Here is a 48,589-nt window from a genome sequence, read left to right on the forward strand (position 1 = left end):
TTGTAACAGTATTTGGTTTAGTAATGTGGTATATCGGTGTTCAAAAAATTGGGGCATCCCATACGATGGTATATATGTATATTACACCGATTGTAGCGGTTTTATTTGCAGCTATATGGGCAAATGAATCTATTTCATTACAACAAATGATCGGTGGGATAATCATTTTCTTTGGTCTATGGTTTGTAAAATTGGAGAAAGTAAAAGTTCATACTACCGTACAGGAACCTATATCAAAATAGGAAAACAGATCACTTATGATCTGCTTTCCTATTTTTTTATTTTTGGTAAGAAGACGAGAAATAAGATAGCAGTAATAAGTGGAATTAAGTTTAAAAATGGAATACGGAAGAGTGTGATAAGAATAATACCTGGAAGGAGAACACCGAGGACAGCGTAGAAAATACTATGATTTTTCGTGTACCAATATAGCGAAAGTCCAATAAGTGCAGGGACAATGAGATGAATGAGAGCCATTAAAAAATAAATCATTAGACGCCCCCTTTATTTGTGTATTTATTACATCATATCCGTATGTTCATAGATTGATATCACTTTTTTCATAAATGGACGAAAAATGTTTGGAAAAACGTCACAAATTATAAGAATATGATGTTCGAAATCTTGTATAATATTATTTTCTGAAAACATTTAAACAACATAAACATTGGGTTTATGTTGTTTTTAATTTGAGTGAAGAGAATTTTAAGTAGTATGAACTCGAAAGAAATGAGTTATACAGCTTTTGTTGGATAGATTAAAACTACTGAAGAGGGGTACAGCATGATTAGTATGTCATTAAGATCGTTTAAAATTCAATCGTATTATTTACTAGGTATTCTGCTATTAGGCTGGAGGTTAACGCCGTTTTCAGCGCATTTTCTAGGTGCAGGAATTGGACTTATCGTAAGTATGTATTGTGTTTGGCTTTTAGGGAGACGAATTGAGAAGCTTGGAGATAGCATTGTAAAGAAAACGAAAGCACCGACGCTCGGTATGTTTAACCGTTTTGCCGCTGCTATTTTGGGTGCTATTATTATGTACGAAATTGAGCACTATATGGTGATGTGGGCTTTTGCAGTAGGGATTATGGGCGGTTATTTCTTAATTGTTGTTAATTTAGGCTACTATAGCATGAAAGATGAGAAAGAATTAACGAAGAGATAAAAAGATAAAAGCTGCTTTTTAGATGGGATAGAGGATCCAGCGGTGGATAGAAGCGGTTAGAGACTTTTTTAGCTCCATACAGTGTGAGAACAGAAGGATGTAGTAAGTAGGGAAATAGTTTGTGTGTTTGAATCCGTGATTTGTATGTGTGAAAATGTAAGTATATGAATTCTAGATTGTGGTTGGGAATTTTTTAGATGGAATAGAGAATCCGGCGATGGTTGGAAGCGGTTAGAGCCTTTTTTAGCTCCGTACTTGTATAAAAAATAGATAGAAAGAAGCTTACGTAAAAACGTAAGCTTCTTTTTTATGTAAGTGTGTGTAACCGTTAAGCCGCATTGGGTTTTGTCGGTGAGTACGCGAAACTTTTCGGTTACACGACACTTATTCATATGAGTAAAGGGTTATTCCAACAGAAAGTTTTAACTTAAGCGATTGGACCGCCTAGGTTAATAATAGCTTCAGAAACGCTGTCGAACTTTTTGAAGTTAGCTTTGAATTCGTTTGCAAGTTCAATTGCTTTTGTTTTGTAAGCAGCTTTATCAGCCCAAGTTTGTTCAGGCATTAATACTTCGTCAGGTACACCTGGTACGTGAAGAGGTACTTCAAGACCGAAGATGTCATGTTTAGCAGTTTCAGCTTTTGCAAGTTCACCGCTTAGTGCTGCTTGAATCATTGCGCGAGTGTAACCTAAGTTCATACGCTTACCAACACCGTATTCGCCACCAGTCCAGCCAGTGTTTACTAAGAATACTTTCGCATCGTGTTTCTCAATTTTTTCACCAAGCATTTCAGCATAGCGAGATGCATCAAGTGGTAAGAATGGTGAACCGAAGCAAGTTGAGAATGTAGCTTGCGGAGATGTAACGCCGCGCTCTGTTCCTGCTAGTTTACTAGTGTAACCACTTAAGAAATGGTACATAGCTTGTTCTTTTGATAACTTACTGATTGGAGGCAATACGCCAGATGCATCAGCAGTTAAGAAAATGATTGTATTTGGATGTCCTGCAACACTTGGCAACACGATATTGTCAATCGCATGCATAGGGTAGGCAGCACGTGTATTTTCTGTTAAAGTAGTATCGTTATAGTCAGCGATGCGTGTTTGATCATTAATGACAACGTTTTCTAAAACAGATCCAAATTTGATTGCATCAAAGATTTGTGGTTCTTTCTCATGAGAAAGGTTTACACATTTCGCATAGCAACCGCCTTCAATATTGAATACACCGTTATCAGACCAACCATGCTCATCATCACCGATTAATTTACGGTTTGGATCAGCAGATAAAGTTGTTTTACCTGTTCCAGATAAACCGAAGAATAGTGCTACGTCACCTTCTTCACCTACGTTTGCAGAGCAATGCATAGAAAGAATATCTTGTTCAGGTAGTAAGAAGTTCATAATAGAGAAGATTGATTTTTTCATTTCTCCAGCGTATTCTGTACCACCAATTAGTACGATACGTTTTTCGAATGAAACCATGATGAATGCTTCAGAGTTTGTACCGTCAATTACTGGATCTGCTTTAAAGTTCGGTGCAGAAACAATTGTAAACTCTGATTCATGAGTTGTTAATTCTTCTTCAGTTGGACGAATAAATAATTGATGTACAAATAGATTGTGCCATGCATATTCGTTAATAACTTGAATTGGTAGGCGATAGTTGCGATCAGCGCCTGCAAATCCTTTGAAGACGAATAACTCTTCTTTTTCTTTTAAGTATTCTAAAACTTTAGTATATAATTTATTAAAATGTTCTTCAGAAATCGGTTGGTTCACAGCTCCCCAAGCAATTTTGTCAGCAACCGATGCTTCTTTCACAATAAATTTATCTTTAGGAGAACGTCCTGTGTATTTTCCTGTTGAAGCAGAAACTGCACCAGTAGAAGTTAATTTCCCTTCATTTCGCATTAATACTTTTTCCACTAATTGCGGAACACTTAGTTGAATCTGTGCATTGCTTCCGTTCAATAATTCATGTAAACCGATTTGGACATTCACAGTACTCATATTTATATACCATCCTTTTCATTTAATGAAATATTTCTCGTAATCCCCATCAAGAGTATAACACAATTATATAAATAATGTATACTATTTATTTATTTTTGTTTGTGTGAATGTATTATTTCCTTATTAATATTTCATTCCAGGCGTATTGAGAAAAACTTTCAGGAAAATGTGAATATTAATTGACAAATGAATATCATTTCTTTAGTATAGGTTGGGACGGATACTCTCTTATCCCGAGCTGGCGGAGGGACAGGCCCGATGAAGCCCAGCAACCTCACTTGTAGTGGTAAATACATGTGAATAGGTGCTAAAACCTGTGCGAGGCTAATGGTCTCGAACGATAAGAGCAAAGGGCAAAAAGCAGTATGCAAGTAGCAAATTAAACCTTTCCTCTATGTTAAGTAGGAAAGGTTTTTCTGTATGCTTGTGTGGGAGAATAAATGTATGTCGCAGTTTGTGGCAAATTAAGGATGAGTTCCGTACAATATATACAATTACTGTAGGGAGGTTTACCACATGACAAAAAAACGTCATCTGTTCACATCTGAGTCTGTAACTGAAGGACATCCAGATAAAATTTGTGACCAAATTTCTGATTCAATTTTAGATGCGATCTTATCAAAAGACGCAAATGCACGTGTAGCTTGTGAAACAACTGTAACAACTGGTTTAGTATTGGTAGCGGGGGAAATTACGACTTCTACTTACGTAGACATTCCAAAAATCGTTCGTGAAACAATTCAAGGCATTGGTTACACACGCGCAAAATACGGATTCGATGCAGAAACTTGTGCAGTTTTAACATCTATCGATGAGCAATCTGCTGACATCGCTATGGGTGTTGACCAAGCGCTAGAAGCACGCGAAGGTCAAATGACTGACGCTGAGATTGAGGCAATTGGTGCAGGAGACCAAGGTTTAATGTTTGGTTTTGCATGTAATGAAACACAAGAATTAATGCCACTTCCAATCTCGCTTGCTCACAAATTAGCTCGCCGTTTAACTGAAGTACGTAAAGATGACACATTATCATACTTACGTCCGGATGGAAAAACGCAAGTTACAATTGAGTATGATGAAAATGGTAAACCTGTACGTGTAGATACAATTGTAATTTCTACACAGCATCATCCAGATGTTACATGGGAAGAAATCGATCGCGATTTAAAAGAGCATGTAATTAAAGCTGTAGTTCCAGCAGAATTAATGGATGGAGAAACGAAATTCTTCATTAACCCAACTGGCCGCTTCGTAATTGGTGGACCTCAAGGTGATGCTGGTTTAACAGGACGTAAAATCATCGTTGATACTTACGGTGGATACGCTCGCCACGGTGGCGGTGCATTCTCTGGTAAAGATGCAACGAAAGTTGACCGTTCTGCAGCATATGCAGCTCGTTATGTTGCGAAAAATATCGTAGCAGCTGGACTTGCTGACAAAGCAGAAGTACAACTTGCATACGCAATTGGCGTAGCACAACCAGTATCAATTTCAGTTGATACATTTGGCACTGGTAAAGTATCTGAAGACGTACTAGTAGAACTAGTTCGTAACAACTTCGATCTTCGCCCAGCTGGTATTATTAAAATGCTAGACTTACGTCGCCCAATTTACAAACAAACAGCAGCTTACGGTCACTTTGGACGTACTGATGTAGATCTTTCATGGGAACGTACAGACAAAGCAGCTACTTTAAAAGAGCAAGCTGGTCTATAATATATGAAAAAAAGCTTTGCGCAGTGAGCGCAAAGCTTTTTTTATTTCGTTTTACTTACAATTTGAATGCATGATTTACAATACACTTCTCCGTCTAGCTCAATATATTTTTTCATATTAGTCATACCACTTGCTGGAAATGGCATATGAATCCGTGATTTTTCATATGTTTGTATTTCTTTTTCACATGATTTACAAATGGTCCGTTTCTTATGTAACATATGCAATCAACCTTTCATTTGACGTGCTTTACCCGCGCAAAAGGCACTGCTTAGTAAAAATAGCGTTGCGAATATAATACTTACTAATGTGGCGTATGGAATTGCTCCTTTTAGAGAAAAACCGACAGTGATGGAAGCAACGAATAAGAGGATGAATGTTGTTGTTAATTTTTTGTATAGTTCCATAATAGGTAGACCTCCGATTTATTTGGTAGTGCAATTTTAAAAACTGAATTCTACTATGTAGAAAATATAAGAAAAGTTAAAGGTTAGCTAATGATGTGAAGTCTAGGGGGATAAGAAAGAATGTTTTTCATTTTCCTTTTTGTGGATTACTATACTTATATTGTATCATGATGCATCATCGTCTTCATACATAATTGTGTAAAGGTATGTATGATAAAATGAAGAAAAGTCTTTAAGAAAGGAAGAAGAAAAATGAGTGTCAATGAACATAAAAAACAAGCGCCAAAAGAAGTGCGTTGCAAGATTGTAACAATTTCCGATACACGTACGGAAGAGACAGATAAGAGCGGACAACTATTACATGAATTGTTAAAAGAAGCAGGCCATACAGTGACTTCTTATGCAATTGTAAAAGATGATAAAGAAAGTATTCAGCAAGCAGTGTTAGCTGGTTATCATAAGGAAGATGTTGATGTTGTATTAACAAATGGTGGTACAGGTATTACGAAACGTGATGTCACAATTGAAGCTGTATCAGCTTTATTAGATAAAGAAATTGTCGGATTTGGTGAGTTGTTCCGCATGATTAGTTATTTAGAAGATATCGGAAGTAGTGCAATGTTAAGTAGAGCGGTTGGTGGCACAATTGGGCGAAAAGTTGTCTTTTCAATGCCAGGATCTAGCGGAGCAGTTCGCCTTGCGATGAATAAGTTGATTTTACCGGAGTTAGGTCATATTACATTCGAGCTGCATCGCCAATGAGTAAATGGGCTGGAATTGTATTAGCGGGCGGTATGTCGAGTAGGTTTGGTGAGCCGAAAGCGTTAGCGAGCTGGCAAGGGAGTACGTTTATTGAGCATATTTTGAAAGTGATGACAAGGACGCTCCAAGAGGTTGTAGTCATTAGTCATTCTGATATAAAAGAGCGAGTAGAGCAATTCGTACAAGTTCCTGTTATAGAAGATATTCTACACTATAAAGGAAACGGTCCACTTGCTGGAATTGTATCAGGAATGGAATATATAGAAGCAGATTGGTACGCTATTATGCCTTGCGATGCGCCAAATGTTTCGCATGAGTGGTTTACTATTTTATTAGAGCAAACGAACAATGAATATGATGCGGTTGTACCTATTATTAATGGAAGAAAACAACCGTTACTTGCAGCGTATCATAACCGTGTGAAAGAAAAGATTTATACTTTACTTCAAGAAGAAAAAAGAAGTATGGGGCAGCTTTTATTACAATGTAATGTGAAATATGTTGCCGGAGAAGATATACAAGCAAATGCAGAATGGTTTATAAATGTAAATACGAAAGAAGAATATGTGCAAGCTCAAAAAAACCTTTCAAATGATTGAAAGGTTTTTTGATATACAGAATTGGGGAACAATTGCTGTATAAAGGTATGTGAGTAAGCTGATTTTAAGGGGAATTCTTAAAATCACTATACAGTAAAAACACTGTATAACCATATATTAATTTTTATGGGTTTTTATTACAAGTCTGTTTAGTTATGTTTATTTTTGCTATAATGAATATAGGAATAAAGTGATATTTAACCTTATGTATCATTTATTAAACTAAAATTTGTGTTCGTGTAATAAACTCCCTTCATTTTTTTGAAGGGAGTTTTTGTGTTTAAGCGAGTAATTCTGATGTGGTGTGCTGAAGGACTTCTTCATATTGATTAAGTAAGCCACGAAAAATCTCATCCCAGCTTTTGGATTTCGCATAAGACGAAGCTGCTATTCCCATCTGTATAAGTTTTTCTTTATTTTGTAATAAAGAATAAATGGATGATAGAAATGCATCCGCATCTTTTGGTGGACAAAGAACTCCCGTTTTTCCATCTGTAATAATATTTTTAACTCCGCCACTATTTGCACCAATGACAGGGGTACCACATGCAAGTGATTCGAGTACGACATTTCCAAACGTTTCAGTAGCTGATGGAAATACCATTATGTTAGAACAAGCATATGCTTCAGCTAAATCTTCACCTTGTAAATAGCCAGTAAAAGTGACATTTGTTTTCGAGACAGCTTCACATAAGTTTGCTGCTAGAGGACCATCTCCGGCGATGAGCCAATGAATGTCGTTTCGAGTATGCGCGGATTTAACGATAAGGTCTTGCAACGTATCAATATCTTTTTCAGGAGCAATCCGTCCAACATAGGAAAGGACATACTTCGCTGTAATATTATATTTTTTTCGGAATAGCTCTGTATTATAAGCTGGATGAAAGAGTGTGCAATCTACACCACGTCCCCAAATAGAGAGGGACTGAAACCCTTTATTTTTTAGTTGATGTAATGTTTCAGAGGAAGGAACAAAATTCTTTTGCATATGACTATGAAACCATTTTAAATAGTTCCAAAGCATATTAGAGAGGAATTCGATTTTGTAATAGCGTAAATAGGCATCGAAATCAGTATGATAAGAACCGACAACTGGAATGTTTAACTTTTTTGCATAATACAATCCACAAAGTCCCATGTTGAAAGGTGTAGCAATGTGAATCATATCAGGTTTAAAGGTAAGAAGTTCCCGTTTAATGCGCGGAGTAGGAAAAGAAAAGCGGCATTCTGGATATAATATTGTTAACGGGATACTTCTCATTTTGTTCACATTTGCTACGAAATTATCTTCAGCGGTATGCTGAGGGGCGAAAACAGAATAGGCGATATTTTCTTTTTGAAAGTAACGTGTTAATCGCTCTAATGTTTTCGCAACCCCATTGATTTGTGGTGTAAAAGTATCGGTAAATATGGCGACTCTCATCATATCGCTCCTTTACGTGAAGAGTGGGATGCATTGATAAAAAGAGATGATGCCAGAGCAAGTGCCGAGGAACATACCGACGAATACGTCTGACGGATAGTGAAGCCCTAAATAAATGCGAGAAATCCCGACGCATAATGCTAACGGTAATAGAAAAACAAGTAAGCTTGGATTATAGCAAATAAATGGAATGAACACAGAGAAAACAGCCGTTGTATGACCAGACGGGAAAGAGTGGTCTTTTAATGGATGGACTGGATATTTTGCATCCTGAATTGTTAAATAAGGACGTTTTCGTGGATACCATCTTTTTAACATTTGCACAGGAATATGGCTAATTGCTAAAGAAATAGCAGTTGCAATTGCAGCTTGATGCAAAGTCCCTTTTGCGAAAATTAAAAAGAAAAGTGTGAGTGCAATGGAGAAAGTGGCACCACCGATATGAGTAATATTGCTGAAAAAGATATTTAATGTTTTTTGATCAAAGTAGCGATTAATTCCTTTGAAAATGTAACATTCTAGTTTATATAATCCACTGACCTTCATGAAAATTCTCCTCCCTCATCTACATATATATGGAGATATTTGCTTCTATTTTAATAAGATTTTGTTGAGGGAATAATAATGTTTTGTAAAGAAAAAGTTAGTTTTTATAAAGTGAAACTTTAATCAGTGGGGGATTCTGTTCATCCACCACTGATTATTAGCCTTCACCAATCGGGATGAAAAAAGCTGCCAATCTTATGGCAGCAGGAAAATTATTTTTGTAATGATTTATAGTATTGACCTTTTTCAACGTATTGTGTGCGAATTCGTTCCATGTCTTTACGGTCTTCTTCTGTTAATTCACGAATGACTTTCGCTGGGCGACCGAACGCTAACGTATTTGGTGGAATTTTCTTCCCTTGTGAAACGAGACTCCCAGCACCGATAAAGGCTCCTTCACCAATTTCAGCACCATCTAATATAATAGATCCCATTCCAATTAAAGCATCTTTTTTAATGTGACAGCTATGTAAAATGACTTGATGTCCAACTGTAACGTCATCTTCTAAAATAAGAGGATACTGAGGGCTTTGGTGGAGTGTACATTGATCTTGTACATTTACCCGGTCTCCAATTATAGTCGGTGATACGTCACCTCGGATGACTGTATTAAACCAAATACTTGCTTCTTCACCAATGGAAACATCGCCTGTAATCGTAACATAGTCAGCGATAAAAGCACTACTCGAAATTTTGGGGTTTTTTTCTTTATAAGGATATATCATGTAAAGCCTTCCTTTCCTAGAGACTAGTTTTAGTGTATCAAATTATGAAAAAGAGTGAAATGGAGGAGGTCTGTATGTGGAATTATGAAGCGGAGGAAGCGAAAGCTGTAGTCGTTATTGTACACGGCGCAATGGAATATCACGGACGCTACGAAGCGGTCGCGGAAATGTGGAATCATATCGGCTACCACGTCGTGATGGGAGACCTTCCGTCACATGGAACGACTTCGAGAAATAGAGGACATATTGATTCATTTGATGAATACATAGAAGAAGTTAAATTATGGGTGAAAGAAGCTAGAAAATACCGGGTACCTATTTTTCTATTCGGTCATAGTATGGGCGGTCTTATCGTGATTCGTATGATGCAAGAAACGAAGAGAGAAGATATAGATGGTATCATTTTAAGTTCGCCATGTTTAGGCGTATTAGCTGCACCTGCTGCTCCGCTTCGAGCGGCTTCAAAAATATTAAATGTTGTTGCACCAAAATTGCAATTTGCAACGAATCTTACAGTGGAAATGTCGACACGTAATCATGAAGTGAGAGATGCGATGGAGAATGATTCATTGTTCTTGCGCAAAGTATCAGTACGTTGGTATAGTGAATTAATTAAGTCTATTGAAATGGCTCATAAGAAAATAAACGATTTTCCAGATGTTCCGCTCTTGCTAATGCAAGCATGTGAGGATAAACTTGTAGATAAAACACGTGTCCGCATGTGGTTTGATAATGTTAAAATAAGTGATAAGGCATATAAAGAATGGCCTAATTGTTATCATGAATTATTAAATGAGTATGAGCGTGATGAAATTTTGAATTATATTCAGTCATTTACTGAAATACGTATCAATAACATAATAGAAACAAATAAGTAAATTATTTGTACAATGAATAGAGGAGATGAAGGAAGAAGTGAACGTACCGAGTAATCCCATAACGCTCATGGCGAAAGTATACCGTGATGTGTTTCCGGTTGTACACCATGAGCTAGCGATGTGGAAAGAGCGTGCCTACCATATTCCGAATGATGAGCTTCATAGTCAGGCAATCGCAAGTATTGAGCATAAAACGTTTCATTGCGAGGGCGGTGGCATTTTAGCGCTATTAGCAAATGAACACCGAGAGGAATGTATTCGTTTTATCGTAGCGTATCAAACGATTAGCGACTATTTAGATAATTTATGTGATCGCAGTACATCGCTTGATCCGAACGATTTTGCCGCGCTGCATGAATCGATGTTAATGGCATTATCACCTGAAGTAGAAGGTGGCGGTAATTATTATCGTTATCGTGATGATCAAGATGATGGTGGTTATTTAGATGAACTTGTTGAAACGTGCCAAGATGTTTTAAAGAAAACGAAGCACTATGACAAAATTGCTCCTGTTCTTCATGAACTAGCTTGTTATTATTGTGATTTACAAATTCATAAACACGTGAAGTTAGAAGAAAGAGAACCACGTTTAAAAACATGGTTTGAAGCACATAAAGAAAACTTACCCGAGATGAGCTGGTTTGAATTTTCAGCATGTGCCGGTTCTACGCTTGGAATCTTCTGTCTTGTAGCATATGCATTTCATGATGAATTACATGATGAAGATATTGCGAAAATTAGACAAGGATACTTCCCTTACGTACAAGGACTTCATATTTTGCTTGATTATTTCATTGATCAAGAAGAAGACCGTATAGGCGGAGATTTGAATTTCTGTAGTTATTACGAAAATGAGCAAGCGATATTAGATCGCATGAAACATTTTGTAGAAGAAGCAGAGAACAGCATTGGTGATTTGCCTCATGCGAAGTTTCATCGTCTTATTAGCCGAGGGTTACTTGGTATTTATTTATCAGACCAAAAAGTATCAGCACAAAAGAATATGCACAAAATGGCACGGCGCATTGTAAAATACGGAGGGCTTACTTCACGATTCTTCTATTGGAACGGGAAGTTGTACCGAAAGAAAATGGCGCAGTGATGAAGAAAACCACTCTTGTAGAGTGGTTTTCTTGTTATAATATGGGAAAGAGGTGGTGGAAATGAAGAGAGTGTTTCAAAGGGTATATGACCATATGGAAGTAACATTACTCGTGCTACTTTCCATTTCATTTGTAACTGGAACGTATATGATGATGAATAAAGCCGGCGGTCCTACAACGATGGATTATGTGGCTCAAGTTATCATTGCATTGATTATTATAGTAGACATTGTCTTTTTAATAAGTGGTAGAAAAAAAGAAAATAGTAAATGAAAAGCATTTGTACACGGGGGTACAAATGCTTTTTATTATGATCGTATTTTTGAAAATACATATATAAGAAGTTCAATCGCAAAAATAACTAAAACAGATAGTCCGAATAAAGGCATGACAGCGCCTAGTATAACCATCATGATAAAGAAAACGAGTACGCTTTTCTTATCTCTTTGCTTTGGCGGTGCTGCTAATTTTCCTTTCGGTTTTCTTGCTAACCACATTTTTATTCCGTAATAAATGAGAAGTAATAAAGAAAATGTCGTTAGTAAGCATAATATTTTATTTGGCCATCCGAATAAATGTCCTTCGTGAAGCGGGATACCGTAAGTGAACCATTGTGCAAATAAGCCATAATCACGATAGTCCGTTTTTGAAATGAGTTCTCCGCTATATTGATCAAAGTAAGCTGTTATCTCTTCATTTGGTGCAACATGCATACCCGTAATACCAGAACCGCTCGATTTTGAAACAGTGAATACACCTTTCGGATCAGCTGGTAGTGAGATAACATATGGCTTTTTTATTTCAATTCCTTTTTGTAATTCATCGACAGAAATTGCTTTCGGTTCATTTGAATTCGATTCAGGCGGAGCTTCTTTTCTTGTTGCCCACGGCAATTCTTTTACCTTCGATTCAGGCGGTGCCATATATAATTTGGGATATCCGATCGATTCATTCGACGCTGCGATTTTATAAATTTGGTTGCCCATAAATCCTGACCACGGCAATCCAGATGCGACTAGCAGAACGAGAGGAATTGTAAATATAATACCGATAATAGAATGACGCCGTTTTGCTTTTTCTCGCTTATTGGATGATGGTGTGTTTTTGAATTGGCGTATACTCATATATAAACCAGTCATAATTAAAAAGATTGTCCAGCATGCCGCGAGTTCTACAATATAGTTGACGACAGTACCACCAACTAAAAGAGAACTATGTAATTCCCGCATGATATTGGCAAACGTTTCACTAGCGTTTTGATCCCCAACAATTTGATTATTGCTATCTAAATACACATATTTTTGTTGCCCAGTATATTCATTTGCAATAGTAAGCCTCGTATTATAATCCCCATTAAACTCACTAATTTTCGCCACGCTATAATGTGGATATTTTTTCTCTGTTAAGGAAATAGAATCAGACATCGAAATAGATTCTGTTTGGGCGCTCTTCCCAAAATATAAATCTTTATAGATGAAATCTTCAACTTCCTCTCGAAATAAATACCCAATTCCGCTCAGTGACAACGTAATAAGAAGTGGCGTAATAAAAAGCCCAGCATAAAAATGCCAACGCCAAAAAATGTAATGAAGCGAACGATTTACTTTCATACTTTCAGTTCCCCTAACCTTCCCTATATGAATAACTACTTATTTAATATAGCGAGATTAAGTGTGGATACTTTGAAAGAATTGTGAAGAAAGTTAAAAGTTTTGGGGATTTTTAGCAAACAAAAAACACATTTTAAAAGGGCTGTTTTCTATGTTTATGAAGATCTCTTAGTATTTGATAGATACATCCTAACAACCGCCTCAGCAAGACATTGAGCAGAATCCACAAAATCCTCACTCGCCACAACATTCAAATCAGTACATGCGATAATAGCAGTATCTATTTCATCTTTTAATTGTAAAACGAGCGCGCTCCATAATTTGCGGGCTTCTTCAACTTCTCCGCTTTTGATACAAGTAATAATTTGATTAATCATCTCCTGCCATTTTTCATTATGGAGGTATTCTATATTACGTTTTGCAATCCCATCTTGGTAAATTCCAGCTTGAACAGTCGCTTCTGTTGCGAGAAGAGCGACTCTTTTTACAGTTTCAGGAATTGCTCGTAACGTCTCATCGACTATATTCAAAATTGGAATAGAAAGAGAATGCTGTAATTCTTCAAAATAAAGATGCGCTGTATTGCAAGGCATAGCAATAAAGTCTACACCAGCACTTTCGAGTTTTTGTGCTCCTTCAATAATCGCTTTTTTCATCGCTTCGTGATCGATAGGACGATCCATGTAAAACGGTGTTGGGCAAGAATAAATCATCATATGAGGAAAGTCTATATCATGTTTTGCTCCGTATATTGTTTGGTACTCTGCTACAACTGTATCGACGAATGGCCCAGTTGATTTTGGCCCCATTCCTGCTAGTATTCCAATCATTTTTTCGTCTCCTTTAACATTGTATATATCCATTATATAGGAGAATAACAAAAAGACGTGCAGTGAGTGCACGTCTTTTTTTGTTATGTTTTGTCGAACAATCGATATATCCAAGAAATCGTTGATATATTGTAAGTTATGATAGATATATCGAAAAAATCGTTGATATATCCCGAGTTATGATAGATATAATTGAAAAATCGTTGATATAATTACCCCGTAAATGCCCGACTGGTGAGGGCTGATAATCGGCGGGGAATGCCCCCACTGATTAAAGTTTCACTTTATCGCTTCTCAATCGCTACAATAAATGGCGGGTTGTTTTGTTGGTTAATGAAGCCGTATCGCAAAACGTGAGCATGTTTTTGGTCGAGTTCTTCTGCAAATTTAAGTACAGCGTCGCGTTCTACTTGTCCTTCTGGATGTCCGTGGTAAATGACAAGGACGATGATACCTTCAGGTGCCATTACTTCTAATAACTGTTCGATCGCCGAAATCGTTGAGTTCGGCTTTGTAACGATATGTTTGTCTCCGCCTGGAAGGTAACCTAAGTTGAAGATTGCGCCTGTCACTTTTCCTTTTGCATCTTCTGGTAATACGGATACAAGTGTATCGTGACTATCGTGAACTAAAACTGTACGTTCAAAAAGTTCTTTTTCTTTTAGACGGATGGTAGAACTTTCGATAGCTTCTTTTTGAATATCAAATCCAAATACTTTTCCGTTATCTCCAACGATTTCAGCTAGGAAGCAAGTGTCATGCCCATTGCCGAGCGTTGCATCTACAGCGTAATCGCCTTCTTTTACTGCCGTTTGCAAGAGAGTGCGAGCAAACGGTAATACACGTTCTAATTTCATTTTTGTTTCTCCTCATTTGCATATTTTCCTTGCCAGCTTCCGCGGCGTACAAATTCTGCATCGATGGAATTTAATACTTCCCATTTATTTAAGCTCCACATTGGGCCAATCATTAAATCAGGTGGACCGTCACCTGTGATACGGTGCACAATTACGTCTTCTGGAATCATTTCAAGTTGGTCAACAACGAGACTTACGTAATCCTCAAGAGAAAGGAATTCTAGTTGTCCTTTTTCATATTGCTTCACCATTGGCGTTCCTTTTAATAAGTGAAGTAAGTGGATTTTAATTCCTTGTACATCAAGCTTCGCTACTTCACGAGCTGTTTCCATCATCATATCGTAATCTTCAAGAGGAAGACCGTTAATAATATGAGAGCAAACTCTAATGCCGTGCTTACGTAATTTATTCACACCTTCAACGTAGGAAGGATAATCGTGAGCACGGTTAATCAGATTGGCAGTTCGTTCATGAACAGTTTGTAATCCGAGTTCAACCCAAAGGTACGTGCGTTTATTTAAGTCCGCTAAATATGCAACGACATCGTCCGGTAAGCAATCTGGACGAGTCGCGATAGAAAGACCGACAACGTCTTTTTCTGCTAGAAGCGGTTCGAATTTTTCTTTTAACACTTCAAGTGGTGCATGTGTATTTGTATAAGCCTGAAAATAAGCGATACATTTTCCATCTTTCCACTTTGAACGCATTTTTTCTTTCATTTCATGATATTGCGTTATAACATCATCGCGGCGATCACCAGCGAAGTCGCCAGATCCGGCAGCGCTGCAAAATGTACAACCACCGTAAGCAACTGTACCGTCACGGTTCGGACAATCGAAGCCAGCATCTAATGAAACTTTAAAGATTTTTTCACCAAATTCATTTCGTAAATGGTAATTCCATGTATGATAACGTTTATTGTCGTTTGTATATGGAAAAGGGTTTTGAACCTTCATTATTTTCCCTCCTAAGCCGAGTCAAAATGAAACAAAATCCATTATAACATACTCATAAGGTTCAGATGGAAGGGACACACTAAAGGGGAATTGAAGCAAGGAGGGACAATTATGGCAGAGCGTCAATCACTTGAATCGTATATTACACAGGCGGAACAAGCGGTGGAATATGCGAAAGAACAATTAGATCTTGGTATGAGACAAGAGCATTACAATACGATGGAGTATTCAGATGCACAGTTACAATTAGAACAAGCATATAACGATTTACAAACGATGCAACAACATGCGAATGATGAGCAACGTGAGCAGTTAAATAGAGCACGTATGGCAATTCGCCAATTGCAACATCAAATGATTATTACACCGCACTAATAAGGAGTGAATGTAATGGCGAAACGTTCAGATCAAAATAACCCAGAACAAAAAACACAAAATGGACATAACGCTGAGTTTTCGAATGAGCTTGATCCAGTTGTGCAAGTGAAACAGCGCAACAGTAAAAAAGGACAACCTCAAAGATCGAAGCAATCAGAGTAGACCAGGTCGCAATATGACCTGGTTTTATTTTATTATATTACAATAATGTAAGATTCCTGTAAGGTTAACCGATAGTTACGATTGTCCTTTTCCAGTAGAGTAAGGAAGGATTAAATTTTATACAAGGAGTTGCTTTATGGGGAACAATATTACAAACAAACGAATTGATGAGTTAGATTACATTCGTGGTTTCGCACTACTGGGGATTATTTTAGTAAATATTCTTGCACTACTTAATATTAAAATTCCAGACCCTAATACAGTGGATGCAAGTTATCAAAGGTTTCTATACTTATTTGTAGAAGGTCGTTTCTTCTCGATTTTCTCATTCTTATTTGGAGTGGGATTCTATATCTTCATTACGAGAGCAATTGCAAAAGGGAAAAATGGATACATTTTATTTCTACGCCGCGTAGTTGCATTATTTATTTTCGGTTTGATTCATTACATGTTTCAGCCTGGAGAAGCGCTAACGTTATATGCAATTTGCGGGTTAATCGTTTTACCATTTTATAAAGCGAAAAAACAAGTGAACTTAGTTATTGGCCTTATTTTAACAATTGCTTTTAGTGTAATGGGGATTAAAGAACTATTACCACTCGGCTTAATTTTATTAGGTCTTGCTGCAGGCCAATATCGTGTATTTGAAAATCTCACGCAAAACATAAAGAAAGTCGCTATTTTTACAGGTATTATGTTTGTTTTAAGTGTCGTAGCTGTATGGTATCAATACGGGCACGTACCTGCTGAGCCATTTGTAAATATGATACTTATGAATGAGGACGGAACAATGGATGCTGCAGGCCAATTTTTAAAAATTGGTGTTACAGTTGGACCAGTCATTTCAGCTTTCTATGTGGGCGCATTAATTTTATTACTTCAATTAAAAACAGTTCAAACATTGTTAGCACCACTCAAATACTATGGTCGTATGGCGTTAACAAATTATATCGGACAAACTGCAATGATTTTAATTGCAGGAAGTGCATTTAACTTTGCGGGAAACTTAACGTACATGCAGACGTTATATGTATGTATTGCAATTTACGCAATTCAAATTGTGTTTAGTGTGATTTGGATGAAAATCTTTAAGATGGGTCCACTAGAATGGATTTGGCGTGTTATTACGTACTGGACGGTAACACCTTTAAAGAAATAAAAAGAGAAGTAGGCTGTTCCTTTTGTGGAACAGCCTACTTTTATTTTCAGCTTTTGTCGGTAAGTCAATATAATTTCATTTGCGGATGTACCATTTCAAAAAGTGAACGAATTTGTATTTAAAGGAAAAAAGCCAACCTTACATGCTCAGCCTTTTTATATTACAAAAGTGTAAGGTAAATGTAATGTTAACAAATAGCAGTTCCCCTCCAAAAAGCGCAAAATAGGTAATGGAAAAACAAGCATAGGAGGATATATATGACGAAACCAGTTGTAGACGTGAAAAACGTTCAAAAAGTGTACGGTAAAAAAGGTGAGAACCAATCACACGCGTTAAAAGGTGTATCATTCTCAATTCAAGAGGGTGAGTTTGTAGGAATTATGGGACCATCTGGTTCTGGTAAAACGACATTATTAAATGTAATTTCAACGTTAGATAAAGCAACAGGCGGCGTTGTTGAAATTGCGGGTACGGATATTACAAAAATGAAGCAAGGTGAGCTTTCAGATTTCCGTTCACAAAAGTTAGGATTCATCTTCCAAGACTTTAATTTATTAGAAAACTTATCTATTTACGAAAACATTGCATTGCCACTTTCACTTCAAGGTGTTTCATCACGTAACATTGGACCGAAAGTAGAAAAAGTAGCAGATATGTTAGGTATTTCAGCTATTCTTCAAAAGTACCCATCTGAAGTATCTGGTGGACAGAAACAGCGTTCAGCAGCAGCGCGCGCTTTAGTACATGAGCCTGCAATTATTTTAGGGGACGAGCCAACAGGAGCTCTTGATTCTAAAAATGCAGCGAGTTTACTTGATGCGATGACAAACTTAAATGAAGATCAAGGCGTATCTATTATGATGGTTACACATGATCCGTATAGTGCAAGTTACTGTCAGCGTATTTTATTCATTCAAGATGGTGAGCTATATAAAGAAATTCACCGTGGTGGTACACGTGAAGAGTTTTATAAAGAAATTTTAGATGTGCTTGCAGACTTAGGCACACAAAAAGCGTAAGAAAGGAGACTTTGGCATGTTATTCAAACTTTCCATGTCAGGGCTAAAAAGTAAGCTGAAAGATTATATCGTCTTACTTGTTGGTCTTGTCATGTCGATTTCAATTTTTTATATGTTCCAAACGTTAGCGCTGAATGAAGCGTTTATCGAATCTAACTCAGTTATTAAATCAATTGGATTCGTATTCCAAGCAGGTTCATTTTTATTAGCAATTATAACCTTCTTCTATATTTTATATGCGAACTCTTTCTTACTATCACTTCGTCAAAAAGAGTTTGGTATGTATATGATGTTAGGAGCAAAAAAGCATAAAGTTACATTACTTATGTTTATTGAGACAATTGTATTAGGTGCCGCGTCTCTTGCGATTGGACTTGCAGTTGGTGTAGGACTTGCTGAAGGTATTGGTCAGTTGTTAATGAAACAACTCGAATTTGCGGGTGAAGGTTATAAAGCATTTTATTTACCATCCATGACTGTTACTTGCATCTTCTTCTTTGCACTATTTGTATTATCAGCAATTATGAACAGTATTAAATTATCACGTATTTCTGTATTGCAACTTGTACATGCAGACGCACAAACAGAACGTGTTGCAGTAAAAGGAAAAATGACAGGTTTAGTTGCATTCCTTGCGGTTATTTTATTAGGTATTGGCTATGCATCAATGATTTATATGGAAAAGCTAAGAGAAATGGGAATCCTTATTGCATTAATTACAACAACAGCTGGTACTTACATGCTATTTGGATCGCTTCTTCCTGTTATTATTAAAAAGTTAAAAAGTAATAAAAAACGAAGCGAAAAAGGGCTTAACGCTTTTACTTTTGCACAATTAAACTTCCGTATTAATAGTTTAACGAAAGTGCTTGCGACAGTAGCAATGTTAGTTGCTCTTGGAGCCGGTGCAATTTCAGGTGGTATGGCGTTTAAAAATAATGTTATAAAAATGGTAGATGGTTTAGTAATATATGATTCAGTAGTTCATAACCCAACAGCTGAAGAAAAGAAAATTTTAGACGGTATTACATTTAAAGAGAAAAACGAATATCGTTACAAAGTAGATGGTAAATACGTTTATTATGTAAAAGAAGATTTAGAAAAAAATCGTCCTTTAATAAAAGATATGTCAAATATGAAGTCGATGAAAGATTTAGTGAATACGAAGAAAGTTTCAGAGGAACTACCGGTAGGTGCAGTTTCTAGAGAAATGAATGAAAAAGATGCGAACGCTAAAGAACTTCCAGAAGAATGGGACGAGGCTTTCAGAACAATTCACCCATTTTACGTATATGAGAATCATGTAATTAAAATTGTAGATCAAAAAATGTACGATACTGTAAATGGTAAAGAAGGAATCGTATTTACAGGGAAAACAGATGATTTTGTAGCATACACAAAAGAATGGAAAAAACTTGACGAGTTGCAGCTAGATAAATATAAAAATGTAGCAGCTGAAAGATTAAATAGTAAATATCAAGCTTACGACATGTTCTATGGCGTTGCGAGTGGAACAGTATTTATGGGCTTCTTCCTTGGAATTGCTTTCTTAGCGATGATGGCAAGTTGTTTAATGTTTAAAATTCTTTCTGGTGCATCAAAAGATATTACGCGTTATCAAATGCTTCGTAAAATCGGTGTGCGCCGTGAATTATTAACGAAATCGATTTATAAAGAGTTGTTCTTAGTATTCTTATTCCCGGCAATTGTCGGTATTGCCCATGTATTAGTTGGTATGAATATTTTTGGTTTCATTTTAGTTGATCCGTATTTCCGTATTTGGGTACCGATTGTAATTTTCGTAGTCATTTATGCGATCTACTACTTCATTACAGTTCAATTGTATAAAGGAATTGTTCTTCCGAAAGAGGACTAATAACAAAAATACCGAGCATAGGGTGCTCGGTATTTTTCTTTATTTTCAGAAAGAAATATCAAAAAACATTGATATGTTACTTAATTGTGTTATAGAATATAATTAAGTAACATAAAATGAATGTATAAAGTAGCAGGAAATGAAAGGAGGAATCCAACTTGCAGAAAGAAGATGGATCTTTATTTGAAGTTATAAGTATAGCGCTAAGGTCCAAAGAAGTTTTACTATTTTCATCTTTATCCCTCGTTATTTTTCTAACCGCAACGTATTTTTACAATAGTAAGTTTCCAAATCATAAATATCCAGAATTTTTAGGTGCATTAAAGTATATCGCTTCAATTGTATAGCGTAAAAAATTTAAAAGGAAATGGATAATACATGGAATTCCCATAGCATGATAAGGTAAAATGGACAACATGATGAGAAAATTACCGTTCATAAGATGAGGAGAATACATGTATGGAAGTTGTAGAGGCACTAAAAGATATAAGCCAAATTGAGGCTATGAAAAAATATTTGAAAGAGCATTCCCAGCGAGATTATCTTTTATTCGTTATTGGAATTAACACGGGATTAAAAATTACTGAGCTACTTAGTATGAAGTTTGAAGATGTATTAAATGAAGATGGAACTGCTAAAGAGTTTTATTCTCTTCCTGTGAAAGATGAAAAATTTAAACAAGATATTTATTTAAATACAAAAGTAAAAGAAGCGCTTTTAGCGTACGTACAATCTTTTGATGCTCAAAGAGAAAACTACGTATTTCAATCTAATAAAACGACAAATTCAATTACGCGTCAACAAGCTTATCGGGTGATTCATAATGCTGCGGAAGCAGTTGGAATTGTTGGGAAGATTGGAACGAATTCAATGAGAAAAACATTTGGGTTTCACGCGTACAAAAGAGGAATAGCGATTGCGCTACTGCAAAAACATTTCCATCACGCAACGCCATCAGAAACGCTCAAATATTTAGGTATTTCAAAAGATGAAAAGTTTAAAACGGAGATCGATGTAGATTTGTAAAAGCCGTAACTAAAAATTTTAGGGGGCGGAAAATATGAATATTAGAGAAAGTGAACTTCCGGGTATTGGTTGTAAGTTTGAAGTAATTACGAAAGGTAATGAAAAAATGGTTATCGTTATTCATGATGATGGAAGAAGAGAAATGTATCATTTTGATGTGGATCATGATGAGAGTATTTCAAGCATTTCTCTTCGCGATTCTGAAGCGAGACAAATTGCGGCTATATTAGGCGGAATGGTCTATAGGCCACAAGCGTTAGACACGATTGAGATGGCTTTTGAAGGATTATCAATTGAGTGGTTTAAAATAGAAAATAACGCACCAGTCGTACAAAAGACAATTGGTAGTTTACATGTTCGAAAAACATATAACGTAACAATCATTGCTATTTTGAAAAAGAATATGAAGAAATTTTTTAATCCAGGTCCAGATTCTATCATTGAGGCTGGTGATATGCTCGTATTATCGGGTGAAAGACATGAAGTGAAGAGAATTATTAATGAGTTGCTTTCAGCGGGAGGTGACTCATAATCGATGGATACTTTAGTCTTTGAAGTTGGAACTGCGTTAGTATTAGTAGCTTTTGCAGCTATCCTCGCTGCAAAGTTAAAGTTTTCGATTATTCCGTTTCTCATTATACTTGGTATGCTAGTGGGGCCTCATGCCCCAGATTTAGGGCTTATCGATTTAAGGTTTATTGAAAGCGGAGAAGTAATTTCCTTCCTCGGCCGTGTTGGCGTCATATTCCTCTTATTCTATTTAGGCTTAGAATTCTCAATAAAAAAATTAATTAAATCCGGAAAGTCGATTGCTTTTGGGGGAACTGTTCATATATCGCTTAATTTTATATTAGGTTTGCTTTACGGATATATAATGGGTTTCCCCTTATTAGAAACATTAATTATTGCCGGAATCATAACAATTTCCTCGAGTGCAATTGTCGCAAAAGTAATTGTTGATTTAAGGCGATCTGGTAATAAAGAGACGGAGCTAATTTTAGGAATCATTATGTTTGATGATATCTTTTTAGCTGTATATTTGTCAGTTGTTTCAGGGTTAGTACTCGGAGGGGCAACGTCATTTGTAGGTGCTCTTACATCTGTTTTAATCGCAGTAGGCTATATGTTATTATTCTTTATAATCGCTCGAAAAGCTACGCCGTTCCTAAATAAAGTATTAGATATTTCGTCTAATGAAATTTTTATTATCGTAATATTCGCTATTTTATTCTTTGTGGCTGGTTTTTCAGAAACGATTCATGTTGCTGAGGCGATTGGAGCGTTATTATTAGGGCTTGTCTTTTCTGAAACGGAGCATAGTGATCGAATCGAGCATCTTGTCGTTCCGTTTCGTGATTTCTTTGGAGCTATATTCTTTTTCAGTTTCGGTTTAAGTATAGATCCATTTTCTCTTGGAGGAGCCGTGTGGTTGGCCTTAGGAGCAGTTTTCATTACTCTCATCGGTAATTTTATCGCTGGAATGGCTGCGGGACGTAAAGCAGGGTTATCACATAAGGCATCTACGAATATCGGATTAACGCTTGTATCACGCGGAGAATTCTCCATTATTGTCGCGAATATTGGAATTGCGGGCGGCTTAATGGCGACGATTAAACCATTTTCAGCTTTATACGTGTTAATATTGGCATCGTTAGGACCTTTATTAACGAAAGAGTCTGGGAGGATATACTCTCTGTTGGATAAAATATTTAAATGGAGCGCTAAAGAACGTGCGAAGCGAGAAAAAGAAGTTGGGTAGTACAAACAAGGGTAGACTGCATGAAAATTTCATGCAGTCTACCCTTTTATATATTGTTACTGTTGTTATTTTTTGTCGGTAAGTCGATATATTCTAATAATCGCTGATATAATCCAAGAAGCAATCAATATAATTTCATTTACCGATAAACCATTATCTGAATTTCATCAACTATTAATCAGTTGCCTTCCTATTTAAAAACGACTACAATTTTACTGTTATATATGAACGAAAAAAATAGAATAGGAGGGGAGAATATGCCAAGGAAAGTATGGCTATTAGTAGCTGGGATGATTATTAATGTCACGGGTGCTTCTTTTTTATGGCCTTTTAATACAATTTATTTGCATGATCATCTAGGGAAATCTTTATCAGTGGCTGGAATGGTATTAATGATCAACTCGCTTACTGGTGTAATCGGAAACTTGCTCGGCGGTGTTTTATTTGATAAATGGGGCGGTTATAAATCAATTTTAGTAGGAATTGTCATTACACTCGTATCGATTTTAGGTCTTGTGTTCTTCCACGGTTGGCCGTTATATGTTGTATGGCTAGCATTAATTGGCTTTGGTTCTGGAATGGTCTTTCCATCGATGTATGCGATGGTTGGTACAGTTTGGCCAGAGGGCGGAAGACGAGCATTTAATGCGATGTATGTTGGACAAAACGTTGGTATTGCGATTGGAACAGCGTGCGGTGGTTTAGTTGCGTCGTATCGTTTTGATTATATTTTCTTAGCGAACTTTATTTTATACTTTGTTTTCTTCTTAATTGCTTTTATTGGATTCCGTGGTATGGAAGACAAAAAAGGGTCAGAGGTACAAAAAGAAGTCGAAACGAAAAAAGGGTGGTCACTTACACCGGGATTCAAAGCACTTCTTATTGTGTGTGTAGCATATGCCTTATGCTGGGTTACATACGTACAGTGGCAAGGGGCGATTGCAACACATATGCAAGAATTAAATATTAGCCTTCGTCACTATAGTTTATTATGGACGATAAACGGAGCGATGATTGTTTGTGCGCAGCCGCTCGTTAGTATGCTAATTCGCTGGATGAAGCGTTCTTTAAAACAACAAATTATGATTGGGATTTTCATTTTTGCGGCTTCATTCATTGTGTTAAGTCAAGCGCAGCAATTTACGATGTTCCTCGTTGCGATGGTAACATTAACGATTGGTGAGTTATTCGTATGGCCAGCGGTTCCGACCATTGCAAATATACTTGCACCGAAAGATAAATTAGGATTTTATCAAGGGGTCGTAAATAGTGCGGCGACTGTAGGGAAAATGTTCGGACCAGTCGTTGGCGGAGCAATTGTTGATTTATACAATATGGAAGTATTGTTTATCGCGATCATGGTAATGCTTGTAGTAGCGCTTATAGCAACGAGCATTTATGATAAACGAGTAAAAGTAGAAGAAACAGTTGAAGAAAAAATTGCAGTTTAGTTTGACGGAACATGTAACATGTTTTAGAATATATTTAAATTAACTCATATTTGTAATAACAGTGAAAAGGAGTAGTAGTAATAGAAGCTGGTTTAGAGAGTTGACGGTCGGTGCAAGTCAATCCACGTTTCGTTATGAACTCGCCTTTGAGTTGCAGTTGTGAAACTAATAGTAGCAATTGCCGTTAATCCACGTTACGGATCTAAGCGAATGTATATTTACATTAATTTAGGGTGGTACCGCGGGAATCTATAACCTCTCGTCCCTTTCTAGGGATGAGAGGTTTTTTGTATTTTGGGCGGTGAAAATAAATAGAATTTCAAGGAGGGTATCTCATGAGCTTTAATCATCAAGAAATTGAGAAGAAGTGGCAAGGATATTGGGAAGAGAATAAAACATTCCGTACGCCAGATGAGACAGAAAAACCAAAATTTTATGCACTAGATATGTTTCCATATCCATCAGGTGCAGGCTTACACGTAGGACATCCAGAAGGTTATACAGCGACAGATATTTTATCTCGTATGAAGCGTATGCAAGGATATAACGTTCTTCATCCAATGGGGTGGGATGCATTCGGTCTTCCAGCAGAGCAATATGCACTTGATACTGGAAACAGCCCGGCAGAATTTACAGAGCTTAATATTAATACGTTCCGTAATCAAATTAAAGCATTAGGCTTCTCTTATGATTGGGATCGTGAAGTAAATACAACGGATCCAAACTACTACAAGTGGACACAATGGATCTTCTTAAAACTATTTGAAAAAGGCTTAGCTTACGTTGATGAAGTACCTGTAAACTGGTGTCCAGCGCTTGGTACAGTACTTGCAAACGAAGAAATCATTGACGGTAAGAGTGAGCGCGGTGGACATCCAGTTGAACGTCGTCCGATGAGACAGTGGATGTTAAAAATTACAGCTTACGGAGATCGTCTATTAGAAGATTTAGATGAGCTTGATTGGCCGGAAAGCTTAAAAGATATGCAGCGTAACTGGATCGGTCGTTCTGAAGGTGCAGAAGTTCACTTCAACATTGATGGTACAGATGAGAAGTTCACAGTTTTCACAACGCGCCCTGATACATTATTTGGTGCAACATACTGTGTACTTGCTCCAGAGCATGCACTTGTTGCTGAAATTACAACAGCAGAACAAAAAGAAGCTGTAGAAGCTTACATTAATTCTGTAAAAATGAAGAGTGACCTAGAGCGTACAGAACTTGCGAAAGAAAAAACTGGTGTATTCACTGGTGCTTACGCAGTTAACCCAGTAAACGGTGAGAAATTACCAATCTGGATCGCTGATTACGTTCTTGCAACTTACGGAACAGGTGCTGTAATGGCAGTTCCAGCTCACGATGAGCGTGACTATGAATTCGCATCAGTATTCAATCTTCCAATGAAGGAAGTTGTAAAAGGCGGAGACATTACGAAAGAAGTGTACACAGGTGATGGTGCACACGTAAACTCAGCATTCCTTGATGGACTAAATAAAGAAGAAGCAATCGCAAAAATGATTGAATGGCTTGAAGTAACAAGTGCAGGAAATCAAAAAGTAACGTATCGTCTACGTGACTGGTTATTTAGCCGCCAACGTTACTGGGGTGAACCAATTCCAGTAATCCATTGGGAAGATGGCACAATGACAGCTGTGAAAGAAGAAGAATTACCGTTAGTTCTTCCAAAAACAGAAAACATCCGTCCTTCAGGTACAGGGGAATCACCACTAGCTAACATCGAAGAGTGGGTAAATGTTGTTGATCCTGAAACTGGTAAAAAAGGTCGTCGTGAAACGAACACAATGCCACAATGGGCTGGTAGCTGTTGGTACTACCTACGCTACATGGATCCAAACAATAACGAAGCACTTGTAGATCCTGAAAAAGTAAAACAATGGCTTCCAGTTGATATTTATATCGGCGGTGCAGAGCATGCTGTACTTCACTTACTATATGCTCGTTTCTGGCATAAAGTATTATATGATATCGGTGTAGTTCCAACGAAAGAGCCGTTCCAACAATTATTCAACCAAGGTATGATTCTAGGTGAAAACAACGAGAAAATGAGTAAATCAAAAGGTAACGTTGTAAATCCTGATGATATCGTAGCGAGCCACGGTGCAGATACACTTCGTCTATACGAAATGTTTATGGGACCATTAGATGCTTCAATTGCTTGGTCTGAAAATGGTCTTGACGGAGCTCGTCGTTTCCTAGACCGCGTATGGCGCCTGTTCGTTCAAGATAACGGTGAATTAAGTGAGAAAATTACTGATGCACCAAATAAAGAGCTTGAAAAAGCTTACCATCAAACAGTGAAGAAAGTAACAGAAGACTATGCAGAGCTTCGCTTCAACACAGCGATTTCTCAAATGATGGTATTCATCAACGATGCATACAAAGCTAATACACTTCCGAAAGAATATGTAGAAGGTTTCGTAAAAATGATTGCACCAGTTGCACCTCATATCGGGGAAGAACTTTGGAGCAAGCTTGGTTACAATGAAACAATCACATATGCAAGCTGGCCAACATTTGATGAGTCTAAACTTGTAGAAGATGAAGTTGAAATCGTTGTTCAAATTATGGGCAAAGTTCGCGCAAAATTAACAATGAGTAAAGACGCATCAAAAGAAGAAATGGAACAACTTGCACTTGAAGCAATTAAAGAACAAATCGAAGGAAAAACAGTTCGTAAAGTAATTGTCGTTCCTGGAAAACTTGTTAACGTTGTTGCAAACTAATGAATGAAAGAAAAGCTCAGAGCCTTTATGCTCTGGGCTTTTTTATATAGAAAATAATTTCTGGATCGTCTTCATCTAGGTTTTCAATTATTCCACTACGCATAAATCCATTCGCTTTAAAAACTTTTTGCATATTTGTATTCGATTCGTTCGTTGAAGAAAATATTTTTTGAGTAGGAGAATTACTTAACATATAGGAGATTAATGAGCTTGCATGACCTTGTCTTCTTTTTGTTGGCGAAACAATAATTAATGAGAGGAACGTGTAGCCAAAGAAGTTCGTATCATACGTCAGAAAACCTAAAATAGAATTGTCTTCTTTTACAATGATGCATTGCTCCTTATCAATAGCGTGTTTAATATAATTTCGTCTACTATCGTCTCCAATTACATCAATATCTATATGTAAGATTGAATCTAAATTGTCGTTTGAAGCTTTTGTAACGTTTCTCAATAGAAATGCCTCCTTTTAAAGTGGAGAAAGAATAATTAGTCAATTGATTCTATCATGAATGAGGAAAAAGGTGAGGAATTATTATGCAGACAAACACCTATTTTTAACTAGGAAATATGATACAAAAGGTAGGTTAAATTGAAAACAAGGGGTGAAAGGAATGAAAGGGATGGACAATAATGCACCGCATGGCTTCTTCGGAGGTGGATCGGATAGTTATGAACAAATGATGTTAATGGGAGGAGCAGGGCAACAAGGATACGGTGGAATTCCGAGCTGGATGGGTGGAGCACATGGAGGATTTCCAACATCAGTAGCAGGCATGCAAACTGGAATTCCAACGTTAACGGGAGGATTTCCGACATCAGTAGCTGGCGCACAAACTGGAATTCCAGTAGGAGTACCAACTACATTTCCTTCTTTCGTTGGAGGGGGACAGACAGGATTCCCTGTACCAGGAGTAGGTGTTGTAGCAGGAGGAGTAGGTGGGTATCCGCAAGTCATACACGGTCATCACCACCATCAAGGTCAACATGGCCAACACGGTCATCACCACCATCAAGGTCAACACGGCCATCATGGTCATCACCACCATCAAGGTCAACACAGCCATCATGGTCATCACCAACAACAAGTACATCACCACGGTCACCACCACATTCATCCGCAAGCTGTTCTTTATCAAACTCACCAAGGCCAACACGGTCATCAAGGCCAACATGGTCACCATGGACATCACCACCAAGGCCAACATCATGGACACCAAGGTCACCACCATCACCAAGGTCATCAAGGCCAACACGGTCATCATGGGCACCAAGGCCAACATCATGGACACCAAGGTCAACAGCACCAACAGCACCAACAATATCAGCAATATCAACAACAGCAACAATCTTCTCCTTGGACAGGTGGAATGGGAACAGGAGGAGCAGGGGCAGCAGCAGGAGCAGCTAGTATTAGTGGAGCAGCAGGACACGCGGGGCACGTGGGTCATTAATGAGCTGCAGAAAAAAAGACATAATAAAAAACTGCTAGGAAATCCTAGCAGTTTTTTTCAGCTTCTTGGCGCTGACGTTCGATTTCAGCTCGAAGTTGTGGTTCTGGTGCTTGCCAGCCTTCTGGTTTTAAAATTTTGCCGTCGCCTTCACGGAATCGAGGTTTCCCATCAGGGAATAGTTTTGCCATGTTTGCGTTGTTTACAATCTCGAATCCTTTATCTGGACGTACGCCCATTTCTGCAAACGTTCCGAATGCAAAGTAAATAAGGTCAATAAGTGCATCGTATTGATCTTCAACAGTAGTTGCTTCTAGAAATTCTTCTAGCTCTTCTTGCATAAAACTTGCACGGATTTTTGCGCGCTCTTCTGTTAGTTTTGTTGGAGTATTTGTTACAGGATGTCCGAAATCTTCATGCATTTTTGCAACAAGCTCGTACCCTTTATCTAAACCTTTTTCGTTTGTCATGTTGTTTCATCCTTTCTCACTTTGTGCCGAATTTCATTGTAACATAAGGTGATTATTAAATAAAAAAAGGATGTTCTAAAAATATATTGAAAAATTCTCTTCTTATTATAGGTTGTTACTATTGTCAATTTTTGTTGGTAAATCGATATTTTGTGTCGAATCGTTGATATATTTTGAGTTATGGTAGATATATTTGAAAAATCGTTGATATAAATTCATGTACTGTAGCGCTGATTCCAAAATAGAAAATGAAAAGGATGTCATCTAGTCAAAAATCTCGACTTATGAGACATCCTCGCTCGTTATTCTTCTTTTTTTATTAAAATGGATAAAATAAGGTCGATGCCGAACATACCAACGAGTAACATCGGTATAACGACAAGTAAATAACGTGTGAAGGAAACATTTTTTAAGTATGTATGAGCAAATAAAAAGACGCCGAGAAATAAAATACCGTTTAAAATAGGCTTTACTAATTTTTTAGACATAAGCTCCCCCATAAATATCTTCTCTCTCTATCTAAAATAAAAACTCCTCTATCCGTTGTATCATGCCGGAGAGAGGAGTTCAATCATTTCTCATTCAATCACACCAGAATTTGTAATATTTACGGTGTATTTTATATGAATTGGAACATCTTTGTACATTTGTCTCCACTCTTCTAATTTGAATGGGCGATAATGGTGTTTATATCTTGCTCCTAGCCCGAGGGGATCGACGCCTAAAGATTTGAACTGCTTAATTAATTTGGCAGCCTGTACATCTAATTGTTTTTGGACATTTTTTTCAATGTTTTTTGTGTTCTTGTTATTTTCTAAGTTAATTTGTTTCGATAGTTCTTGAATACGTGCATCAAGATGAACGTGAATGAAAAAAGAAGGCTTTCCGCTTTTAATCTTTATATCGTAAGTTGGAACAGAACGAATATTATTAATCATTACGTACGCAGAATCTGTTTTAAATTCATGTGAATCTAATTTATGTTTCTCTAACAGTCCTTTAAATATGAACATATCTTTTTGCGCAATTTTACCGATATATTTATCCTTTTTAAAAAGACCAATTCCGGTGATTTTTATTTTATCACCATGTTTCTTTAAAATTGGAATATAGTAGTCTTGTCCTTCTTGATAATAACGGAATGCTCCTACATGCAGATTATCTCTTGGTAAAGGACCGGTCTCCATATTATGTTCTAGCAACTTTTTTATATAAATTGCAACGTTGTATGAGGTTGTATATTTGCCTTTTAAAAGTTCAGTACCATTCCCCTCTAACAAAGCAGCATATAAAGCGTTCCCTATATTCACATCTCGAAGTAATGTATCGAATGAAGTAGACATTCCTTTTTTGGCAAGTCTTATAGTATATAGAGCGACACGCATTTGTCCGCTAGCAAACGGTTGAGAAGATTCTAAAGATGTGTCTGCTTTTACTTGTTTTACCGCATTGGCGCTACCTTCAAAAACTTGAACTTTATTTCCTTTTTTCTGAATGGGACAAACGAATGTCACTTTTACTTTATTATCTTTTGCTACATCAAAAACGCTTCCTTGAATAAGTTGTACATCATCGATAATATTTTTTTGTAAACATCCGGTTAAACTGAAGAATGTTATACAAGAAATAAGTATTAATTTACTTGTGCTTTTGATTTTTTCCATTTTCTTTTCACCCACACAATAATAAATAGGATTGGGATGTATACATAAATGAGCCAAAAACTAACTTTTGATGCATTACTAATAAAGTTATTAATATCTTGTCTGTTTGTTAAAAGTTGCGAAACAATGAGAGTGATAATGATAAAAGCGATTAAAATACCTCTTTGTTTTACACGGAATATTTCGTGAGTTGCTCTCATTGACGCCCATAAAGGGAGGATAAAACTTGTAATAATAACGAGTGCATAAGCGGAAATTGCGATATATTCGAGTCTTTCTATAAATGGTAATTGAATGACTTGGGTCATAGAAAGTTGGGCCCATATCGTTTTTAACAATTGTTTTTCACTAAAAAATGCAAAGGCTAAAAGGGTGCTAAATAGATATAGAAGATTTGAAAATAGTGCTCCAAGCTGAGCGTATTTATGAGATTGCATAGGCTTTTTCACAAATGGATACACCATGAGGTAAATCTCAAAACCGGTCATACTGTAGATTGACAGTTGAGCGGATTTTAAAATGTCTGAAAAAGAATGGGTGAATATAGGTAGTAAATTCTCCCAATGTGAATATTTCAAAACGAATAAGCTTAGAAATAAATATCCTAATGTACCACCAACAGAGATGACGCAAATACCGGTAATTACACGAAATCCAGAAGAGATAATGTAATAGCTAACTAAGCACAAAAAGAGTGTTAACATAAAGGTGGAAGCGGTAGGAAACATCCATACTTGAATAATTTCGACATACGTTCGAATAACCGAAATACTGACGATTAAAAAATAAGCTGCAAAGATGATATTAAAGACATTCCCTATCCACTTTCCAAACGTTTGCCTTTGTAAATCAATTAAATTTCCGTTTGTTTCTTTTACTAAAAAATACATCATCCATATAAGGAGGTGAATACAGAGTCCTGTGATTAGAACGCCCATCCATCCGTCGTATCCAGCGGCCTTTGCGATGATTCGAGCGAAGCCGAGAACGCCAGCACCGAACTGTGCACCGTGAATTAAGAAGAAAACGAAGATAGGAGATATTTGATATTTTTCTTGAACTTTACTCATCGAATGCACCTCATTTCTTAATCATCAAAGTCCGATCTATGTTTTGTTGAAATTCCTTTTGCTGCTTTTTTTACATGTTGTGGTCTTGCTTGCACATCTCTTGTATCAATCATTGTTAAAGGGAAACGAATCCAAGAATCTTTAACGGATTGTTGTCTTGTCGGATAAAACAAAGCGTACGGCTTACGTAAGGACGTAAGCCTGAATAGATGAGTAAATAAGAAGATAAATCCAAGAGAAATCCCGAAAAGTCCTCCTATTTCTGCAAATGCGAGAAACGGGAAGCGTAGTAATCGAACCGCATTACCCATTTTATAAATAGGTGTAATAAAGGAAGCGAGTGCTGATAAGGCAACGATAATTAATAAAATGTTACTCGTTAAACCAGCTTGTACAGATGCTTGCCCGATTACGATACCGCCTACAATACCGAGCGTTTGACCGACTTTCATCGGTAACCTCGCGCCAGCTTCTCTCAGTAAGTCGATTGCTAGTTCTAAAAAGAGTGCTTCAATTAAAGGTGGGAATGGTACTTGTGCCCTTGATAAAATCAAAGTTTCAAGTAAGTCACTTGGAATGAGTTCATAATGATAATTTAAGACTGCAACGTATAACGGTGTAGCGCAGATTGAAAATAGAACGGCGATTAATCTTAAAATCCTTGAAAATGTAGCGTACATCCAGGAGACGTTATAGTCTTCTGGTGAAATGAAAAAATCGAAATAGGATACTGGAGTAAGTAGCACGCTTGGAGAACCATCAACAAAAATAGCGATTTTTCCATCAATGAGTGCTTTTGTAACTCTATCAGTGCGTTCTGTATTGATATAGAGAGGGAAAATCGATTTTTCACCCATCAATTCTTGTATATAAGCACTATCATTAATTTGATCATATTCAAGAGCGCGTAATGATTCCTCGAGAAAATCAACATTATCTTTTTCAGCGAGGTTGTCTAAATACATCATGACAACTTTTGTTTTGGAAAACTCGCCGATAATCATTTCTTTTGTTTGTAAATCTAAAACAGGAAGACGTTTTCGAACTAAATTAATGTTTGTATCAATATCCTCTACGAAACCTTCTTGTGGCCCAATAACAGTTGATTCGTTTAAAGGAGGGGTTGGTGCACGATAATTATCAATTGCAATGTTTGCAAGCATACATTTTTGATCTTGCTGCTTCAATTGAATAATTGCATGTCCTTTTAAAACCATGTCCTCAATTTTTTGTAAGTCATTCGTAATTGTGATACCACTCATCGGAATATGTTCCTTCAGTTCTTCTAGTGAAGCATTAGGTCGTTCCAAAAGAGTAGGCATTAAATACTTTTGCAATTTCTCCCCATCAAGTGAAGGACGATAGTAAGAAATCCAATATGGCATCGTTTCATCATCAGATGTGTGATAATTAACAAAATCACTAGACTTCTTGAGCTTCTCTATTAAATCTTGTAGTGAATGAATACGGTCTTTTTCTGGCTTCGAAAAATCATAAATACTATTACTTCCAGAGCTTTGTTGTTTATTCTGAGAAGAATCATTTTGTTTCGAGTTTTGCTGTTTCTCATGAGAAGCTTCGTCTTGTTTAGAATTTTGCTGTTTCTTATGAGAGGAATCGTCTTGTTTCAAGTTTTGCTGTTCCTCATGAGAAGAGTCGTCTTGTTTAGAATTTTGTTGTTTCTCATAGGAAGAGTCGTCTTGTTTAGAATTTTGTTGTTTCTCATGAGAGGAATCGTCTTGTTTCGAGTTTTGTTGTTTCTCATGAGAAGAGTCGTCTTGTTTAGAATTTTGTTGTTTCTCATGAGAGGAATCGTCTTGTTTCGAGTTTTGCTGTTTCTCATGAGAAGGATCATCTTGTTTAGAATTTTGCTGTTTCTTATGAGAGTAATCATCTTGTTTCGATTTTTTTTGCTCGCTACTATCACCTTTATTATGTTTCATACTTCTAGTCTGATCTTTGTTCACAATCTCTTGATTACTAGGCTGCTGCTTCGGGTTATCTGCTTCGTTTGTCTCTGTTGAATTTGATTTTTTTTTCTTACGTAGCCAATTCCAAATCATATGTATGCCCTCTTTGATTTTTGTAATATAGTGCTATTTTGTGGCTAATTTTGTATATTATTCATTTATTTATGAAAAGAAGAAGGAGATTGATTTGCATAGAAAAAAACCTTTAGTAAGCAGTTCATACTATAACGGGAAGAGGGAGAGTCTGTGCAAATTGTAAAAAAAGAGAAGTTTGCATTAAATGAGTTTACATTTGAAAATGGTAGGGAAATCCCTGTTCAAATGGGATATGAGACGTATGGTATTTTAAATAGAGAAAGGTCAAATGCCATTTTGGTTTGTCATTATTTTAGTGCAACAAGTCATGCAGCAGGAAAATATACTGTGCATGATGAGGAGTCTGGTTGGTGGGATGGGCTAATTGGACCTGGAAAATCGATTGATACAAATAAATATTTTGTTATATGTACTGATAATCTTTGTAATGTACAGGTGAAGAACCCGTATGTAATTACAACGGGACCGAAGTCGATTAATACAGAAACAGGGGAAGAATATGTTATGGATTTCCCTGTGTTTACCTTTCTTGATGTAGCTCGTATACAATATGAGTTAATAAAAAATATGGGAATCTCAAGGTTACATGCTGTAATAGGGCCGTCGGCGGGTGGAATGATTGCGCAGCAATGGGCTGTTCACTACTCTCATATGGTAGAGCGAATGATTGGCGTTATTACGAACCCACAAAATCCAATTATAACGTCAGTAAATGTAGCGCAAAATGCGATTGAAGCAATTCAACTAGATCCAAGTTGGAAGGGCGGGAAATATGGAGAAACACAGCCAATGCAGGGGCTTCATTTAGCAAACAGAATGATGTTTATGAACGCTTTTGATGAGCATTTTTATGAAACGGAATTTCCTCGTAACAGTATTGAGGTAGAACCTTATGAAAAGTTTTCTACATTAACATCATTTGAGAAAGAGATAAATAAAGTGACATACAAAAGTATAGAGTTAGTAGATGCAAATTCGTGGATGTACACTGCGAAAGCAGTTTTATTGCATGATATTGCGCATGGATTTTCTTCTTTGGAAGAGGCTCTTTCTAACATAGAAGCGAATGTACTTATGATTCCGTGTAAACAAGATTTACTTCAGCCGTCTCGTTACAATTATAAAATGGTAGACATTTTGCAAAAACAAGGGAAGTATGCGGAGGTCTATGAAATAGAAAGTATAAATGGGCATATGGCGGGAGCGTTAGATATTCATTTATTTGAAAAGAAAGTTTATGAATTTTTAAATCGGAAAGTGTCTAGTTTTGTGTAGAAAATAAATGATGTGAAAAAGGTGCAATATGTGTAGTAGGCACCTTTTTTTACATGATTTGTAGACGGAAAATATATGTAGCGATTGCTATACCGAAGAACGCTATACTAAGTAATAGAAATAAGAATGACATTTCTTGGGGAGATTTTAACTTTTTATTATTTTTCATGCTGAGTACAATAATTGCGGCGGTTAAAAAAATAATGCTCATAATGAAAAGAAAAAGTGTCATTTTAATCGACTCCTTTCATAAAACAAGTATATTGAGGATACAATGCGATAGAGATGTTTGTAAAGAATAAGTTTTACGGAGAAATTGAGAAATAAATTCTCCATTCTTTGCGTTCCTTCTTTTGCATGCTAAAATTGATTAGAAATGGTTGTTTAAAGAAGAAACGAAAGGTTTTATTGTATATAAGGAGGAACGACATATGACAGAAGTAAAAACAATTACAACAGAAGAAGTACAAGAACGTTTAGAAAATGGAGAAACGTTATTTTTAGTAGATGTAAGGGAAGATGAAGAAGTAGCAGCAGGGAAAATTCCAGAAGCGGTACATATTAAAATGGGTGATATCCCAAATAAAGTAGACTTCTTTAATAAAGAGAATGAATATATCTTTATTTGCCGTTCGGGAATGCGCAGTGAGAATGTATGCCATTATTTAAATGAGCAAGGATTTAAAACAGTGAATATGGTTGGCGGTATGCTTCAATATGAAGGCGAAATGAAATAGTTAATTACTAAAAACTTGAAACGAGTCTGTTTCAAGTTTTTTTCTTTTGCATACAGTATACAAAAGGAGGAGGGGGAAATGGGGATTAATTTGCGTAAAGTAAAAATTATTAATAATACAGGAGCTGTTAATGTCGGCGACTGTTATGATATCTCACCTTTAGCTGTAGCGAAAATATACGCGGGTGCTGGAGGATCGAGTGCGGCTATTTTTTTAAATGGAAAAAGGCAGCCAGAAGCGGTGATTAGAACATCAGTATTCCTTCCGCCATTAGCAACGAGTACACGTACATTAGGTTCGTAGAGGAAAGGTAGAGTGTAATTATGCCTGCGCATATAAAAGAGTTTGTTATTGTTAATAATACTGGGAATATATTTACAGGTGACAATTTGAGTGATACTTCATTTACTGCTACGAAATCGTATAGTGGTTCAATGGGGTGTACTTGGATTGATGTTGTTACAGTAATAGGAACAGAGACGAAGCTTTGTTTACAGCCGGGTGATTCTGTGACGACAACATATACACGAGGTACTCCTGCTGGTACTGTAACAGGAACAAATATGGGGCAAAGTGTAAATGCATCGAGTATAGCGCAAGCTGTCCCGAATACAGATAATATGGATTCAATTGCTGGACTCCCTTAAGGAATTAAGGGGGTTTTTATTTATTTGAAATAAAAATAGTCTTTGAGATTGTTTTTGTAAATACATATTAAGAAGAAAAGGTTGTTTAATGTCAAAAAAAGATGGTATGTAGGTGGTGAAAGTGTGAAAGAGCGCGATAAACAAAATTCATTAAACTCTAATTTCAGAATTTCACCAAATCTTATTGGCCCTACTTTTCCTCCCGTTCCAACGGGATTTACTGGCATTGGGATTACTGGCCCAACAGGTCCACAAGGTCCGACTGGCCCACAAGGACCAAGAGGATTTCAAGGCACAATGGGGGAGATGGGCCCAACAGGACCTCAAGGTGTGCAAGGAATTCAAGGTCCAGTCGGACCAATAGGTGCGACTGGACCAGAAGGACAGCAGGGGCCACAAGGATTGAGAGGACCACAAGGAGAAACTGGAGCGACAGGTTTACAGGGGGTGCAAGGATTACAAGGGCCCATTGGTCCAACAGGTACGACTGGAGTACAAGGGATACAGGGTGTACAGGGATTACAGGGTCCGATTGGAGCTACCGGACCTGAGGGTTCTCAAGGAATCCAAGGAGTGCAAGGGATACCGGGAGCAACAGGTCCACAAGGGATTCAAGGAGTGCAAGGAATCCAAGGGACAGAGGGACCGAGTGGAAGTACGGGAACAACAGGAGCAACAGGTCAAGGGATTACAGGCCCGACAGGAATAACAGGTCCAACAGGGATAACTGGACCTTCAGGAGGCCCTCCAGGTCCAACTGGCCCGACAGGAGCAACAGGTCCTGGGGGTGGACCGAGTGGAAGTACAGGGGTGACAGGACCAACAGGAGCAACTGGAAATACTGGAGCAACAGGTCAGGGGCTAACCGGTCCGACAGGAAGTACAGGAGAAACAGGTGCGCAGGGGCTACAAGGAATACAAGGAATTCAAGGGCCAATTGGCCCAACAGGTCCAGAAGGGCCACAGGGAATTCAAGGTATCCCTGGTCCGACGGGAGTAACCGGTGAGCAAGGGATCCAAGGTGTTCAGGGGATTCAAGGAATAATGGGAGCAACCGGAGATCAAGGCCCACAAGGTATACAGGGAGCTATAGGACCTCAAGGTGTAACAGGAGCAACAGGAGATCAAGGTCCACAAGGAATACAAGGAGTACCAGGTCCATCAGGAGCAACGGGACCACAAGGAGTTCAAGGGATACAAGGTCCGATGGGTGAGATAGGCCCAACAGGTCCAGAAGGCCCAGAGGGACTTCAAGGCCCGCAAGGAATACAAGGAGTGCCAGGTCCAGTTGGAGCAACGGGTCCAGAGGGGTCACAGGGGATACAAGGCATACAAGGACCGGTAGGAGCAACGGGCCCACAAGGCCCACAAGGAATACAGGGAATACAAGGTGTGCAAGGGATAACGGGAGTAACAGGAGTACAAGGAGAAACTGGAATTCAAGGGATACAAGGGGAAATAGGAGCAACGGGTCCAGAGGGTCCCCAAGGAGTACAAGGTGCTCAAGGGGGGATTGGTCCAACCGGTCCGATGGGCGCACAAGGAGTGCAAGGAATACAAGGGATTCAAGGCCCAACAGGTGCACAAGGAGTGCAAGGACCACAAGGAATTCAAGGGATACAAGGTCCGACGGGAGCGACAGGAGATACGGGAGCAACTGGGGCGACAGGGGAAGGCACTACAGGCCCAACAGGAGTAACTGGTCCAACAGGGGTGACTGGCCCGTCAGGAGGACCAGCAGGACCGACCGGTCCAACAGGACCATCAGGTCCGGCGGGAGTGACAGGTCCATCTGGTGGACCGCCTGGCCCGACAGGAGCAACAGGTGTAACTGGAGCAACAGGAGATACCGGGGCGACAGGCTCAACTGGAGTGACAGGAGCGACAGGAGAAACGGGAGCAACCGGAGTGACGGGTTTACAAGGTCCGCAAGGAATCCAAGGAGTACAGGGAGAGATAGGTCCGACGGGTCCCCAAGGTGTTCAAGGTCCCCAAGGAATTCAAGGAGTAACGGGGGCCACTGGAGATCAAGGTCCGCAAGGGATTCAAGGCCCCCAAGGCGACATAGGTCCAACCGGCCCCCAAGGAATTCAAGGTCCACAAGGTTCTCAAGGAATCCAAGGAGCGACAGGGGGAACAGGAGCACAAGGCCCACAGGGAATCCAAGGTCCGCAAGGTGACATAGGTCCGACTGGGCCACAAGGTCCAACTGGAATCCAAGGGATACAAGGAGAGATAGGAGCAACCGGTCCAGAAGGCCCAGAGGGACTTCAGGGCCCGCAAGGAATACAAGGTGTTCAAGGGCCAGTTGGAGCAACGGGTCCAGAGGGTCCTCAGGGGATACAAGGCATTCAAGGACCGGTAGGAGCAACAGGCCCACAAGGTCCACAAGGAATACAGGGAATCCAAGGTGTGCAAGGGATAACGGGAGCAACTGGAGCACAAGGAGAAACTGGAATTCAAGGGATACAAGGGGAAATAGGAGCAACCGGTCCAGAGGGGCCCCAAGGAGTGCAAGGTGTACAAGGGGCGATTGGTCCAACCGGTCCGATGGGGACACAGGGAGTGCAAGGAATTCAAGGGATACAAGGAGCAACAGGTGCGCAAGGAGTGCAAGGACCACAAGGAATTCAAGGGATACAAGGTCCGACGGGAGCAACAGGAGATACGGGGGCAACCGGAGCAACGGGAGAAGGAACTACCGGTCCAACAGGAGTAACCGGTCCAACAGGGGTGACTGGCCCGTCAGGAGGACCAGCAGGACCGACCGGCCCAACGGGGCCATCAGGTCCAGCGGGAGTGACAGGTCCATCAGGTGGACCACCTGGCCCGACAGGAGCAACAGGTGCGACAGGAGTAACAGGAGATACCGGGGCGACAGGCTCAACTGGAGTGACAGGAGCGACAGGAGCAACGGGAGCAACCGGAGTGACGGGTTTACAGGGTCCGCAAGGAATCCAAGGTGTTCAAGGAGAGATAGGTCCAACCGGTCCACAGGGTATTCAAGGTCCCCAAGGAATCCAAGGTGTAACGGGGGCAACCGGAGCACAAGGTCCCCAAGGAATTCAAGGCCCACAAGGCGACATAGGTCCAACCGGCCCACAAGGAATTCAAGGTCCACAAGGTCCTCAAGGAATCCAAGGAGCGACGGGGGCAACCGGAGCACAAGGCCCACAGGGAATCCAAGGTCCGCAAGGTGACATAGGTCCGACCGGTCCACAAGGCCCACAAGGAATTCAAGGCCCGCAAGGAATTCAAGGTCCAACGGGAGCTACAGGAGCAACCGGAGCGACAGGTCCCCAAGGAATTCAAGGCCCACAAGGAATTCAAGGCCCGCAAGGAATTCAAGGTCCAACGGGAGCTACAGGAGCAACCGGAGCGGCAGGTCCCCAAGGAATTCAAGGCCCGCAAGGAATCCAAGGTCCAACGGGGGCTACAGGAGCAACCGGTTCACAAGGTCCAACTGGAGATACAGGTCCCACCGGAGCTGGAGCCACTGGAGCGACCGGGGCGACTGGAGTTAGTACAACTGCAACGTATGCATTTGCGAATAATACATCAGGAAGTGTTATTTCTGTTTTATTAGGCGGTACAAATATCCCATTACCAAACAATCAAAATATTGGACCAGGAATAACCGTTAGTGGTGGAAATACTGTATTTACAGTTGCCAATGCAGGGAATTATTATATAGCCTATACAATTAATTTAACAGCAGGATTACTTGTAAGTTCGCGTATAACTGTAAATGGAAGTCCGCTTGCGGGAACGATAAACTCCCCAGCAGTGGCTACTGGTTCATTTAGTGCAACAATAATTGCTAATTTGCCTGCTGGAGCTGCCGTTAGTTTGCAATTATTTGGAGTAGTTGCACTGGCTACATTATCTACGGCAACGCCAGGAGCTACTCTAACGATTATTAGATTAAGTTAATAAGTAGAAAACCTTGGAACTTTTATGTTTCAAGGTTTTTTTATCCCAGTATTTGAGAGTAATTCTCGCTAATCAGAGGGGAATGGATAACTTCCTATTGTTTAAAGTTTCACTTTATTCACCTTAGCAAAAACATCGCAGTTCGAAAATATATTATAATAGAATGAAAAGAAAGAAATTTGGCAGAAAGGGAGGGTGGCGATGCAGGAGATGGTTAAAGACTTTTTTGGACGCCCACTTCAAGATTTACGCATATCTGTCATTGATCGTTGCAATTTTAGATGTACATATTGTATGCCAGCAGAAGTATTTGGGCCTGATTATGCTTTTTTGAAAGATGAGTTTTTACTGACGTTTGATGAAATTGAACGTTTGGCAAAAGTGTTTGTTAGCATCGGTGTACGAAAAATTAGACTTACTGGTGGCGAACCACTGCTTCGTAAAGATTTAACAAAACTTATTGCACGTCTCGTGAAAATTGACGGGCTAGTAGATATAGGGTTAACGACAAATGCAATTCATTTAACGAAGCAAGCGAAGGCATTAAAAGAAGCTGGATTACATAGAGTGAATGTTAGTTTAGATGCGATAGATGATGATACATTTAGAAATATTAATGGTCGAAATATTAATACGAAACCTGTGATTAAGGGCATTATAGCAGCAAAAGAGGCAGGGCTTGAAGTAAAAGTAAATATGGTTGTGAAAAAAGGGATGAACGATCATCAAGTACTACCGATGGCTGCATATTTTAAAGAACAAGGAATCACGCTTAGATTTATTGAGTTTATGGACGTTGGTAGTACGAATGGATGGAATTTTGATCAAGTAGTTACGAAGCGGGAATTAATTGAGACAATTCATGGAGTGTATCCGCTTGAGCAAGCTGAAGCACATTATTTTGGTGAAGTTGCGAAACGATATCGGTATGTTGGAACAAATGTAGAGGTTGGTTTTATTACTTCTGTTTCTGAGTCGTTTTGTTCTTCTTGTACGAGAGCGAGAATTTCGGCGGATGGAAAGTTCTATACTTGTTTGTTTGCGACGGAAGGATTGGATATAAGGGAACTTCTTAGAGATAATCTTTCGGATGAAGAGCTATTACATGTTATACAAGATGTATGGATGAATAGAAAAGATAGATATTCAGATGAACGGACAGAAGAAAGTGCAAAAAATCGTCCGAAAATTGAAATGTCTTATATAGGAGGATAAGGAAGGGGGCTATCGTATGCAGGAGCGATATTCAAGACAAATATTATTTCCTGGTGTTGGAGAAGAAGGGCAGCGAAAAATAAGAGAGAAGCATGTGCTTATTATCGGCGCTGGTGCCCTAGGTGCGGCAAATGCAGAAGCGATTGTTAGAGCAGGTGTTGGAAAAGTAACGATTGCAGATCGTGATTATGTAGAATGGAGCAATTTACAAAGACAACAATTATATACAGAAGAAGATGCAAAGCAGTATAAACCGAAGGCGGTAGCGGCAGCAGAACATTTAAAAGAGATTAATTCTGAGGTGGAAATTAATCCAGTTGTAACTGATGTAACGGTGCAAGAAATGGAAGAACTAGTGAATGGTGTAGACTTAATATTAGATGCGACAGATAATTTTGAAACGCGTCTTCTCATTAATGATATTTCACAAAAGTATAATATTCCGTGGATATATGGTGGTTGTGTCGGAAGTTACGGAGTGACTTATACAATTTTACCAGGGAAAACACCGTGTTTCCGCTGTTTAATGGAGCATCCGGCGAGTGGAGCAACATGTGATACAGTTGGTATTATACAGCCAGCGGTGCAGTTAGTAGTTGCGCATCAAATAACAGAAGCGTTGAAAATATTAGTAGAAGACTTTGGTGCGCTTCGTGAAACGATGCTATCGTTTGACCTTTGGAATAATCAGCAGATGGCATTTAAAGTGAATAGGCAGAAAAAAGATACGTGTTTATCTTGTGGAAGATTACGTACATATCCGAGTTTAACATTTGAAGCACAAACGAAAACGGAAGTGTTATGTGGGCGGAATACAGTACAAATTCGTCCAGGGATGCGGAAAGATTTTAATTTAGAAGAAATTAAAAAGCGCTTACAAAAAAGTGTAGAGGTAAAGGCAACACCTTATTTATTATCATTCCCGATAGAAGAATATCGATTTGTTCTATTTACAGATGGTAGGGCGTTTATTCATGGGACAAATGATATGAATGTAGCGAAAAGTTTATATGCAAGATATATAGGTTGAACCTAAAGGAAATCCTTTAGGTTCAACGGAGAGGATTACGAATTTCTCGTATAATCGCCACTTTTTCCACCTGTTTTTTCAAGTAAGTACGTTTCACCAATAATCATACCTTTATCAACAGCTTTACACATATCATACACGGTAAGAGCCGTAGCAGAAGCAGCTGTTAAAGCTTCCATTTCAACGCCAGTGCTACCTTCTGTTTTAACTTTTACTTCAATAAGTAATCGATATTGTTCATTTGATTGTTGCCAATCGAAAGAAACGTCAACACCTTTTAATAATAAAGGATGGCACATTGGGATAATATCAGAAGTGCGTTTTGCAGCCATAATGCCTGCGATTTGGGCAACTGCTAATACGTCACCTTTCCCAATTTCATTGTGAGAGATTTTATCATAAATTTCTTTCGTAACTACAATGCTAGAGCACGCAATTGCTGTTCGAACGGTTGTTTTTTTGTCGCTTATATCAACCATCTTCGCGCGTCCTTGGTCATTAAAGTGTGTGAATGAAGACATGGAATTCCTCCTTGAAGTAATTTCTGTTTAATATATAAAGTTTAATCGAGATAAAAAAAATTGCAAATATGAGGTGAGAAACGATGGTAGAAAAACGAATTCCAATTCAAGTTGCTGAGGCAGTAGAGCGGGTAATGAAATATGCGAAGCATGGTGAAGTAGAAGAAGTTTCTATTACGGAAAGTTACGGGAGAATTCTTGGGCAAGATGTTGTCTCAGATCATGACGTTCCTCATTTTAATCGTTCTCCTTACGATGGTTTCGCAATTCGAGCAGAAGATACGAAAGAAGCGAATCAAGAGAATCCAGTTGAATTTGAAGTGATAGGAGAAATTGGAGCGGGGTCTGTTTTTGTAGAAGAGGTAGGTTCTTTTGAAGCAGTTCGTATTATGACGGGAGCAGCTATTCCAGAGGATTGCAATGCAGTCGTAATGCTAGAACTGACAGAAGGATTTGAGAAGAACGGAAAAACATATATGAGGTTAAAGCGTCCTTTTAATAGTGGTGACAATGTGTCATTTAAAGGAGAAGATATAAAACAAAATCAAGTTCTCGTTAAGAAAGGTGTTGCAATTAATCCAGGTGTTGCTGCGCTATTAGCGACGTTTGGATATAGTACTGTGAAAGTTGTAAAACAGCCTGTTGTCGGTATTGTAACGACAGGGAGTGAATTACTAGAAGTACACGAGTCGTTAGAACCAGGAAAGATTAGAAATAGTAACTCTTATATGATTGCCGCTCAAATTATGAAAGCTGGTGGAAAGGTCCGATATTATGGCCAACTGGCTGATGAGCTAGATGCATGTTTTACAGCTGTTCAATCGGCGATGGATGAGGTTGATATTTTAATTACAACAGGCGGTGTTTCGGTAGGAGATTATGACTACTTACCAGCTATATATGAAAGATTACAGGCGAATGTCCTCTTTAATAAAATAGCGATGAGACCAGGAAGTGTAACGACAGTAGCTGAAGTTGATGGAAAGTTACTTTTCGGTTTATCAGGGAATCCGTCTGCTTGTTATGTAGGCTTTGAATTATTTGTGCATCCGATTATAAAAACGTATTTGTATGCGAAGGAGCCTCACGTATATAGAGCTGATGCTATTTTACAAAAAGATTTTCCAAAGCCAAATCCATTTACTCGTTTCGTAAGAGCAAACGTGACGATCGTGGATGGGGCATTACAAGCGATGCCGGTCGGTTTAGATAAATCGAGTGCGGTATCTTCACTTGCGGATGCAAATGCGTTTATCGTGTTGCCTGGAGGAACGAGAGGATTTGAGGCAGGGATGAAAGTATCCGTATTATTGTTAGAGCATTCGGAGGGATGTGATTGGCCTTGGGCAAAGCCTCTTCAATCATACAAATAGTAGGGTATCAAAATAGCGGGAAAACAACACTTGTAGAGAAAGTTGTGCATGCTTTAGCCGAAAGCGAAATGAAAGTTGCTACAATTAAACATCACGGGCACGGAGGTTTTCCAGAAGTAGCACAAAAAGATAGTGAAAGACACAGAAAAGCCGGTGCTGTCGTAAGTAGTGTAGAAGGTGCGGGATTACTTTCACTTTCTTCGTTAAGAGAGGAATGGTCCTTACAAGAAATTATTCGCTTATATGAGTTTTTTGAAGTGGATACAATTTTAATAGAGGGCTATAAAAAAGAGAACTATCCGAAAATAGTGTTACTTCGTTCTGCGGAAGACGTTGAACTTGTACATAAAGTAGAAAATGTAGTAGCGGTCATTACGTGGTATAATGCGCCGGTAAATTTACGAGAAGAATATAAAGTATTTCATATAACAGAAGAAAAGTTGTACATAGACTGGTTTTTACAAACGGTTAGGAGTGCGAAATGATAAATACATATTATGAAGTAATTGATACAGAAATCTCGATTGAAGAGGTAGCGAAGAAAGTAATTCGCCGTGAATGCGGTGCTGTTACAACGTTTATTGGAACGGTTAGGGAGTTTACGAAAGGGCGTCGTACATTATACTTAGAGTATGTCGCTTATAAGACGATGGCAGAAAAGATGCTACAGAAAATAGGCTTAGAAGTGAAGGAGAAATGGCCAGATACACACGTTGCGATTACGCATCGCATCGGTACATTGCAAATTTCTGATATCGCGGTTGTTGTGGCTGTTTCAACACCGCATCGTAAAGCGGCCTATGAAGCGAATGAATATATTATGGAACGCATAAAACAAATTGTTCCCATTTGGAAAAAGGAGTTTTGGGAAGATGGTGACTCGTGGATTGGTGACCAATTAGAAAAAACGCCATATCCGGCGGGAGAGCCTGGGAAGGAGTTATAAGTATGATTCGAGTATTGTTATTTGCGCACTTGCAAGAAGAAGCAGGAACAAGTGAATTACGAATAGAGAAAGAAAATATTACGGTTGCAGAGTTAAAAGATATTGTTGCCAATGAATATAATGTACCAGTATCAGCGCCAATTATGGTTGCAATTAATGAAGAATACGCAAATGAAGATGATAAAATTCAATCTGATGATGTTGTTGCACTCATACCGCCAGTGAGCGGTGGTTAATATTGGATTCATTAAAACGACTTTCCTGAATAGGGGAAGTCGTTTTTTTATGGTATTTTTGAGAACACTAATTTATAGAACAAGGAGGGCATTATGAAAAAAATATGTGTAATGATGACGATGATATGTTCTATCTTTCTCTTTTCTCCAAGCGACTCTTTGGCGAAAGAATCGAAAGAACAACTTTTAGAGAGTGCGCTCTTAAATCGATATTACTCCGTTATAAGGCAAGCGACAGAAGATCAATATGAATGTGATTCAGTTATAAATATAAAGCGTCTCGGCAAGAAAGATGAATTCGTTCCTCGATTTGAAGTGACGCTACAATTTCTTACTTTTCAAGGTGCACATAATCCGCCAAATGACAAAGTTACACTTACTTTGGAAGATAATTTAGATCACATAAAGATCAAGAAAGTGGAAAGAGAAAAAAATGTTTCTAGTGCGATCGCAGAAAAGGTTTGCGCACAAGCGAAAGAAAAAATGAAAGCACACTCTAATAGTGTAGAGCGGTAACTGATGACATTTCGTAAAGAAAGGTAATGAGCCATGGATATATTTTTAGCGATTTTACCAGCTATATTTTGGGGAAGTATTGTGTTATTTAACGTGAAACTGGGCGGTGGACCGTATAGTCAAACGCTTGGCACAACGCTTGGTGCACTTATTTTCTCGATTGTTGTTTATATTTTTGTAAAGCCAGTATTAACTCCTACCGTTATTGGAGTTGGAATTGTGTCAGGTTTATTTTGGGCACTTGGTCAGGCGAATCAATTGAAAAGTATTGATTTAATGGGTGTTTCGAGGACGATGCCAATTTCAACAGGACTGCAATTAGTTGCGACGACTTTATTTGGCGTTATCGTATTTCATGAATGGTCCACGACAATTTCAGTCGTCCTTGGAATTTTAGCGCTCGTTTGTATTCTTATCGGTGTTATTTTAACGTCACTTCAAAGTGAAGAAGAAAAAAATGCAGAGCAAGCAGCAAATTTTAAAAGGGGCATCATAATTTTATTAATTTCAACAGTCGGTTATTTAGTTTATGTAGTAGTTATTAGGCTATTTAACGTAGATGGTTGGTCGGCTTTATTACCACAAGCAGTTGGTATGGTGTTAGGAGGTATTTTACTTACATTTAAACATCATCCATTTAATAAATATGCGATACGAAATATTATTCCAGGATTAATTTGGGCAGCTGGAAATATGTTTTTATTCATTTCGCAGCCGCGTGTCGGAGTCGCAACAAGCTTTTCGCTATCGCAAATGGGAATTGTTATTTCGACGCTTGGCGGGATTCTTATATTAGGCGAAAGAAAAACGAAACGTCAATTAACAGGTATCGTTGTTGGCATCGTTTTTATTATTGCAGCCGGAATTATGTTAGGAATTGCAAAAGGTTAAGGAGGTATGGAAATGTATAGTGATTTAGAAGGGAAAGTCGTCGTTATTACAGGATCAGCAACGGGTCTCGGAAGAGCGATGGGAGTAAGGTTTGCTAAGGAGAAAGCAAAGGTCGTTATTAACTATCGCTCACGAGATTCAGAAGCGAATGATGTGTTAGAAGAAATTAAAAAGGTAGGCGGAGAAGCGATTGCTGTAAAAGGTGATGTGACGGTCGAGGCAGATGTTATGAATCTCATTCAATCTGCTGTGAAAGAGTTTGGTACGCTCGACGTTATGATTAATAATGCAGGAATAGAAAACGCGGTACCGTCGCATGAAATGCCGTTAGAAGATTGGAATAAAGTAATCAATACAAATTTAACAGGCGCTTTTTTAGGAAGCCGTGAAGCGATTAAATATTTTGTGGAACACGACATTAAAGGATCTGTCATTAATATGTCTAGCGTTCATGAGAAAATTCCGTGGCCACTATTCGTGCACTACGCAGCAAGTAAGGGCGGTATTAAACTTATGACAGAAACGTTAGCGTTAGAATATGCACCAAAAGGTATTCGAGTAAATAATATTGGACCAGGTGCAATTAATACGCCAATTAATGCCGAAAAGTTTGCTGATCCAAAACAGCGGGCTGACGTAGAAAGTATGATACCGATGGGCTATATTGGGAAACCGGAAGAAATTGCAGCGGTAGCAACTTGGCTTGCTTCATCAGAGGCGAGTTATGTAACGGGAATTACGCTATTTGCAGATGGTGGAATGACGTTATATCCATCGTTTCAAGCTGGGCGTGGGTAATATAAAAGGACGAAGAGATAAAACTCTTCGTCCTTTTTTTACAAAAAAAAATAGCGGCCAGCTATTTTAAATTTAGTGATTAATTGTATCTTGAAGAAATTCTGTTGCTTGATGTTCAGTAACATTTTGTACGAGCGCGACTTCGCTGATCATCATTTTTCGTGCATTATCTAGCATTTGTTTTTCGCTCGCATTTAATGTTCTCTCTTTATTACGGCGAAGTAAATCCCGAACCACTTCTGCGCTATCTTGTAAATTGCCATTTTTCATTTTTTCCATATTCATTGTATATCTTTGTTTCCATGAGAGTGATGGGTCTGACTCCCCGTTTTGAAATTCAAGAAGTATATCATCTAACGTACCTCGATCAACGATATAACGAATACCTGATTTTTTTAATTGTTCCATCGGAAGCATTACTTGCATATCTTTACTAATGATGCGTATCACACAATATTGACGTGAAGTACCTAATATTTCTTTCTCTTCAATTGCTTCGATAATTCCTGCACCGTGCATTGGATAAACGATTTTATCACCAATTTGAAACAAATCATCCACCTCCATATGTGGTAACCAC

Annotated in this window: 54 protein-coding genes, 1 riboswitch and 1 other annotated feature; of the genes, 34 read left to right on the top strand and 20 right to left on the bottom strand. The window is 38.4% G+C overall.

Annotated elements, in window-relative coordinates:
* The coding region (locus tag JDS92_RS17140) for a DMT family transporter (RefSeq protein WP_199632197.1) at positions 1–242 on the top strand (242 nt) is incomplete at its 5' end.
* Positions 243–270: 28 nt separating this feature from the next.
* Here JDS92_RS17140 and JDS92_RS17145 read toward each other — a convergent pair.
* The gene (locus JDS92_RS17145) at positions 271–492 is read right to left on the bottom strand and encodes a hypothetical protein (protein ID WP_000639048.1); all 222 of its coding nucleotides are present in this window, start codon (positions 490–492) and stop codon (positions 271–273) included.
* A gap of 291 nt (positions 493–783) precedes the next feature.
* Between JDS92_RS17145 and JDS92_RS17150 the strand changes: the two genes are divergently transcribed.
* On the top strand, positions 784–1,167 hold the full coding sequence (locus JDS92_RS17150; protein ID WP_199632198.1) for an ATP synthase subunit I: 384 nt from the start codon (positions 784–786) through the stop codon (positions 1,165–1,167).
* Between the two features lie 427 nt (positions 1,168–1,594).
* On the opposite strand, the gene pckA is transcribed toward JDS92_RS17150, so the two are convergent.
* Positions 1,595–3,181: a phosphoenolpyruvate carboxykinase (ATP) gene (gene pckA, locus JDS92_RS17155; protein ID WP_000108809.1), complete on the bottom strand. Its 1,587-nt coding sequence runs from the start codon at positions 3,179–3,181 to the stop codon at positions 1,595–1,597.
* Positions 3,182–3,409: 228 nt separating this feature from the next.
* Positions 3,410–3,531, top strand: a riboswitch (SAM riboswitch).
* Positions 3,532–3,700: 169 nt separating this feature from the next.
* Between pckA and metK the strand changes: the two genes are divergently transcribed.
* Entirely contained in the window at positions 3,701–4,900 is a 1,200-nt protein-coding gene (gene metK / locus JDS92_RS17160; protein ID WP_000163114.1) for a methionine adenosyltransferase, read from the top strand.
* Positions 4,901–4,941: 41 nt separating this feature from the next.
* Here metK and JDS92_RS17165 read toward each other — a convergent pair whose 3' ends face one another.
* On the bottom strand, positions 4,942–5,121 hold the full coding sequence (locus tag JDS92_RS17165) for a hypothetical protein (RefSeq protein WP_000902511.1): 180 nt from the start codon (positions 5,119–5,121) through the stop codon (positions 4,942–4,944).
* A 6-nt stretch (positions 5,122–5,127) separates the two neighbouring features.
* Positions 5,128–5,307 (bottom strand): hypothetical protein, encoded by a 180-nt coding sequence (locus tag JDS92_RS17170; protein WP_000424805.1) that lies wholly within the window; start codon positions 5,305–5,307, stop codon positions 5,128–5,130.
* A gap of 252 nt (positions 5,308–5,559) precedes the next feature.
* On the opposite strand from JDS92_RS17170, the gene JDS92_RS17175 reads away from it, so the two are divergent.
* Both JDS92_RS17175 and JDS92_RS17180 read left to right on the top strand, forming a co-directional pair.
* Positions 5,560–6,069 carry a MogA/MoaB family molybdenum cofactor biosynthesis protein gene (locus tag JDS92_RS17175; protein WP_098911430.1) on the top strand — a complete coding sequence of 170 codons (510 nt, stop codon included), beginning with the start codon at positions 5,560–5,562 and terminating at the stop codon, positions 6,067–6,069.
* Positions 6,066–6,668, top strand: coding sequence for a molybdenum cofactor guanylyltransferase (locus JDS92_RS17180; RefSeq protein ID WP_098911429.1), 603 nt, complete (start codon positions 6,066–6,068; stop codon positions 6,666–6,668). Before JDS92_RS17175 ends, JDS92_RS17180 begins: the two co-directional genes overlap by 4 nt.
* A gap of 280 nt (positions 6,669–6,948) precedes the next feature.
* Here the strand turns inward: JDS92_RS17180 and JDS92_RS17185 are convergent, their stop codons facing one another.
* The 3 genes from JDS92_RS17185 to JDS92_RS17195 all read right to left on the bottom strand — a co-directional run bounded on the left by JDS92_RS17185 (position 6,949) and on the right by JDS92_RS17195 (position 9,362).
* Positions 6,949–8,091, bottom strand: coding sequence for a glycosyltransferase family 4 protein (locus JDS92_RS17185; RefSeq protein WP_098911428.1), 1,143 nt, complete (start codon positions 8,089–8,091; stop codon positions 6,949–6,951).
* A 12-nt stretch (positions 8,092–8,103) separates the two neighbouring features.
* Positions 8,104–8,637 carry a phosphatase PAP2 family protein gene (locus JDS92_RS17190; RefSeq protein ID WP_199632199.1) on the bottom strand — a complete coding sequence of 178 codons (534 nt, stop codon included), beginning with the start codon at positions 8,635–8,637 and terminating at the stop codon, positions 8,104–8,106.
* A gap of 212 nt (positions 8,638–8,849) precedes the next feature.
* Positions 8,850–9,362, bottom strand: a complete 513-nt coding sequence (locus JDS92_RS17195; protein ID WP_000640217.1) for a gamma carbonic anhydrase — start codon at positions 9,360–9,362, stop codon at positions 8,850–8,852.
* Positions 9,363–9,436: 74 nt separating this feature from the next.
* Here JDS92_RS17195 and JDS92_RS17200 point away from each other — a divergent pair, with 74 nt between their 5' ends.
* From JDS92_RS17200 to JDS92_RS17210, 3 genes are all read left to right on the top strand, one after another.
* Positions 9,437–10,240 (top strand): alpha/beta hydrolase, encoded by an 804-nt coding sequence (locus JDS92_RS17200; RefSeq protein WP_000267439.1) that lies wholly within the window; start codon positions 9,437–9,439, stop codon positions 10,238–10,240.
* A 37-nt stretch (positions 10,241–10,277) separates the two neighbouring features.
* The gene (locus tag JDS92_RS17205; protein WP_001102465.1) at positions 10,278–11,342 is read left to right on the top strand and encodes a tetraprenyl-beta-curcumene synthase family protein; all 1,065 of its coding nucleotides are present in this window, start codon (positions 10,278–10,280) and stop codon (positions 11,340–11,342) included.
* A 61-nt stretch (positions 11,343–11,403) separates the two neighbouring features.
* Entirely contained in the window at positions 11,404–11,616 is a 213-nt protein-coding gene (locus JDS92_RS17210; protein WP_000832127.1) for a hypothetical protein, read from the top strand.
* A gap of 35 nt (positions 11,617–11,651) precedes the next feature.
* Here JDS92_RS17210 and JDS92_RS17215 read toward each other — a convergent pair whose 3' ends face one another.
* The 4 genes from JDS92_RS17215 to mnmL all read right to left on the bottom strand — a co-directional run bounded on the left by JDS92_RS17215 (position 11,652) and on the right by mnmL (position 15,596).
* Complete coding sequence (locus JDS92_RS17215; protein WP_098911425.1) at positions 11,652–12,953, bottom strand: PepSY-associated TM helix domain-containing protein; 1,302 nt, start codon at positions 12,951–12,953, stop codon at positions 11,652–11,654.
* A gap of 155 nt (positions 12,954–13,108) precedes the next feature.
* Positions 13,109–13,783, bottom strand: a complete 675-nt coding sequence (locus JDS92_RS17220) for an aspartate/glutamate racemase family protein (protein ID WP_097957405.1) — start codon at positions 13,781–13,783, stop codon at positions 13,109–13,111.
* Between the two features lie 284 nt (positions 13,784–14,067).
* Complete coding sequence (mnmM, locus tag JDS92_RS17225; protein WP_097957406.1) at positions 14,068–14,640, bottom strand: tRNA 5-(aminomethyl)-2-thiouridylate-methyltransferase MnmM; 573 nt, start codon at positions 14,638–14,640, stop codon at positions 14,068–14,070.
* A complete protein-coding gene (gene mnmL, locus JDS92_RS17230; protein WP_000868020.1) occupies positions 14,637–15,596 on the bottom strand; it encodes a tRNA modification radical SAM protein MnmL/YtqA in 960 nt (319 codons plus the stop codon). Before mnmL ends, mnmM begins: the two co-directional genes overlap by 4 nt.
* Before the next feature lie 111 nt (positions 15,597–15,707).
* Between mnmL and JDS92_RS17235 the strand changes: the two genes are divergently transcribed.
* The 11 genes from JDS92_RS17235 (at position 15,708) to leuS (ending at position 27,170) form a co-directional block, all read left to right on the top strand.
* Entirely contained in the window at positions 15,708–15,971 is a 264-nt protein-coding gene (locus JDS92_RS17235) for a YtzC family protein (protein WP_000840865.1), read from the top strand.
* Positions 15,972–15,986: 15 nt separating this feature from the next.
* Entirely contained in the window at positions 15,987–16,136 is a 150-nt protein-coding gene (locus tag JDS92_RS17240) for a hypothetical protein (RefSeq protein ID WP_001129345.1), read from the top strand.
* A gap of 136 nt (positions 16,137–16,272) precedes the next feature.
* Positions 16,273–17,295, top strand: a complete 1,023-nt coding sequence (locus tag JDS92_RS17245) for a DUF418 domain-containing protein (RefSeq protein WP_097957411.1) — start codon at positions 16,273–16,275, stop codon at positions 17,293–17,295.
* A 257-nt stretch (positions 17,296–17,552) separates the two neighbouring features.
* Positions 17,553–18,314 (top strand): ABC transporter ATP-binding protein, encoded by a 762-nt coding sequence (locus JDS92_RS17250; protein ID WP_000165845.1) that lies wholly within the window; start codon positions 17,553–17,555, stop codon positions 18,312–18,314.
* A gap of 16 nt (positions 18,315–18,330) precedes the next feature.
* Positions 18,331–20,190: an FtsX-like permease family protein gene (locus tag JDS92_RS17255; RefSeq protein ID WP_098911421.1), complete on the top strand. Its 1,860-nt coding sequence runs from the start codon at positions 18,331–18,333 to the stop codon at positions 20,188–20,190.
* A 158-nt stretch (positions 20,191–20,348) separates the two neighbouring features.
* Positions 20,349–20,537, top strand: a complete 189-nt coding sequence (locus JDS92_RS17260; protein ID WP_001168331.1) for a hypothetical protein — start codon at positions 20,349–20,351, stop codon at positions 20,535–20,537.
* A 112-nt stretch (positions 20,538–20,649) separates the two neighbouring features.
* Positions 20,650–21,216, top strand: coding sequence for a tyrosine-type recombinase/integrase (locus tag JDS92_RS17265; protein WP_000454203.1), 567 nt, complete (start codon positions 20,650–20,652; stop codon positions 21,214–21,216).
* A 34-nt stretch (positions 21,217–21,250) separates the two neighbouring features.
* Positions 21,251–21,748, top strand: coding sequence for a cation:proton antiporter regulatory subunit (locus JDS92_RS17270; RefSeq protein WP_001026058.1), 498 nt, complete (start codon positions 21,251–21,253; stop codon positions 21,746–21,748).
* Between the two features lie 3 nt (positions 21,749–21,751).
* Positions 21,752–22,975 carry a cation:proton antiporter gene (locus tag JDS92_RS17275; RefSeq protein ID WP_000380433.1) on the top strand — a complete coding sequence of 408 codons (1,224 nt, stop codon included), beginning with the start codon at positions 21,752–21,754 and terminating at the stop codon, positions 22,973–22,975.
* Positions 22,976–23,232: 257 nt separating this feature from the next.
* Positions 23,233–24,426: an MDR family MFS transporter gene (locus tag JDS92_RS17280; RefSeq protein ID WP_001137542.1), complete on the top strand. Its 1,194-nt coding sequence runs from the start codon at positions 23,233–23,235 to the stop codon at positions 24,424–24,426.
* A 52-nt stretch (positions 24,427–24,478) separates the two neighbouring features.
* Positions 24,479–24,696 (top strand) — a binding site (T-box leader).
* A 65-nt stretch (positions 24,697–24,761) separates the two neighbouring features.
* A complete protein-coding gene (gene leuS, locus JDS92_RS17285) occupies positions 24,762–27,170 on the top strand; it encodes a leucine--tRNA ligase (RefSeq protein WP_000009472.1) in 2,409 nt (802 codons plus the stop codon).
* A 25-nt stretch (positions 27,171–27,195) separates the two neighbouring features.
* Here the strand turns inward: leuS and JDS92_RS17290 are convergent, their stop codons facing one another.
* On the bottom strand, positions 27,196–27,624 hold the full coding sequence (locus JDS92_RS17290) for a GNAT family N-acetyltransferase (RefSeq protein WP_001246768.1): 429 nt from the start codon (positions 27,622–27,624) through the stop codon (positions 27,196–27,198).
* 160 nt (positions 27,625–27,784) lie between these two features.
* On the opposite strand from JDS92_RS17290, the gene JDS92_RS17295 reads away from it, so the two are divergent.
* The gene (locus JDS92_RS17295) at positions 27,785–28,624 is read left to right on the top strand and encodes a hypothetical protein (protein ID WP_199632200.1); all 840 of its coding nucleotides are present in this window, start codon (positions 27,785–27,787) and stop codon (positions 28,622–28,624) included.
* A gap of 44 nt (positions 28,625–28,668) precedes the next feature.
* Here JDS92_RS17295 and JDS92_RS17300 read toward each other — a convergent pair whose 3' ends face one another.
* The 5 genes from JDS92_RS17300 to JDS92_RS17320 form a co-directional block, all read right to left on the bottom strand.
* A complete protein-coding gene (locus JDS92_RS17300; RefSeq protein WP_000180546.1) occupies positions 28,669–29,091 on the bottom strand; it encodes a pyrophosphohydrolase domain-containing protein in 423 nt (140 codons plus the stop codon).
* 302 nt (positions 29,092–29,393) lie between these two features.
* Positions 29,394–29,579 (bottom strand): hypothetical protein, encoded by a 186-nt coding sequence (locus JDS92_RS17305; protein ID WP_000038783.1) that lies wholly within the window; start codon positions 29,577–29,579, stop codon positions 29,394–29,396.
* A 90-nt stretch (positions 29,580–29,669) separates the two neighbouring features.
* Positions 29,670–30,755 carry a Ger(x)C family spore germination protein gene (locus tag JDS92_RS17310; RefSeq protein WP_098911419.1) on the bottom strand — a complete coding sequence of 362 codons (1,086 nt, stop codon included), beginning with the start codon at positions 30,753–30,755 and terminating at the stop codon, positions 29,670–29,672.
* Positions 30,725–31,825, bottom strand: coding sequence for a spore germination protein (locus JDS92_RS17315; RefSeq protein ID WP_098911418.1), 1,101 nt, complete (start codon positions 31,823–31,825; stop codon positions 30,725–30,727). The genes JDS92_RS17310 and JDS92_RS17315 overlap by 31 nt, the downstream gene beginning before the upstream one ends.
* Positions 31,826–31,842: 17 nt before the next feature.
* A complete protein-coding gene (locus JDS92_RS17320; RefSeq protein ID WP_199632201.1) occupies positions 31,843–33,888 on the bottom strand; it encodes a spore germination protein in 2,046 nt (681 codons plus the stop codon).
* A 153-nt stretch (positions 33,889–34,041) separates the two neighbouring features.
* Between JDS92_RS17320 and JDS92_RS17325 the strand changes: the two genes are divergently transcribed.
* Entirely contained in the window at positions 34,042–35,166 is a 1,125-nt protein-coding gene (locus JDS92_RS17325) for a homoserine O-acetyltransferase family protein (RefSeq protein WP_199632202.1), read from the top strand.
* Between the two features lie 49 nt (positions 35,167–35,215).
* Here JDS92_RS17325 and JDS92_RS17330 read toward each other — a convergent pair whose 3' ends face one another.
* Positions 35,216–35,398, bottom strand: a complete 183-nt coding sequence (locus JDS92_RS17330) for a hypothetical protein (protein ID WP_000171892.1) — start codon at positions 35,396–35,398, stop codon at positions 35,216–35,218.
* A gap of 199 nt (positions 35,399–35,597) precedes the next feature.
* Here JDS92_RS17330 and JDS92_RS17335 point away from each other — a divergent pair, with 199 nt between their 5' ends.
* From JDS92_RS17335 to JDS92_RS17360, 6 genes are all read left to right on the top strand, one after another.
* On the top strand, positions 35,598–35,903 hold the full coding sequence (locus tag JDS92_RS17335; RefSeq protein ID WP_000141215.1) for a rhodanese-like domain-containing protein: 306 nt from the start codon (positions 35,598–35,600) through the stop codon (positions 35,901–35,903).
* Positions 35,904–35,981: 78 nt separating this feature from the next.
* On the top strand, positions 35,982–36,206 hold the full coding sequence (locus JDS92_RS17340) for a spore germination protein (RefSeq protein ID WP_000512461.1): 225 nt from the start codon (positions 35,982–35,984) through the stop codon (positions 36,204–36,206).
* A 20-nt stretch (positions 36,207–36,226) separates the two neighbouring features.
* The gene (locus tag JDS92_RS17345) at positions 36,227–36,550 is read left to right on the top strand and encodes a hypothetical protein (protein WP_001110863.1); all 324 of its coding nucleotides are present in this window, start codon (positions 36,227–36,229) and stop codon (positions 36,548–36,550) included.
* Between the two features lie 123 nt (positions 36,551–36,673).
* Positions 36,674–40,483 (top strand): BclA-related collagen-like exosporium protein, encoded by a 3,810-nt coding sequence (locus JDS92_RS17350; RefSeq protein ID WP_199632203.1) that lies wholly within the window; start codon positions 36,674–36,676, stop codon positions 40,481–40,483.
* 201 nt (positions 40,484–40,684) lie between these two features.
* Positions 40,685–41,698 (top strand): GTP 3',8-cyclase MoaA, encoded by a 1,014-nt coding sequence (gene moaA, locus JDS92_RS17355; protein ID WP_001157125.1) that lies wholly within the window; start codon positions 40,685–40,687, stop codon positions 41,696–41,698.
* A 16-nt stretch (positions 41,699–41,714) separates the two neighbouring features.
* Positions 41,715–42,728, top strand: coding sequence for a molybdopterin-synthase adenylyltransferase MoeB (locus tag JDS92_RS17360; protein ID WP_097959486.1), 1,014 nt, complete (start codon positions 41,715–41,717; stop codon positions 42,726–42,728).
* Positions 42,729–42,763: 35 nt separating this feature from the next.
* Here JDS92_RS17360 and moaC read toward each other — a convergent pair whose 3' ends face one another.
* Entirely contained in the window at positions 42,764–43,249 is a 486-nt protein-coding gene (gene moaC / locus JDS92_RS17365) for a cyclic pyranopterin monophosphate synthase MoaC (protein ID WP_000094154.1), read from the bottom strand.
* Positions 43,250–43,332: 83 nt separating this feature from the next.
* Between moaC and moeA the strand changes: the two genes are divergently transcribed.
* The 7 genes from moeA (at position 43,333) to JDS92_RS17400 (ending at position 48,009) form a co-directional block, all read left to right on the top strand.
* Positions 43,333–44,622 carry a molybdopterin molybdotransferase MoeA gene (moeA, locus tag JDS92_RS17370; protein WP_199632204.1) on the top strand — a complete coding sequence of 430 codons (1,290 nt, stop codon included), beginning with the start codon at positions 43,333–43,335 and terminating at the stop codon, positions 44,620–44,622.
* The gene (gene mobB, locus JDS92_RS17375; RefSeq protein WP_141555995.1) at positions 44,586–45,107 is read left to right on the top strand and encodes a molybdopterin-guanine dinucleotide biosynthesis protein B; all 522 of its coding nucleotides are present in this window, start codon (positions 44,586–44,588) and stop codon (positions 45,105–45,107) included. Before moeA ends, mobB begins: the two co-directional genes overlap by 37 nt.
* Entirely contained in the window at positions 45,104–45,568 is a 465-nt protein-coding gene (gene moaE / locus JDS92_RS17380) for a molybdopterin synthase catalytic subunit MoaE (protein WP_000611221.1), read from the top strand. The genes mobB and moaE overlap by 4 nt, the downstream gene beginning before the upstream one ends.
* Before the next feature lie 2 nt (positions 45,569–45,570).
* Positions 45,571–45,804, top strand: coding sequence for a molybdopterin converting factor subunit 1 (moaD, locus tag JDS92_RS17385; protein ID WP_000621780.1), 234 nt, complete (start codon positions 45,571–45,573; stop codon positions 45,802–45,804).
* 93 nt (positions 45,805–45,897) lie between these two features.
* On the top strand, positions 45,898–46,320 hold the full coding sequence (locus JDS92_RS17390; protein WP_000717664.1) for a DUF3888 domain-containing protein: 423 nt from the start codon (positions 45,898–45,900) through the stop codon (positions 46,318–46,320).
* Positions 46,321–46,353: 33 nt separating this feature from the next.
* Entirely contained in the window at positions 46,354–47,211 is an 858-nt protein-coding gene (gene glcU / locus JDS92_RS17395; RefSeq protein ID WP_000350875.1) for a glucose uptake protein GlcU, read from the top strand.
* 12 nt (positions 47,212–47,223) lie between these two features.
* Complete coding sequence (locus JDS92_RS17400; protein ID WP_000286691.1) at positions 47,224–48,009, top strand: glucose 1-dehydrogenase; 786 nt, start codon at positions 47,224–47,226, stop codon at positions 48,007–48,009.
* A gap of 72 nt (positions 48,010–48,081) precedes the next feature.
* Here JDS92_RS17400 and JDS92_RS17405 read toward each other — a convergent pair whose 3' ends face one another.
* Positions 48,082–48,576 carry a CarD family transcriptional regulator gene (locus tag JDS92_RS17405; RefSeq protein ID WP_000451446.1) on the bottom strand — a complete coding sequence of 165 codons (495 nt, stop codon included), beginning with the start codon at positions 48,574–48,576 and terminating at the stop codon, positions 48,082–48,084.
* Between the last annotated feature and the right edge of the window lie 13 nt (positions 48,577–48,589).

The organism is Bacillus cereus group sp. N12, from assembly GCF_016483575.1.
GTDB classification, from domain to species: Bacteria; Bacillota; Bacilli; order Bacillales; family Bacillaceae_G; genus Bacillus_A; species Bacillus_A toyonensis.

Coding starts and splice junctions, on each gene's coding strand:
- JDS92_RS17145 (WP_000639048.1), bottom strand. CDS start 492: ATGATTTATTTTTTAATGGCTCTCATTCATCTCATTGTCCCTGCACTT.
- JDS92_RS17150 (WP_199632198.1), top strand. CDS start 784: ATGATTAGTATGTCATTAAGATCGTTTAAAATTCAATCGTATTATTTA.
- pckA (WP_000108809.1), bottom strand. CDS start 3,181: ATGAGTACTGTGAATGTCCAAATCGGTTTACATGAATTATTGAACGGA.
- metK (WP_000163114.1), top strand. CDS start 3,701: ATGACAAAAAAACGTCATCTGTTCACATCTGAGTCTGTAACTGAAGGA.
- JDS92_RS17165 (WP_000902511.1), bottom strand. CDS start 5,121: ATGTTACATAAGAAACGGACCATTTGTAAATCATGTGAAAAAGAAATA.
- JDS92_RS17170 (WP_000424805.1), bottom strand. CDS start 5,307: ATGGAACTATACAAAAAATTAACAACAACATTCATCCTCTTATTCGTT.
- JDS92_RS17175 (WP_098911430.1), top strand. CDS start 5,560: ATGAGTGTCAATGAACATAAAAAACAAGCGCCAAAAGAAGTGCGTTGC.
- JDS92_RS17180 (WP_098911429.1), top strand. CDS start 6,066: ATGAGTAAATGGGCTGGAATTGTATTAGCGGGCGGTATGTCGAGTAGG.
- JDS92_RS17185 (WP_098911428.1), bottom strand. CDS start 8,091: ATGAGAGTCGCCATATTTACCGATACTTTTACACCACAAATCAATGGG.
- JDS92_RS17190 (WP_199632199.1), bottom strand. CDS start 8,637: ATGAAGGTCAGTGGATTATATAAACTAGAATGTTACATTTTCAAAGGA.
- JDS92_RS17195 (WP_000640217.1), bottom strand. CDS start 9,362: ATGATATATCCTTATAAAGAAAAAAACCCCAAAATTTCGAGTAGTGCT.
- JDS92_RS17200 (WP_000267439.1), top strand. CDS start 9,437: ATGTGGAATTATGAAGCGGAGGAAGCGAAAGCTGTAGTCGTTATTGTA.
- JDS92_RS17210 (WP_000832127.1), top strand. CDS start 11,404: ATGAAGAGAGTGTTTCAAAGGGTATATGACCATATGGAAGTAACATTA.
- JDS92_RS17215 (WP_098911425.1), bottom strand. CDS start 12,953: ATGAAAGTAAATCGTTCGCTTCATTACATTTTTTGGCGTTGGCATTTT.
- JDS92_RS17220 (WP_097957405.1), bottom strand. CDS start 13,783: ATGATTGGAATACTAGCAGGAATGGGGCCAAAATCAACTGGGCCATTC.
- mnmM (WP_097957406.1), bottom strand. CDS start 14,640: ATGAAATTAGAACGTGTATTACCGTTTGCTCGCACTCTCTTGCAAACG.
- mnmL (WP_000868020.1), bottom strand. CDS start 15,596: ATGAAGGTTCAAAACCCTTTTCCATATACAAACGACAATAAACGTTAT.
- JDS92_RS17235 (WP_000840865.1), top strand. CDS start 15,708: ATGGCAGAGCGTCAATCACTTGAATCGTATATTACACAGGCGGAACAA.
- JDS92_RS17240 (WP_001129345.1), top strand. CDS start 15,987: ATGGCGAAACGTTCAGATCAAAATAACCCAGAACAAAAAACACAAAAT.
- JDS92_RS17245 (WP_097957411.1), top strand. CDS start 16,273: ATGGGGAACAATATTACAAACAAACGAATTGATGAGTTAGATTACATT.
- JDS92_RS17250 (WP_000165845.1), top strand. CDS start 17,553: ATGACGAAACCAGTTGTAGACGTGAAAAACGTTCAAAAAGTGTACGGT.
- JDS92_RS17255 (WP_098911421.1), top strand. CDS start 18,331: ATGTTATTCAAACTTTCCATGTCAGGGCTAAAAAGTAAGCTGAAAGAT.
- JDS92_RS17265 (WP_000454203.1), top strand. CDS start 20,650: ATGGAAGTTGTAGAGGCACTAAAAGATATAAGCCAAATTGAGGCTATG.
- JDS92_RS17270 (WP_001026058.1), top strand. CDS start 21,251: ATGAATATTAGAGAAAGTGAACTTCCGGGTATTGGTTGTAAGTTTGAA.
- JDS92_RS17275 (WP_000380433.1), top strand. CDS start 21,752: ATGGATACTTTAGTCTTTGAAGTTGGAACTGCGTTAGTATTAGTAGCT.
- JDS92_RS17280 (WP_001137542.1), top strand. CDS start 23,233: ATGCCAAGGAAAGTATGGCTATTAGTAGCTGGGATGATTATTAATGTC.
- leuS (WP_000009472.1), top strand. CDS start 24,762: ATGAGCTTTAATCATCAAGAAATTGAGAAGAAGTGGCAAGGATATTGG.
- JDS92_RS17295 (WP_199632200.1), top strand. CDS start 27,785: ATGAAAGGGATGGACAATAATGCACCGCATGGCTTCTTCGGAGGTGGA.
- JDS92_RS17300 (WP_000180546.1), bottom strand. CDS start 29,091: ATGACAAACGAAAAAGGTTTAGATAAAGGGTACGAGCTTGTTGCAAAA.
- JDS92_RS17305 (WP_000038783.1), bottom strand. CDS start 29,579: ATGTCTAAAAAATTAGTAAAGCCTATTTTAAACGGTATTTTATTTCTC.
- JDS92_RS17310 (WP_098911419.1), bottom strand. CDS start 30,755: ATGGAAAAAATCAAAAGCACAAGTAAATTAATACTTATTTCTTGTATA.
- JDS92_RS17315 (WP_098911418.1), bottom strand. CDS start 31,825: ATGAGTAAAGTTCAAGAAAAATATCAAATATCTCCTATCTTCGTTTTC.
- JDS92_RS17320 (WP_199632201.1), bottom strand. CDS start 33,888: ATGATTTGGAATTGGCTACGTAAGAAAAAAAAATCAAATTCAACAGAG.
- JDS92_RS17330 (WP_000171892.1), bottom strand. CDS start 35,398: ATGACACTTTTTCTTTTCATTATGAGCATTATTTTTTTAACCGCCGCA.
- JDS92_RS17335 (WP_000141215.1), top strand. CDS start 35,598: ATGACAGAAGTAAAAACAATTACAACAGAAGAAGTACAAGAACGTTTA.
- JDS92_RS17340 (WP_000512461.1), top strand. CDS start 35,982: ATGGGGATTAATTTGCGTAAAGTAAAAATTATTAATAATACAGGAGCT.
- JDS92_RS17345 (WP_001110863.1), top strand. CDS start 36,227: ATGCCTGCGCATATAAAAGAGTTTGTTATTGTTAATAATACTGGGAAT.
- moaA (WP_001157125.1), top strand. CDS start 40,685: ATGCAGGAGATGGTTAAAGACTTTTTTGGACGCCCACTTCAAGATTTA.
- JDS92_RS17360 (WP_097959486.1), top strand. CDS start 41,715: ATGCAGGAGCGATATTCAAGACAAATATTATTTCCTGGTGTTGGAGAA.
- moaC (WP_000094154.1), bottom strand. CDS start 43,249: ATGTCTTCATTCACACACTTTAATGACCAAGGACGCGCGAAGATGGTT.
- moeA (WP_199632204.1), top strand. CDS start 43,333: ATGGTAGAAAAACGAATTCCAATTCAAGTTGCTGAGGCAGTAGAGCGG.
- moaE (WP_000611221.1), top strand. CDS start 45,104: ATGATAAATACATATTATGAAGTAATTGATACAGAAATCTCGATTGAA.
- moaD (WP_000621780.1), top strand. CDS start 45,571: ATGATTCGAGTATTGTTATTTGCGCACTTGCAAGAAGAAGCAGGAACA.
- JDS92_RS17390 (WP_000717664.1), top strand. CDS start 45,898: ATGAAAAAAATATGTGTAATGATGACGATGATATGTTCTATCTTTCTC.
- glcU (WP_000350875.1), top strand. CDS start 46,354: ATGGATATATTTTTAGCGATTTTACCAGCTATATTTTGGGGAAGTATT.
- JDS92_RS17400 (WP_000286691.1), top strand. CDS start 47,224: ATGTATAGTGATTTAGAAGGGAAAGTCGTCGTTATTACAGGATCAGCA.
- JDS92_RS17405 (WP_000451446.1), bottom strand. CDS start 48,576: ATGGAGGTGGATGATTTGTTTCAAATTGGTGATAAAATCGTTTATCCA.